This window comes from Nitrospirillum viridazoti CBAmc (genome assembly GCF_000730165.1).
GTDB classification, from domain to species: Bacteria; Pseudomonadota; Alphaproteobacteria; order Azospirillales; family Azospirillaceae; genus Nitrospirillum; species Nitrospirillum viridazoti.
The window spans coordinates 2,074,773-2,129,896 of sequence record NZ_CP022110.1 but is presented as its reverse complement, the minus strand read 5'-3'; the positions used below and the strand labels follow the sequence as shown (position 1 = coordinate 2,129,896).

General features: G+C 67.7%; 57 protein-coding genes and 1 other RNA gene (2 of these 58 cut by a window edge). 33 read left to right on the top strand and 25 right to left on the bottom strand.

Annotated features, from left to right (window positions below):
* Window positions 1-701, bottom strand: the start of a protein-coding gene (locus tag Y958_RS09805; protein WP_088871834.1) for a sigma-54-dependent transcriptional regulator. It extends 745 nt beyond the left edge of the window; only the first 701 of its 1,446 coding nucleotides appear in the window; it begins with the start codon at window positions 699-701; its stop codon lies beyond the left edge, outside the window.
* Window positions 702-941: 240 nt separating this feature from the next.
* Between Y958_RS09805 and Y958_RS09800 the strand changes: the two genes are divergently transcribed.
* Window positions 942-1,943: an SAM-dependent methyltransferase gene (locus tag Y958_RS09800; protein ID WP_050898165.1), complete on the top strand. Its 1,002-nt coding sequence runs from the start codon at window positions 942-944 to the stop codon at window positions 1,941-1,943.
* Between the two features lie 96 nt (window positions 1,944-2,039).
* Window positions 2,040-2,165 (top strand): type B 50S ribosomal protein L36, encoded by a 126-nt coding sequence (gene ykgO, locus Y958_RS09795; protein ID WP_012973122.1) that lies wholly within the window; start codon window positions 2,040-2,042, stop codon window positions 2,163-2,165.
* A 230-nt stretch (window positions 2,166-2,395) separates the two neighbouring features.
* Here the strand turns inward: ykgO and Y958_RS09790 are convergent, their stop codons facing one another.
* From Y958_RS09790 to Y958_RS09775, 4 genes are all read right to left on the bottom strand, one after another.
* Window positions 2,396-4,462, bottom strand: a complete 2,067-nt coding sequence (locus Y958_RS09790; RefSeq protein ID WP_244909253.1) for a M13 family metallopeptidase — start codon at window positions 4,460-4,462, stop codon at window positions 2,396-2,398.
* A gap of 101 nt (window positions 4,463-4,563) precedes the next feature.
* On the bottom strand, window positions 4,564-6,660 hold the full coding sequence (locus tag Y958_RS09785; RefSeq protein ID WP_244909252.1) for a M13 family metallopeptidase: 2,097 nt from the start codon (window positions 6,658-6,660) through the stop codon (window positions 4,564-4,566).
* Window positions 6,661-6,835: 175 nt separating this feature from the next.
* On the bottom strand, window positions 6,836-7,306 hold the full coding sequence (locus Y958_RS09780) for a TIGR02444 family protein (RefSeq protein ID WP_211098478.1): 471 nt from the start codon (window positions 7,304-7,306) through the stop codon (window positions 6,836-6,838).
* Entirely contained in the window at window positions 7,299-8,393 is a 1,095-nt protein-coding gene (locus Y958_RS09775; RefSeq protein WP_088871832.1) for an ATP-dependent 6-phosphofructokinase, read from the bottom strand. Before Y958_RS09775 ends, Y958_RS09780 begins: the two co-directional genes overlap by 8 nt.
* Before the next feature lie 164 nt (window positions 8,394-8,557).
* On the opposite strand from Y958_RS09775, the gene Y958_RS09770 reads away from it, so the two are divergent.
* From Y958_RS09770 to Y958_RS09760, 3 genes are all read left to right on the top strand, one after another.
* The gene (locus Y958_RS09770; RefSeq protein ID WP_040848320.1) at window positions 8,558-8,758 is read left to right on the top strand and encodes a YdcH family protein; all 201 of its coding nucleotides are present in this window, start codon (window positions 8,558-8,560) and stop codon (window positions 8,756-8,758) included.
* Window positions 8,759-8,923: 165 nt separating this feature from the next.
* Window positions 8,924-9,388, top strand: coding sequence for a 5-(carboxyamino)imidazole ribonucleotide mutase (purE, locus tag Y958_RS09765; RefSeq protein WP_040848330.1), 465 nt, complete (start codon window positions 8,924-8,926; stop codon window positions 9,386-9,388).
* Window positions 9,385-10,464 carry a 5-(carboxyamino)imidazole ribonucleotide synthase gene (locus Y958_RS09760; RefSeq protein WP_088871831.1) on the top strand — a complete coding sequence of 360 codons (1,080 nt, stop codon included), beginning with the start codon at window positions 9,385-9,387 and terminating at the stop codon, window positions 10,462-10,464. Before purE ends, Y958_RS09760 begins: the two co-directional genes overlap by 4 nt.
* Window positions 10,465-10,611: 147 nt before the next feature.
* Here Y958_RS09760 and Y958_RS09755 read toward each other — a convergent pair whose 3' ends face one another.
* Entirely contained in the window at window positions 10,612-10,803 is a 192-nt protein-coding gene (locus Y958_RS09755) for a DUF4169 family protein (protein ID WP_088871830.1), read from the bottom strand.
* 317 nt (window positions 10,804-11,120) lie between these two features.
* Between Y958_RS09755 and Y958_RS09750 the strand changes: the two genes are divergently transcribed.
* A complete protein-coding gene (locus tag Y958_RS09750; RefSeq protein ID WP_100085489.1) occupies window positions 11,121-12,239 on the top strand; it encodes a patatin-like phospholipase family protein in 1,119 nt (372 codons plus the stop codon).
* Window positions 12,240-12,591: 352 nt separating this feature from the next.
* Window positions 12,592-14,502, top strand: a complete 1,911-nt coding sequence (locus Y958_RS09745) for a propionyl-CoA synthetase (protein WP_088871829.1) — start codon at window positions 12,592-12,594, stop codon at window positions 14,500-14,502.
* Between the two features lie 328 nt (window positions 14,503-14,830).
* Here the strand turns inward: Y958_RS09745 and Y958_RS09740 are convergent, their stop codons facing one another.
* Entirely contained in the window at window positions 14,831-15,307 is a 477-nt protein-coding gene (locus tag Y958_RS09740; RefSeq protein WP_088871828.1) for an Hsp20 family protein, read from the bottom strand.
* Window positions 15,308-15,756: 449 nt separating this feature from the next.
* On the opposite strand from Y958_RS09740, the gene Y958_RS09735 reads away from it, so the two are divergent.
* Window positions 15,757-16,113, top strand: coding sequence for a DUF1465 family protein (locus Y958_RS09735; RefSeq protein ID WP_050898515.1), 357 nt, complete (start codon window positions 15,757-15,759; stop codon window positions 16,111-16,113).
* Window positions 16,114-16,379: 266 nt separating this feature from the next.
* Here Y958_RS09735 and rpmE read toward each other — a convergent pair whose 3' ends face one another.
* Window positions 16,380-16,601 (bottom strand): 50S ribosomal protein L31, encoded by a 222-nt coding sequence (gene rpmE / locus Y958_RS09730; protein ID WP_040848326.1) that lies wholly within the window; start codon window positions 16,599-16,601, stop codon window positions 16,380-16,382.
* A gap of 285 nt (window positions 16,602-16,886) precedes the next feature.
* Here rpmE and Y958_RS09725 point away from each other — a divergent pair, with 285 nt between their 5' ends.
* The 4 genes from Y958_RS09725 to Y958_RS32335 are packed head-to-tail and all read left to right on the top strand — an operon-like array spanning window position 16,887 to window position 19,775.
* Window positions 16,887-18,710 carry an ABC transporter transmembrane domain-containing protein gene (locus Y958_RS09725; protein WP_088871826.1) on the top strand — a complete coding sequence of 608 codons (1,824 nt, stop codon included), beginning with the start codon at window positions 16,887-16,889 and terminating at the stop codon, window positions 18,708-18,710.
* A 6-nt stretch (window positions 18,711-18,716) separates the two neighbouring features.
* A complete protein-coding gene (locus Y958_RS09720; protein ID WP_088871825.1) occupies window positions 18,717-19,151 on the top strand; it encodes a hypothetical protein in 435 nt (144 codons plus the stop codon).
* Between the two features lie 32 nt (window positions 19,152-19,183).
* Entirely contained in the window at window positions 19,184-19,456 is a 273-nt protein-coding gene (locus Y958_RS09715) for a BrnT family toxin (RefSeq protein ID WP_088871824.1), read from the top strand.
* A complete protein-coding gene (locus tag Y958_RS32335) occupies window positions 19,422-19,775 on the top strand; it encodes a helix-turn-helix domain-containing protein (RefSeq protein ID WP_088871823.1) in 354 nt (117 codons plus the stop codon). The genes Y958_RS09715 and Y958_RS32335 overlap by 35 nt, the downstream gene beginning before the upstream one ends.
* 2 nt (window positions 19,776-19,777) lie before the next feature.
* On the opposite strand, the gene Y958_RS09705 is transcribed toward Y958_RS32335, so the two are convergent.
* The 6 genes from Y958_RS09705 to Y958_RS09680 form a co-directional block, all read right to left on the bottom strand.
* A complete protein-coding gene (locus Y958_RS09705; protein WP_088871822.1) occupies window positions 19,778-20,503 on the bottom strand; it encodes an ABC transporter ATP-binding protein in 726 nt (241 codons plus the stop codon).
* Window positions 20,503-21,333, bottom strand: a complete 831-nt coding sequence (livG, locus tag Y958_RS09700; protein WP_088871821.1) for a high-affinity branched-chain amino acid ABC transporter ATP-binding protein LivG — start codon at window positions 21,331-21,333, stop codon at window positions 20,503-20,505. The genes Y958_RS09705 and livG overlap by 1 nt, the downstream gene beginning before the upstream one ends.
* A 1-nt stretch (window position 21,334) precedes the next feature.
* Complete coding sequence (gene livM, locus Y958_RS09695) at window positions 21,335-22,648, bottom strand: high-affinity branched-chain amino acid ABC transporter permease LivM (protein ID WP_088871820.1); 1,314 nt, start codon at window positions 22,646-22,648, stop codon at window positions 21,335-21,337.
* Between the two features lie 4 nt (window positions 22,649-22,652).
* Complete coding sequence (locus Y958_RS09690) at window positions 22,653-23,585, bottom strand: ABC transporter permease subunit (protein WP_088871819.1); 933 nt, start codon at window positions 23,583-23,585, stop codon at window positions 22,653-22,655.
* A 215-nt stretch (window positions 23,586-23,800) separates the two neighbouring features.
* Window positions 23,801-24,349, bottom strand: coding sequence for a GNAT family N-acetyltransferase (locus Y958_RS09685; protein WP_088871818.1), 549 nt, complete (start codon window positions 24,347-24,349; stop codon window positions 23,801-23,803).
* Between the two features lie 16 nt (window positions 24,350-24,365).
* Window positions 24,366-24,935 carry a helix-turn-helix domain-containing protein gene (locus tag Y958_RS09680; protein ID WP_186291143.1) on the bottom strand — a complete coding sequence of 190 codons (570 nt, stop codon included), beginning with the start codon at window positions 24,933-24,935 and terminating at the stop codon, window positions 24,366-24,368.
* A gap of 151 nt (window positions 24,936-25,086) precedes the next feature.
* Between Y958_RS09680 and ggt the strand changes: the two genes are divergently transcribed.
* From ggt to Y958_RS09655, 5 genes are all read left to right on the top strand, one after another.
* Window positions 25,087-26,829, top strand: coding sequence for a gamma-glutamyltransferase (gene ggt, locus Y958_RS09675; RefSeq protein ID WP_244909251.1), 1,743 nt, complete (start codon window positions 25,087-25,089; stop codon window positions 26,827-26,829).
* A 187-nt stretch (window positions 26,830-27,016) separates the two neighbouring features.
* The gene (locus Y958_RS09670; protein ID WP_088871816.1) at window positions 27,017-27,334 is read left to right on the top strand and encodes a hypothetical protein; all 318 of its coding nucleotides are present in this window, start codon (window positions 27,017-27,019) and stop codon (window positions 27,332-27,334) included.
* A gap of 94 nt (window positions 27,335-27,428) precedes the next feature.
* The gene (locus Y958_RS09665) at window positions 27,429-27,641 is read left to right on the top strand and encodes a hypothetical protein (protein WP_088871815.1); all 213 of its coding nucleotides are present in this window, start codon (window positions 27,429-27,431) and stop codon (window positions 27,639-27,641) included.
* Between the two features lie 272 nt (window positions 27,642-27,913).
* Window positions 27,914-28,483: an elongation factor P gene (efp, locus tag Y958_RS09660; protein WP_004271878.1), complete on the top strand. Its 570-nt coding sequence runs from the start codon at window positions 27,914-27,916 to the stop codon at window positions 28,481-28,483.
* A gap of 139 nt (window positions 28,484-28,622) precedes the next feature.
* A complete protein-coding gene (locus Y958_RS09655; protein ID WP_004271877.1) occupies window positions 28,623-29,435 on the top strand; it encodes an inositol monophosphatase family protein in 813 nt (270 codons plus the stop codon).
* Window positions 29,436-29,504: 69 nt separating this feature from the next.
* Here the strand turns inward: Y958_RS09655 and Y958_RS09650 are convergent, their stop codons facing one another.
* Complete coding sequence (locus Y958_RS09650) at window positions 29,505-30,893, bottom strand: ATP-binding protein (RefSeq protein WP_088871814.1); 1,389 nt, start codon at window positions 30,891-30,893, stop codon at window positions 29,505-29,507.
* The gene (locus Y958_RS09645; protein WP_088871813.1) at window positions 30,890-31,636 is read right to left on the bottom strand and encodes a response regulator; all 747 of its coding nucleotides are present in this window, start codon (window positions 31,634-31,636) and stop codon (window positions 30,890-30,892) included. The genes Y958_RS09650 and Y958_RS09645 overlap by 4 nt, the downstream gene beginning before the upstream one ends.
* Before the next feature lie 211 nt (window positions 31,637-31,847).
* Between Y958_RS09645 and Y958_RS09640 the strand changes: the two genes are divergently transcribed.
* Window positions 31,848-32,666, top strand: a complete 819-nt coding sequence (locus Y958_RS09640) for a MipA/OmpV family protein (protein WP_186291142.1) — start codon at window positions 31,848-31,850, stop codon at window positions 32,664-32,666.
* A 60-nt stretch (window positions 32,667-32,726) separates the two neighbouring features.
* Here the strand turns inward: Y958_RS09640 and Y958_RS09635 are convergent, their stop codons facing one another.
* The gene (locus tag Y958_RS09635; RefSeq protein ID WP_088871812.1) at window positions 32,727-33,236 is read right to left on the bottom strand and encodes a glutathione peroxidase; all 510 of its coding nucleotides are present in this window, start codon (window positions 33,234-33,236) and stop codon (window positions 32,727-32,729) included.
* 191 nt (window positions 33,237-33,427) lie between these two features.
* Here Y958_RS09635 and Y958_RS09630 point away from each other — a divergent pair, with 191 nt between their 5' ends.
* The 3 genes from Y958_RS09630 to Y958_RS09620 all read left to right on the top strand — a co-directional run bounded on the left by Y958_RS09630 (window position 33,428) and on the right by Y958_RS09620 (window position 36,639).
* A complete protein-coding gene (locus Y958_RS09630; protein WP_145727889.1) occupies window positions 33,428-34,345 on the top strand; it encodes an OmpA family protein in 918 nt (305 codons plus the stop codon).
* Between the two features lie 68 nt (window positions 34,346-34,413).
* Window positions 34,414-35,586, top strand: coding sequence for a flagellar motor protein MotA (locus tag Y958_RS09625; RefSeq protein ID WP_088871810.1), 1,173 nt, complete (start codon window positions 34,414-34,416; stop codon window positions 35,584-35,586).
* 3 nt (window positions 35,587-35,589) lie between these two features.
* On the top strand, window positions 35,590-36,639 hold the full coding sequence (locus Y958_RS09620) for a peptidoglycan -binding protein (RefSeq protein WP_088871809.1): 1,050 nt from the start codon (window positions 35,590-35,592) through the stop codon (window positions 36,637-36,639).
* Here the strand turns inward: Y958_RS09620 and Y958_RS09615 are convergent.
* Window positions 36,630-37,532 carry a LysR family transcriptional regulator gene (locus Y958_RS09615; protein ID WP_088871808.1) on the bottom strand — a complete coding sequence of 301 codons (903 nt, stop codon included), beginning with the start codon at window positions 37,530-37,532 and terminating at the stop codon, window positions 36,630-36,632. The genes Y958_RS09620 and Y958_RS09615 overlap by 10 nt on opposite strands.
* An 82-nt stretch (window positions 37,533-37,614) precedes the next feature.
* Here Y958_RS09615 and Y958_RS09610 point away from each other — a divergent pair, with 82 nt between their 5' ends.
* Entirely contained in the window at window positions 37,615-38,391 is a 777-nt protein-coding gene (locus tag Y958_RS09610; protein ID WP_088871807.1) for an MBL fold metallo-hydrolase, read from the top strand.
* Window positions 38,392-38,408: 17 nt separating this feature from the next.
* Window positions 38,409-39,434 carry an alcohol dehydrogenase gene (locus Y958_RS09605; RefSeq protein WP_088871806.1) on the top strand — a complete coding sequence of 342 codons (1,026 nt, stop codon included), beginning with the start codon at window positions 38,409-38,411 and terminating at the stop codon, window positions 39,432-39,434.
* Between the two features lie 10 nt (window positions 39,435-39,444).
* On the opposite strand, the gene Y958_RS09600 is transcribed toward Y958_RS09605, so the two are convergent.
* Entirely contained in the window at window positions 39,445-40,431 is a 987-nt protein-coding gene (locus Y958_RS09600) for a lipid II:glycine glycyltransferase FemX (RefSeq protein ID WP_244909250.1), read from the bottom strand.
* Between the two features lie 116 nt (window positions 40,432-40,547).
* Here Y958_RS09600 and epmA point away from each other — a divergent pair, with 116 nt between their 5' ends.
* The 3 genes from epmA to Y958_RS09590 all read left to right on the top strand — a co-directional run bounded on the left by epmA (window position 40,548) and on the right by Y958_RS09590 (window position 42,372).
* Window positions 40,548-41,603, top strand: a complete 1,056-nt coding sequence (gene epmA, locus Y958_RS09595) for an EF-P lysine aminoacylase EpmA (RefSeq protein ID WP_088871804.1) — start codon at window positions 40,548-40,550, stop codon at window positions 41,601-41,603.
* Window positions 41,604-41,678: 75 nt separating this feature from the next.
* Complete coding sequence (locus tag Y958_RS31310) at window positions 41,679-41,987, top strand: hypothetical protein (RefSeq protein WP_145727890.1); 309 nt, start codon at window positions 41,679-41,681, stop codon at window positions 41,985-41,987.
* Window positions 41,965-42,372 (top strand): type II toxin-antitoxin system VapC family toxin, encoded by a 408-nt coding sequence (locus Y958_RS09590; protein ID WP_244909249.1) that lies wholly within the window; start codon window positions 41,965-41,967, stop codon window positions 42,370-42,372. The genes Y958_RS31310 and Y958_RS09590 overlap by 23 nt, the downstream gene beginning before the upstream one ends.
* Before the next feature lie 14 nt (window positions 42,373-42,386).
* On the opposite strand, the gene thiE is transcribed toward Y958_RS09590, so the two are convergent.
* The 6 genes from thiE to tkt form a co-directional block, all read right to left on the bottom strand.
* The gene (gene thiE / locus Y958_RS09585; protein WP_088871803.1) at window positions 42,387-43,016 is read right to left on the bottom strand and encodes a thiamine phosphate synthase; all 630 of its coding nucleotides are present in this window, start codon (window positions 43,014-43,016) and stop codon (window positions 42,387-42,389) included.
* Between the two features lie 4 nt (window positions 43,017-43,020).
* Window positions 43,021-43,950 carry a class I fructose-bisphosphate aldolase gene (locus Y958_RS09580; RefSeq protein ID WP_004271867.1) on the bottom strand — a complete coding sequence of 310 codons (930 nt, stop codon included), beginning with the start codon at window positions 43,948-43,950 and terminating at the stop codon, window positions 43,021-43,023.
* A gap of 175 nt (window positions 43,951-44,125) precedes the next feature.
* Window positions 44,126-47,206 carry a ligand-binding sensor domain-containing diguanylate cyclase gene (locus Y958_RS09575; RefSeq protein WP_145727891.1) on the bottom strand — a complete coding sequence of 1,027 codons (3,081 nt, stop codon included), beginning with the start codon at window positions 47,204-47,206 and terminating at the stop codon, window positions 44,126-44,128.
* A 228-nt stretch (window positions 47,207-47,434) separates the two neighbouring features.
* On the bottom strand, window positions 47,435-47,836 hold the full coding sequence (locus tag Y958_RS09570; protein ID WP_186291141.1) for a hypothetical protein: 402 nt from the start codon (window positions 47,834-47,836) through the stop codon (window positions 47,435-47,437).
* 78 nt (window positions 47,837-47,914) lie between these two features.
* Entirely contained in the window at window positions 47,915-48,922 is a 1,008-nt protein-coding gene (gene gap / locus Y958_RS09565; RefSeq protein ID WP_088871801.1) for a type I glyceraldehyde-3-phosphate dehydrogenase, read from the bottom strand.
* 214 nt (window positions 48,923-49,136) lie between these two features.
* Complete coding sequence (gene tkt / locus Y958_RS09560) at window positions 49,137-51,152, bottom strand: transketolase (protein WP_088871800.1); 2,016 nt, start codon at window positions 51,150-51,152, stop codon at window positions 49,137-49,139.
* A 499-nt stretch (window positions 51,153-51,651) separates the two neighbouring features.
* Between tkt and Y958_RS09555 the strand changes: the two genes are divergently transcribed.
* From Y958_RS09555 to ruvC, 7 genes are all read left to right on the top strand, one after another.
* Entirely contained in the window at window positions 51,652-51,909 is a 258-nt protein-coding gene (locus Y958_RS09555) for a DUF4164 family protein (protein WP_004273342.1), read from the top strand.
* A gap of 7 nt (window positions 51,910-51,916) precedes the next feature.
* A complete protein-coding gene (locus tag Y958_RS09550) occupies window positions 51,917-52,267 on the top strand; it encodes a cell division protein ZapA (protein WP_004273341.1) in 351 nt (116 codons plus the stop codon).
* A 14-nt stretch (window positions 52,268-52,281) separates the two neighbouring features.
* Window positions 52,282-52,441: non-coding RNA, 6S RNA (ssrS, locus tag Y958_RS09545), on the top strand.
* Window positions 52,442-52,509: 68 nt separating this feature from the next.
* On the top strand, window positions 52,510-53,217 hold the full coding sequence (locus tag Y958_RS09540) for a 5-formyltetrahydrofolate cyclo-ligase (RefSeq protein WP_244909248.1): 708 nt from the start codon (window positions 52,510-52,512) through the stop codon (window positions 53,215-53,217).
* Window positions 53,218-53,240: 23 nt separating this feature from the next.
* Window positions 53,241-54,071: a TIGR00282 family metallophosphoesterase gene (locus Y958_RS09535; RefSeq protein WP_040846143.1), complete on the top strand. Its 831-nt coding sequence runs from the start codon at window positions 53,241-53,243 to the stop codon at window positions 54,069-54,071.
* A gap of 243 nt (window positions 54,072-54,314) precedes the next feature.
* Complete coding sequence (locus Y958_RS09530; RefSeq protein ID WP_040846141.1) at window positions 54,315-55,064, top strand: YebC/PmpR family DNA-binding transcriptional regulator; 750 nt, start codon at window positions 54,315-54,317, stop codon at window positions 55,062-55,064.
* A 26-nt stretch (window positions 55,065-55,090) separates the two neighbouring features.
* On the top strand, window positions 55,091-55,124 hold the beginning of the coding sequence (gene ruvC, locus Y958_RS09525; RefSeq protein WP_088871799.1) for a crossover junction endodeoxyribonuclease RuvC. 491 nt of this gene lie beyond the right edge of the window; only the first 34 of its 525 coding nucleotides appear in the window; it begins with the start codon at window positions 55,091-55,093; its stop codon lies off the right edge, out of view.

Sequence of the window (55,124 nt, the reverse complement as noted above, 5' to 3'; positions counted from 1 at the left end):
GCGGCGCCCGCGCGGTCGCCGACCGCCCCGGTGAAGGCGCCCTTAACATGGCCGAAGATCTCACTTTCCAGCAGGTCCTTGGGGATGGCGGCGCAGTTGATGGCGATGAAGGGATGATCGCGGCGGGGGCTGCAGCGGTGGATGGCATCGGCCGCCAGCTCCTTACCCGTGCCGCTCTCGCCCGTGAGGAAGACGCTGGCCCGGCTGGGCGCCACGCTTTCGATCAGGCGATAGACCGTCTGCATGGGGGTGGAGGCGCCGATGAAGGAATGAAAGCTGCCCCGGTCCAACTCCCGCCGGTAATGGGCGACGATGCGGGTCAGGCGCCGCCGCTCCAGGGCGTTGCGCACGGTGACGATCAGGCGGGCGGCGGTGAAGGGCTTCACCAGGAAATCGAAGGCGCCGTCGCGCATGGCCTCCACCGCCACGCTGATGGAGCCGTGGGCCGTCACCACGATCACCGGCAGGTCGGGGTGGCTCTCCCGGGCGGCGCGCAGCACCTCCAGCCCATCGATGTCCGGCAGCTTCAAGTCCAGCACCAGGGCGCCCGGCTGTCGCAGGCGCAGGCTTTCCAGCGCCTGGGTGCCCGTCTCCTGGTGCTCCACCTCGTACCCCTCGCTATGCAGGTATTCGGTGTAGACCCGGGCCAAGGGGGCGGTGTCCTCGACGAGCAGCACCCGGTTGAGATCCGACTCGGTCATGGGCCTATCTGGTGTAGCGGGTGGGATGCCCGGGGCGAAGGACAGGTGCGCAACGCAAGCGCCTGGAATCGTAGCGTATTCGCGGCGCTGGCGGCGTGAGCCAGGCAGAAGGCGGGCCAATTCCCGCCCTATCCAGGTGCCCCCAAGCCGCGCGCGCGTTTCAGCATTGCCATTTCAACCGCCACGCAATGACTGTACAATATGTTTCCGCATTAATGTTCCACGGGGCTGGTTCCACGCATGTCTGCCCAGCAGGGCTCCAAGGGTGCGGCGCTGCCACCGGCGACCTTGCCGCAAGCGACCCTGAAGGATCGCTTCGTCGCCTGGTGGGAAGGCTACGACCTGGCTGCGGTGCTCAGCCGCCGTCCGCGTGCCGATGAGGAACAGGGGGCAGGGGGCGCCCAGGGCGGTTCCGCCAAACAGTCGCCCCAGTCCGCCACGGAGCGGCGCACCCTGAACCGCTCCGGCAAGCCCCTGTGGACGGCCACCCGCGTGCAGGTGGCGGAAAAGATTTGGGGCGACGGCTACGCCACCCCCGGCGGCAACGAACACATCCCCACCCTGGTGAAGCCCCTGGGCCTGAACCCTGCCATGAGCGTGCTGGACTTGGCCGCTGGCCTGGGTGGGTCCACCCGCAGCATGGCCTCGCAATTCGGCGCCTGGGTGACGGGTTTGGAATCCAATCCCGTGCTGGCGGAGGCCGGCATGTTCCGGTCGCACAAGGCCGGCATGGCCCGCCAGGCGCCCATCCAGCCCTTCGACCCTGAAACCTTCTCCTGGCCCAAGCGCGTGGACGCCGTGTTCGCCAAAGAGGGCTTCTACACCGTCCGCAACAAGGACGGCCTACTGGACGCGGTGGAGGCGGCGCTGAAGCCGCGCGGCCATTTCCTGTTCACCGACTATGTTCTGGACAAGGCCAAGGCCAGCGGCCCCATTTTCAAGGGCTGGCTGGACCATGAACCGGTTGAGCCTCATCCCTGGACGGTGGACCAGTACGCCCAGGGCCTACAGCAGCGCAACCTGGACATCCGCATCACCGAGGACCTGTCCGACCTGCACCGCAGCCTGATCCTGACCGCCATCCAGGGGCTGGTGACCCACCTGGAACAGCACAGCATGGATCACGAGACCAAGATCGCGGTGGTGGAGGAGGTGGAACTGTGGGCCCGCCGCGTGGCGGTGCTGGATGCCGGCATCCGCCTCTACCGTTTCTATGTATTGAAGCCGGCGGATATCAGCTGATCGATTTTACGATATGACTCAGGTTGACAGCGGGGCCGGCCCTTACTATTTTCCCGGCCTCGAACCGTGATCCATCCAAGTGCCCGAGTCCAAATCATGAAGATCGTGAACTCCCTGAAGTCGATGAAGACCCGCCACAAGGCTTGCCGCGTTATCCGCCGCAAGGGTCGCGTGTACGTCATCAACAAGCAGAACCCGCGCTTCAAGGCCCGCCAGGGCTAATAAAGCGTTTCTGCCCCGTGGCCGGCTCGCCGGCCATTGGAACCAAAGGCCGCGCCTGAATGAAGGCGCGGTTTTTGTTTTGGGATTTTGGGATTTCTTGCGGCTCGAGCGCGATTCGGCCGTGATTGCCGCCCAGCCATGAAAAAGCCCCGCCAGCACAGGCCGGCGGGGCTCTTCCTTTGAGACTCGGCCCGTGGCTTCCGGGGAAGCCACGGTGTGGTTCCGGCCGCTTACCAGACCTTGCAGGCCTTGGCGCCGCGGTTCATCGGGGCGTCGGCCTTGCAGTTGAAGGCCTTGGCGAACTCCGGATTGTTGGAGACGACGCCGTTCACCCGGTACTCCGACAGGGAATGAACGTCGGTGATCGCCTGGTCGCGCTTGGCGTCGTCGCGTTGGTTGCTGCACCACACCTGGGCATAGCCCAGGAAGAACTTCTGCTCGGTGGTGAAGCGGCCATCCTTCTTGGCGGTCTTGCCCTTCAGGGTGGCCATCAGGGCCTTCAGGGCGATGGCGTGGCCGCCATTGTCGGCCAGGTTTTCGCCCAGCGTGGCCTTGCCGTTCAGGTGCACGTCGTCGATGGCGACGAAGCCGTCGTACTCATCCACCACGCACTGGGCGCGGGCCTCGAACTTCTTGGCGTCGTCGGCCGTCCACCAGTCCTTCAGGTTGCCGTCCTTGTCGTACTGGCGGCCCTGGTCGTCGAAGCCGTGGGTCATCTCATGGCCGATGACCGCGCCGATGGCGCCGTAGTTGATGGCGTCGTCGGCACCCGCGAAATAGAAGGGCGGCTGCAGGATGCCGGCCGGGAAGTTGATGTCGTTCTCGGTCGGGTCGTAATAGGCGTTCACGGTCGGCGGGCTCATCAGCCATTCCGCCCGGTCGTGCGGCTTGCCGATCTTGGCCAGCTGGCGCTTGGTCTCGAACTCGGTGGCGCGTTCCACGTTGCCCACCAGGTCGTCCTTCCTGGTCACGACCGAGGAATAGTCGCGCCACTTGTCGGGGTAGCCGATCTTGTCGACGATGGCGTCCAGCTTCTCGTGCGCGCGCTTCTTGGTTTCGGCGCTCATCCAGTCCAGCTGGTCGATATCGACCGAGTACGCCGCCTTCAGGTTCTTCACCATCGTCAGCATCTTGGCCTTCTGGCCGGCGCCGAACGCGGTCTTCACATAATACTTGCCCAGATCCTCGCCCAGCGCGTTGTCCGTCTCCATGACGCAGCGCTTCCAACGCGGCAGGTTCTGTTCCACGCCGCGCAGCTTCTTGGAGTAGAAGCTGAAGCGCTCATCCACGAAGGCCTTGGACAAGTTGCTGGAGAAGGCGTGGGCGACATGCCAGGACAGATAGGTCTTCACGTCGTCGGCCGAGGCGCCGGCCAGCACGGTTTGCAGCGCCTTGAAGAAGTCGGGCTCCGTCACGTTCAGGGTCTGGAACGCGGGCGCGCCCGTGGCTTTGAAATAGTCGGCCCAGGCGAAGCCGGGCGCCAGGGTGGACAGGGTGGCCACCGGCTCCTTGTGGTTCACCTTCTGCGGGTCGTTGCGGTCGGCCAGGCTCAGCGAGGCCTTGGCCAGGTCCGTTTCCAGGCGCATCACCACCTGGGCCTTGGCATCGGCCGCCGCCTTGGCGTCGCCCAGCAGCTGGAAAGTGCGCGATACATGCTCGACATAGGCCTGGCGGATGCCGTCGAACTTGGCGCCTTCGCGGACATAATAATCGCGGTTGGGCAGGCCCAGGCCGCCCTGGTCGATCACGGCGATGTCCTGGCGGGCATCCTGGAAGTCCGCCTGCGAGCCGAAGCTGAAGAGCACATCCACGCCCACGTCGTGCAGCGCGGCCACCAGGGCCGGCAGCTGCTCCTTGCCCGGTAGGGCCTTGATCTGGTCCAGCAGCGGCTGGATGGGGGCGGCGCCCTTGGCATCGGCCCCGGCCTCGTCCATGCAGGCGGCGTAGAAATCGCCCACGCGCTGGTTATCGGCGGAGGGATGCGCCACGATGTCTTCCAACGCCGTCTTCAGGATCTGCTGGTTGCGCTCATGCAGGGCGTTGAAGCTGCCCCAGCGCGACTGGTCGCTGGGAATGGGGTTGGCCTTGATCCACGGCCCGCAGGCGTACTGGTAGAAGTTCTGGCAGGGATCGACCGAGTCGTCGACCTGGGGCAGGGCCGCGTCCGTGGCGGACGCCTTGGCGGCGGGCTTCGCCGATTCGGCCGCCTGGGCCGCGACCAGCGGTAGCGCCACCAGGGCGGTGGCCAAGGCGATGGGCGCCGCCCGGTTCAGTATCCCCGCGATAGGCTTGCTCATGTGGATGCTCCACCTTCGTTATGTTTTTGGCTCTTCAAAATGAAAGGAGGGCGCCGGTGGTCCGCACCGGCGCCCCCATCGGCACCCCTGTCGGACGCCGGTCACCAGACGCGGCAGGCCTTGTCGCCGGCCACCATCTTGTCGGTGGGCTTGCAGTTAAACGCCTCCGCGAACTCCTTCATGTTCGAGAGGGTGCCGTTCACGCGATACTCACCCAGGGAATGCGGGTCGGTCTGGGCCTGCAGGCGCCGGTATTCCGGCCGCGCCTCGCCGCACCAGACCTGGGCGAAGCCGTAGAAGAAGCGCTGGGCCGCCGTCAGGCCGCCGATCTTCTCATCCTTCTTCGCGCCCAGCCGCTTCATCAGCGCGCGGTAGGCGACACGGATGCCGCCGTTGTCGGCGGTGTTCTCACCCAGCTTCAGCTTGCCGTTTTCCTTCACGTCGCCGTCGGCGACATAGCCGCCGTACTGGTCGACCAGGCACTGGGCGCGGGTCTTGAACTGGGCCGCGTCGTCGGCCGTCCACCAATCCTTCAGGTTGCCGTCGCCGTCGAACTTGCGGCCCTGGTCGTCGAAGCCATGGCTGATCTCATGGCCGATCACCACGCCGATGGCGCCGTAGTTCACGGCGTCGTCGGCCGCACTGTCGAAGAAGGGCGGCTGCAGGATGCCGGCGGGGAAGTTGATGTCGTTGTGGGTGGAGGAATAGTAGGCATTGACGGTGGGCGGGGTCATGCCCCATTCGCCCTTGTCCACCGGCTTGCCGATCTTGGCCATGTCGTAGTGGAACTCGAAGGACTCGGCCCGCAGGGCGTTGCCCAGGGCGTCGCCGCGGCTGACCGCCAGGGCGCTGTAGTCCCGCCACTTGTCGGGGTAGCCGATCTTGGCGGTGAAGGCGTCCAGCTTGGCATGGGCCTTGGCCTGCGTCTCCTTGCTCATCCAGGTCAGGGTGGGGAAGGTCTCGTCCAGCGACTTGCGGATGTCGGCCACCATCTGCAGCATGCGGGCCTTTTTCTCCGGCCCGAAGGCGCGGGCCACGAAGTACTTGCCCAGATCCTCGCCCAGGGCAGTGTCGGTGGCGCTGACGCAACGCTTCCACCGGGGCTTCATCTCCTTGGCGCCGCGCATGGTGCGCTCATAGAAGTTGAAGTTCTCCTGCACGAAGGCGTCGGGCAGCCAGTTGGCATAGGCGCTCAGGGTGCGCCAGGTCAGATAGGTCTTGATGTCGGCCAGGCTCAGGCTGTGGATCAGCTCGTTTTCCCGCTTCATGTAATCGGGATTGCTGACGTTCAGCGTGGCCGGCTGCTTGATCCCCGCACCACGGACGTAAGCCGCCCAGTCGATGGCCGGGTCCAGCTTCCGCAGCTCGGCGAAGGTCTTGAGATGATAGCGGTTCTCCGGCTCACGCATGGCGACGCGGTCCAGCGAAGCGTCAGCCAGGCGCGTCTCGATGGTCATGACCGTCTGGGCCTTGGCGGCCGCGTCGGGCAGGCCCGCCAGTTCCATCATCTTCTGGATGTGAGTGACGTAGGCGGTCCGCTGCTGCTTGGACTTCTCGTCGTCGCGGAAATAATAGGGCTTGTCCGGCAGGCCCAGGCCGCCCTGGTAGACGCCGGCGATGACCTGGGTCGCGTCCTTGTAGTCCTGCTGCTGGCCCACGCGGTGGAAGGCGTTGACGCCGGCGATGTGCAGGTCGACCAGCAGGCTGGTCAGGGCCTTCTTGCTCTTCAGGCCGTTGATGCGGCCCAGCAGGGGCTGCAGCGGCACCAGGCCCCGCGCCTCGATGCCCTTCTCGTCCATGCAGGCGGCGTAGAAGTCGGCGACCCGTTGCCCTTCAAACGAAGAATTGTCCGGCGTCGGATGGGCGGCCAGCTTCTCCAACTCGTCGTGCAGCAGGGCCAGGTTGTCGTCGGCCAGCTTGTTGAAGGTGCCCCAGCGCGGCTGGTCCGCCGGGATGGGGTTGCGCTTGTTCCACACGCTGCAGGCATGCAGGAAGAAGTTCTCGCAGGGGTTGACGCCGTTATCGACCACCGGCAGGCCGGGGGCGGCCGGGACGCTGGCGCCCTGGGCCGGTGGTGCCGGCTGGGCGGCGGGGGGTGCCGGCGCGCTGCTGTCGGTGGATTGGCAGCCGGCCAGGCCGGCGGCGGCGATCAGGGCGGCCAGTGCGGCCGATGTGGAAAGGCTGCGTACCCCGGACATGTGATCCATCACCTGTTGTTGTCGTTGGGCCCTGCGGGGTCCCCTCGTCGGCCGGTGCCGCTGCCCACGGCAACCAAGCCAGGGACCCCAAAGGGGTCAAAATCAAGGCTGCCCGAAAATTTGATCCCAGGCGAAATGATTTGATGGGGGCGACAGTACCATAGGCGCCGCACGGTCAGGAAAGCGCCTTATGTAACCGCTCTGTAACCAGGGCCGCTTCCGGCGGCAGCAGACGCGCCAGATTGTCGTGCAAGGCTTGGGGGCAGGACGGGGCGGGCGCCGGCCAGCGGCCGGCGACCTGTTCCAAGGCCGCCATGTACAGCCGCTCGGCCTCCAGTTCAGTCGCCTTGACCGCTTGGCGCAGGGCCTCGTTCTCGGCGGCGCTGGCGGCCAGCGCCTTCAAGGCGCGGCGGGCCTGGCGCAGCGGCGCGATGACGGGCGCGCGCCAGCGGGTGGCGACTGTCGCGGCGGCGGCCAGATCCGCCTCGGTCAGGGTGTGGCTTCGCGCCGCCGCCCAGGCGCCCCACAGCAGCAGCGGCACGTCGGCGCCGTGCGCATCCTGTGCCGTCAGGCACGCCTCGGCCACGCCCGGCCGGGCATAGGCATCCAGGGCGTAGGGCCAGAAGGACTCGGGGGGCTTAGGCAACGGGCTCGCCCACATAGATGCCCAGGCCCCGGGCGGTGCGCACCAGGGTGCCGTCCACCTCCACCGCCGCATAGGCCTTGATGGCGTCGGCGATGGGCACGTCGATGACCTTGCGGTTGGACCAGGCCACCATACGGTCGTACTTGCCATGGGCGATCAGGTCGACGGCGTGCACGCCGAAGGCCGACGCGATCAGCCGGTCGCGGGGGTTGGGCGATCCGCCGCGCTGCACATGGCCCAGCACGGTGACGCGGGTTTCCGCCCCCGTCGCCTCGGCGATCAGATGGCCGATGTAGCTGCCGATGCCGCCATAGCGCTTTTGTCCGTCGGTGAATTCCTGCCGGGCCTTGCCGCCGCCCGGCAGGGTGGCCGCCTCCGACACCACCACCAGGGCGAAGTTGCGGCCCTGGGCGCGAATCTGGCGGATGCGGTTGGCCACGCCGTCCACCGTCCAGGGGATCTCCGGCAGCAGGATGACGTCGGCGCCGCCGGCGATGCCGGCCGCCAGCGCGATGTGGCCGGCGTCCCGTCCCATGACTTCCAGCACCATGACGCGGGCATGGCTGGCGGCCGTGGGCTGCAGGCGATCCAGCGCCTCCGTCGCCACGGCCACGGCGGTATCGTAGCCGACGGAGACCTCGGTCAGGCCCAAATCGTTGTCGATGGTCTTGGGGATGCCCACCAGGTTCAGGCCGCCCTCCTGCGCCAGGCGGCGCAGGATGGCCAGGCTGCCGTCGCCGCCGATGCCGATCAGCGCGTCCAGGCCCAGTTCCTTGCAGCCGCTGATGATTTCCTGCGACCGGTCCTTCTTCGTTCCGTCGGGCATGGGGTAGGCGAAGGGATCGCCCTTGTTGGTCGTGCCCAGCACCGTGCCGCCCTGGCGCAGGATGTTCCCGTCCACATGCGCCGGCAGCAGCACGCGGTGGCGCACCGGCCGGTCCAGCAATCCGTGTGTGCCTTCCTCGATACCCAGCACCTGCCAGCTGTAGGTGGTGACGGCGCGGTGGACCACGGCGCGGATGACGGCGTTCAGGCCGGCGCAATCGCCGCCGCTGGTCAGGATGCCGATACGCTTGCCGCTGCTCATGCCCGTGCCCATCCCTTGACGAAATGATGATCGAGACGTGAGTTTGAGGAAAACCGGACCTGCCCGCAATCGCCGAGAGGCATGCCGAAAGGCAGCACCCCTATCGCCGGATTTCTGGTATAGATCGCCCGGTGATCGAGATCAGCGAACGCTAAAAGGCACGGATGACTGAACAACACACCCTGAAGGAGAAGCTGGCGACGCTTCGGGTGGAGCATCGTGACCTCGACGACATCATCACCCGCCTGACGGGCCAATTCCCGGTGGATCAGTTGCAGATTCAGCGGCTGAAGAAGCGCAAGCTGCTGCTCAAGGACTTGATCGCGCGCCTGGAGAGCGAACTGCTGCCCGACATCATCGCTTGATGTCATTTCCCATCCTGGACAGGCCCCGTCCGGGCGTGGCCGGCATGCGGTGCCGGCACTTGCAAGGCCGCTTCCCGTTCCTATAATCCGGCGCTTCCTTTTAGCCCGGGGGGAGCAACACCGGTGAGCCAGAAGCCTGAAAGCGCGCCGCTGGTCGGCATCATCATGGGTAGCCAGTCCGATTGGGCGACCATGCGCCACGGCGCCGCCGTGCTTGAGGAATTGGGCGTCCCGTTCGAGACGCGCATCGTCTCCGCCCACCGCACCCCGCACCGCCTGGTCGACTACGCCACCACCGCCCGCGACCGCGGTCTTAAGGTCATCGTCGCCGGCGCCGGTGGCGCCGCGCACCTGCCGGGCATGGCGGCCGCCATGACCCCGCTGCCCGTGTTCGGCGTGCCGGTGGAAAGCCACGCGCTGAAGGGCATGGACAGTCTGCTGTCCATCGCGCAGATGCCGGGCGGCATCCCTGTGGGCACCCTGGCCATCGGCAAGGCCGGCGCCATCAACGCCGCCTTGCTGGCCGCCGCCGTGCTGGCGCTGAACGACAAGCGCCTGGCCGATGCCCTGGACGCCTGGCGCGCCGCCCAGACCGATCGCGTGGCCCTGGAACCCCGGGACGAGGAATGACCCTTTCCCCCCTCACCGTCGTCCCGCCGGGTTCGACCATCGGCATGCTGGGCAACGGCCAGCTGGGCCGCATGACGGCGCTGGCCGCCGCCAACCTGGGTTATCGCACCCATGCCTACGGGCCGGACGGGGACAGCCCCTGCGCCCAGGTGGTATCGATTGAAACCCTGGCGGCCTTCGATGACTGGGCGGCGCTGGAGGCCTTCGCCAAGGCCGTCGACGTCGTGACGCTGGAGTGGGAGAACATCCCCACGGCCACCATCGATTTCCTGGCAGCCCGGGTGCCGACCTTCCCCGGCGCCCACGTCCTGGCCGTGGCCCAGGACCGCCTGGAAGAGAAGACCTTCGCCAACAATCTCGGCATCGGCACTGCGCCCTTCCGTGCGGTGACCGGCGTCGATTCCCTGCGCGCCGCCGTGGCCGACCTGGGCACGCCGTCGATCCTCAAGTCCGCCCGCATGGGCTACGACGGCAAGGGCCAGGTGCGCCTGGGGCCCGACAGCGACCTGGTCGCGGCCTGGGAGGCGCTGCGCACCGACAGCGCCGTGCTGGAGGGGTTCGTCACCTTCGCCTGCGAGGTTTCAGTCATTGTCGCGCGCCGCGCCGATGGCGTCATGGCCGCCTTCCCGGTGGTGGAGAACCGCCACGCCAAGGGCATCCTGGATGAGACGCTGGTGCCGGCGGCCGTGACCCCGGCGGTGGCGGCCGAGGCCGCGCGCATCGCCCGGACGCTGACGGAGGCGCTGGGCGTCGTCGGCCTGCTGGCGGTGGAGATGTTCGTGACGCCGGACGGCCAGGTGCTGGTGAACGAGGTGGCGCCCCGACCACATAACTCCGGTCACTGGACCATGGATTTCTGCGCCACCAGCCAGTTCGAGCAGCTGGTGCGCGCCGTCTGCGGCCTGCCCCTGGGCGCCACCGACATCATGGCGCCCTGCATGATGAAGAACCTGATCGGCGACGACGCCGACCAGTGGCACGATCTGCTGGCCGAACCCGGCGCCCGCCTGCACCTCTACGGCAAGGCGGAGGCGCGGCCAGGCCGCAAGATGGGGCACGTGAACCGCCCGCGGTGACGCGGGCGGCTTCCTCAGGCGCCGGCAGCCGCATCCGCGGCTTTGGCTATCCCCGCATTTTAGTCCGCTACGCTCCCCAAAACGCTTCGGTGCCCGCAGTCGCGGGCTAGGGTATTTGTGGGGGAGGGGTGTCTGGCGTGTGGCGGCCTAGTCGTCCTGGTCGGCGGGGTCCAGTTTCTTGCCGTCCAGGTCCACCATCTGGCTGTCCTGGCGCTTCTGCTCGGCCGTGCGCTCGGCCTTGGTGCGGCCATGGACGACGCGGTTCTCGGCCGCCTTGGCCTCCCGCTCTTCCTTGGCTTTCTGCTTACGGAACCGGTTCAGGTTGACTACGTCGCCCACGGCCGTCTTTCCCTCATCATGATGCTCGGGAACGCCTGATCGCGGAGGATGGCGGTGGCGTCGTCCCCAAAGGGCGGGCCCGGATGCCCCCGGATGTCATTGCGTCCCAAGTCACTAACCTAACCTTAACCCAGGTCCAGCATTGTTCAAGACGGGTTTGTTCCGCCACCCGTATCGCGGTATGAATTAGCCCACGAATTGGGCGGCATTTTGTCGATAAGCCCAGGCAGTTGTTAACCATGTTGGTCCCGGCGGACCGGCGAATTCTGTGCTTCGCCTTCAATGCTGGGCCGCTTTTCTTCGAGGGTCAGGGCGGTATGGACGGTTCTGTGGGCGATGTGGCCAAGCGGCGGCGGCGGGCGACACCGGTGTCTCCGACTCCGGCCGCCCCTCCGGTAACCGGGGCGCCGGCGCGGCGCACCGTCAATCTGGCGCTGCAGGGCGGCGGCTCCCACGGGGCTTTCACCTGGGGTGTGCTGGACCGCCTGCTGGAGGATGGCCGGCTGGATGTCGAGGGCATCAGCGGCACCAGCGCCGGCGCCGTCAACGGCGCGCTGCTGGCCTATGGCCTGTTGACCGGCGGGGCGGAGGGTGCGCGCGCCCTGTTGCACCGGCTATGGCGGCGCATGGCCAAAAGCTCCGCCACCGGCCCGCTGCAGCCCACCTGGCTGGATTGGATGACGGGCGGGGCCGGGCGGCGCAACCTGGACCATTCCCCCGTCTATGCCGGCCTGGACATGATGGTGCGCATGATGTCGCCCTATCAGTTCAACCCACTGGGCCTGAACCCCATGCGCGATGTGCTGGACGGGCTGATCGACTTCGACGTGCTGCGCCGGTCCGACAGTGTGCGCCTGTTCGTCAGCGCCACCAACGTCAACCGTGGCCAGCTGCGGGTGTTCAAGGGCGCGGACTTGTCCATCGAGGCGCTGTTGGCCTCGGCCTGCGTGCCCATCCTGTTCCAGGCTGTGGAAATCGAGGGCGAGCCGTACTGGGATGGCGGCTATATGGGTAACCCCACGCTCTATCCCTTGCTGCATGACTGCACGGCGACCGACATCCTGGTGGTGCAGGTGACGCCGCTGCAGCGGCCGGCCGTGCCCACGGCACCGAGCGCCATCGTCGACCGCATGAGCGAGATCGGCTTCAACGCCACCCTGTTGCGCGAGCTCAAGTCGCTGGAGCTGGTGAACCGCCTGTGCGCGGACCACGGCATCGACCCGTCGGAGGCCGGGGTGCGCCCGGTCTACCTGCACCTGGTGGAACCGGGGCCGGGTATGGCGGACCTGGGCGTCTCCAGCAAGCTGAACGCCGACTGGGGCTTCCTGACCGAACTGCGTGACATGGGACGCGCCGCGGCCGGTGATTGGCTCACCCGCTGCTATGGCCAGGTGGGCCGCGAAAGCAGCTTCGCGGCGGGGCGGGCGATCATCTGACATGCCGTCTGTCGGGGCACCGCCTTGGACGTCAAGGTGGTGCCGATCCCCTTCCTTAAAAGGAGGGTGGCGGGCGCCTGGCTAGGCCGTCCGGCCGAATCGCCTTACCTTTCAAATCCTTTGGTGCCGTAGCCCTTATCCCACATGCATGCCGGCCCTATGCCGCCCGCTGCCGCACCGCCCTGTCCTTTCGGGTGAGCGGGGCGGTTTCGTGTTGGCCGACGGCCCCGAGCCGGTAGGATAAAGGCAGGCCGTTGATCTGTCTCATGGTCGTCCCCTGGGCGGCCTGCGATGGTGGCGGGGCCAAGCAAGAATAGGGTCCTCCGGGGCTCCAAAAAGGGGGGGTAAGCGGATGAGCGGACGCTATGCGGAAGTATACAACCGGTCCCTGGACGATCCTGAGGGCTTCTGGGGGGAAGCGGCGCGGGCCATCGACTGGATCCGCCCCTGGGACCATGTGCTGGATGATAGCCGCGCGCCCCTATTCCGCTGGTTCGCCGGCGGGCAGCTGAACACGTGCTGGAACGCGCTGGACCGCCACGTGGCAGCGGGACGGGGCGAGCAAGTGGCGCTGATCCACGACCGGCCCATCACCAACACCGTGGTCACATACACCTACCGCGAACTGCTGGACCTGACGGCGCGCTTCGCCGGCCTGCTGGCGGCCCAGGGGGTGGGGAAGGGGGACCGGGTCATCCTCTACATGCCCATGGTGGCCGAGGCGGTCGTCGCCATGCTGGCCTGCGCCCGGCTGGGCGCCATCCATTCCGTCGTCTTTGGTGGATTCGCCGCGCGCGAGCTGGCCACCCGCCTGGACGACGCCAAGCCCAAGGTGGTGGTTTCCGCCTCCTGCGGAATCGAGGGCGCCCGCGTCATTCCCTACAAGCCCCTGCTGGACAGCGCCATCGACCAGGCGGCGCACAAGCCGACCTGCTGCATCATCCTGCAGCGGCCGCAGGAACAGGCGCCCCTGAAGCCGGGCCGCGACATCGACTGGACAGAGGCTGAAACGGCGACGCCGCACGATTGCGTGCCGGTGGCCGCCACGGATCCGCTGTACATCCTGTACACCTCCGGCACCACGGGCCAGCCCAAGGGCGTGGTCCGCGACAACGGGGGCCATGCCGTGGCCCTGAAATGGACCATGGAACATTTCTATGGGCTGAAACCGGGGGAGGTGTTCTGGGCCGCCAGCGACGTGGGCTGGGTGGTCGGGCACAGCTATATCGTCTATGGCCCGCTGCTGCACGGCGCCACCACCGTGTTGTATGAGGGCAAGCCTGTGGGGACGCCGGACGCCAGCGTCTACTGGCGGGTGATCAGCCAGCACAAAGTGGCCATGCTGTTCACCGCCCCCACCGCCCTTCGCGCCATCAAGCGCGAGGATCCGGAGGGCCTGCTGCTCAAGGGCTATGACCTCAGCCATTTCCGCCAGCTGTACCTGGCGGGGGAACGGTCGGACAGCGACACCCTGCGCTGGGCGGAAGCCCATCTGAAGGTGCCGGTCATCGACAATTGGTGGCAGACGGAAACCGGCTGGCCGGTCGCCGGCAACCCGGTGGGGCTGGGCCTCATGCCGGTCAAGCATGGCTCCGTCACCCGGCCGCTGCCGGGTTGGGATGTGCGGGTGCTGGACGGGCAGGGGCACGAGGTGCCGGCGGGCACGCTGGGGGCGGTTACCATACGCCTGCCGCTGCCGCCGGGTGCCCTGCCCACGCTGTGGAACGCGGAGGAGCGCTTTATCCGCAGCTACCTCTCCGAATATCCGGGTTTCTACCAGACATCGGACGCCGGCTATGTCGATGAGGACGGCTACCTGTTCATCATGGCCCGCACCGACGACATCATCAACGTGGCCGGCCACCGCCTGTCCACCGGTGCCATGGAAGAAGTGCTGGCCGGCCATCCCGACGTGGCGGAGTGCGCCGTCATTGGCGTGCACGATGCGCTGAAGGGCCAGTTGCCCCTGGGCTTCCTGGTGCTGAAGGCGGGGGTGACCCGCGGGCACGAGACCATCGTGGCCGAGGTGGTGCAGCGGGTGCGGGAGGTCATCGGCCCTGTCGCCGCCTTCCGCCAAGCCCTGGTGGTAGAGCGGCTGCCCAAAACCCGCTCAGGGAAAATCCTGCGGGCGACCATGCAAAAGATAGCGGACCAGGAGGCCTGGGCCATGCCGGCCACCATCGATGATCCGGCTGTTCTAGAGGAAATCGGGGCGGCCCTGACCACTGCTGGGTTTGGGCGAAAAACGATTTGGAATCAATAGAATGTGAGCCTGCACCTGCCGCTTTGGGGTACCTCCCATGTGGCAAAATTGTGACGGTGCGTTGACTGATCTGCGGTCTTTGTTGCCGAAGTGGGTTGACTGGCCCGCGTGCCCTGCATACCGTCCGTTTCGAAGTTTGGTACGGGTTGAACGGGCGGGCAAAATCAGGCAGCCGGAAAACCGGCGCCGCTGGGAATGCGAAAGGGCCGCAGCGCAATAGCTGCGGCCCTTTCCATTTTTACGTCCCGAAAACGCAGCGGCAGGAAGGGTCCGGGCGGTCATCCGCCCGGACCCTGCTGGCCTTGCCAGGACTTAGTTGGACCGGGCCTTAATTGGCCGCCTGCCCGGTGGGCAGGGCGGTCGAGCTCTGGCCCAGATTGGCGATCGGGATATGGCGCGGCTTGGCCGTCTCCGGCACCTCCCGCACCAGGTCGATGTGCAGCAGGCCATTTTCCAGCGCCGCACCCGTCACCCGGATATGCTCGGCCAGCTGGAAGCGCCGCTCGAAGGCGCGGGCGGCGATGCCCCGGTGCAGGTACTGTGTCTGCGGGGCGGCCTGGTCATCCTTGCGGGACTTGCCGATGACCGTCAGCGCGTTCTCCTGCGTCACGATGTCGATCTCTTCCTGGCTGAAGCCGGCGACCGCCATGGTGATGCGATAATCGTCGTCCCCGCGCTTCTCGATGTTGTAGGGCGGGTAGGCGTTGCCCTGGTCCTCGGTCTTCAGCGCCGACTCCATCAGGCGGGTCAGGCGGTCGAAACCGACGGTGGAACGGAACAGCGGGGACAGGTCGTAACTGCGCATGATAATCCTCCGGTAGAGCGATCACCCCGGCCCCTTGGGCGCCATCCTGGCCGTCCCGTTGGGTGGGGTCTCATGCCGGCTCTAGGAACCCCTCCTGGGCATTCCCGCCGACGCAGTTTCATCTGTGAACGCTCTTCGCGGATTTCAATAGGGGCCGGAATCCGAAAAGTGGAGGACGCCTGGGCTTGGAAAGCCGCCGTCCCATTTCCGAAGATTTAAGCCTTTGGTGGCACCCTGAAGCGTCATCGGCTGTGATCAGAAGGTGATCCCAGCCCGCCGCGTATTGCGGGTTTGGGCATTTCGACCCTACAGTTGTCGTCCGTGCCCGGGTTACCCCCGCCTGAGTTACGCCCATGGGACCACCCCCTGCGGTATTCAGGTCCAGCCCGGAGAAAGGTTCCTCGTTGCTCGAGTCCAATGCCTTTTTCGACCGGACGTACGAGGAGACGATGGCCCTCCTGGTTGAGGCGCGCAACTACGTGGCCTTCCAGGAAGCCAAGGACCAGCGGGGGCTGCCACCCCAGGTCCGATTGCAGATCAGCTACGAATCGCTGCGTGTCACCAGCCGGCTGACCCAGGTGATGGCCTGGCTGCTGGCCCTGAAGGCCGTGCATGCCCATGAGCTGACGGCCGACCAAGTGCTGGGCGAACAGTTCGCCCTGTCCGGCGGCACCATCTGCAGCGACCCTTCGGGTCCCGACAATGGCGAGCTGCCGTCCGGCCTGCGCTCCCTGCTGCAACGCAGCCACAGCCTGTACATGCGCGCCGAACGCCTGGAAGAGCAGTACCGCCGCAGCGTGGCTTAATTAGGCCTATTCCCTCAATCGCCGGGCGCCGCCGTCCGGCGGCTTGGCTTCCTCGATTTCCGGTCCGCTTCGCTCCCCAGAAATCTCCGGGGCCTGCGGTCGCAGGCCAGGGGCGCGCATCGCTTTTGGGCGGTGCTGCTGCAGGTCGCTGTGCGGCCAGACGGGGCGTAGTGCTTGGCCTGGCTGTAAGCAGCAAAAAAGAGCGCCCCGGATGGGACGCCCTTTCTTGAAAGCGTGAGCGGCGTGCGGCGTGGGCCGCCCGCGGCTTACTTCAGGCCCAGGCCCGAGAAGCGGCGGTTGAACTTGGCGATCTGGCCGCCGGTGTCGACCAGCTTCTGCACGCCCGTCCACGCCGGGTGCGACTTCGGGTCGATGTCCAGGCGCAGCGTGTCGCCGGCCTTGCCCATGGTGCTCCGGGTCTTGAACGAGGTGCCGTCGGTCATGACGACGGTGATCTCATGGTAGTCCGGGTGAATGTCAGCTTTCATGATCGCCCAAGTCCCAAAACAAAAATCTCGAAATGCGAAGCCGGGCTTATAGCCAAAACCGTCCCCGGGATCAACACCCGATCGTGCGCGCCCCATGCGCACGACACCACAACCACGCATGGCTGACGCCACGTGGCGATGAAGGAAAGGGATGGCGATGGTTGCCCCACGGCCTTGGACGCATTACCTAAGCCATCACGCGCGTGGGGCCAAGCTGATTGTTTGGGGTAGCTTGAATAATGGGACGGTTCCGCGCCCCGTTCAGACAGATTGGGAACATCGCCGGTGACCGACGCCACCACGACCGCCGCCCCGGGCCGTAAGTCCCTGCGGCCCTTGGCCTTTCTGCTGCCCTTCGTGCGGCCCTACATCTGGCACTCGGTGGGGGCGGGCATCGCCCTGCTGCTGGCGGCGGCCACCACCATCGGCATGGGCCGCGGCCTCCAGGCGGTGGTCGACCAAGGCTTCGTCACCAGCAATCCGCAGCTGCTGGACCACGCGCTGCTGGTCATGCTGGGTGTCATTCTGGTACTTGCCGGGTCCACCTATGTGCGATTCTCCCTGGTTTCCTGGGTGGGCGAGCGGGTGGTGGCCGATATCCGCCGCGCGGTTTTCGACCATCTGGTGACCTTGTCGCCCGGATTCTTCGAATCGACCCGCACGGGTGAGGTGCTGTCGCGTCTGACCACCGATACCACCCTGCTGCAGACGGTGGTGGGCTCCACCGTTTCCATCGCCCTGCGCAACACGCTGATGCTGATGGGCGGCCTGATCATGCTGGCCATCACCAGCGCCAAGCTGACGGGCCTGGTGCTGATCGTCGTGCCCCTGGTGGTGCTGCCCATCGTCATCCTAGGTCGCTCGCTCCGCAAGCTCAGCAAGGCCAGCCAGGACCGCGTGGCCGACGTGGGCGCCCAGGTGGATGAGACGCTGGGCGGCATCCGCATCGTCCAGGCCTTCGGGCATGAGGCCATAGAGACGGCGCGCTTTGGCGAGCGGGTGGAGGACGCCTTCACCACCGCCGTGCGCCGCATCCGTGTGCGGGCCTTGATGGCCATGATCATCATCTCCCTGGTCATGGGGGCCATCGGCGTCATCCTGTGGATCGGCGGGCACGACGTGCTGGCCGGCCGCATCTCCGCCGGCCAGCTCTCCGCCTTCATCTTCTATTCCGTGCTGGTGGCCGGCGCTGTGGGCGCCATTTCGGAAGTCACCGGGGAACTGCAGCGCGCGGCCGGCGCCATGGAGCGCCTGGTGGACCTGCTGGAGACCAAGGCGGATATCGTCGCTCCGCCCAACCCGGTGGCGCTGCCCACTCCGGCCATCGGCACCGTGGCGTTTGAGGGCGTGCGCTTCCACTACCCCGCCCGGCCCGACCATGCGGCGCTGGAGGGCTTGGACCTGACGGTGGCGCCGGGCGAGACGGTGGCCATCGTCGGCCCCAGCGGTGCTGGCAAGACCACGCTGTTCCAGCTGCTGCTGCGCTTCTACGACCCGCAGGACGGCCGCGTGCTGGTGGACGGCGTGGACGTGCGCACGGCCACCCCGGCGGACGTGCGCGCCCGCCTGGGCATCGTGCCGCAGGAGGCGGTGATCTTCTCCACCAACGCGTGGGAGAACATCCGCTACGGCCGCCCCGAGGCGACGGACGAGGAGGTGCGCGCCGCCGCCCGCGCCGCCCATGCGCTGGACTTCCTGGAGGCCCTGCCCGAGGGCCTGGGCACCTATCTGGGGGAGAAGGGCGTGCGCCTCTCCGGCGGCCAGCGCCAACGCATCGCCATCGCCCGCGCCATTCTGCGCAATCCGAAGATCCTGCTGCTGGACGAGGCGACCTCCGCCCTGGACGCGGAGAGCGAGCGGGGGGTGCAACTGGCCCTGGAAACCCTGATGAAGGACCGCACCACCCTCATCATCGCCCATCGACTGGCCACCGTGCTGAACGCCGACCGCATCATCGTCCTGGACAAGGGCAAGATCGTCGCCAGCGGCCGGCATGAGGAACTGATCCGCCAAGGCGGCCTCTACGCCCGCCTGGCGGCGCTGCAGTTCGACGCAGCCGGCGGGACAGCCAATGGGGCGCCCAAGGAGGAGGGCGAGGCGGCGGAGTAGGGAGAAATGACGCTGGATGGGGTGCAGGTTCGGGAAGACGGCCTGGTCGTGGGTTTCCGCTATCACGATGGGCAGCTTGCGGGCTTCGCGGCGAGCGAAGATGGGCTGCGCTTCGACATTCGTTCCGTTGACGGTGCGGAGCGCACGATCCTGAAGGCGGGCGGTGTGATCGACTTCGCCGTCCAGGACTATTGGCCCGGCACCATCCTCTCCACCATTCATCTCTGGCGCTTGGGGGAACCGGCACTGCCACCGTTGGCCGCGCAAGCACTGGACGATCTTTATCAGGGCCGCGCCACGGTGGGCGACCTGTCGACGCTGGTGGCCCGCCAGCGCAGGTACCATCCAGAAGCGTTGATCCTTCACCTTGATTCCAGCTATGGCGGTACCTTCACCTGCCTCTGTGAGTGGGTTCGGCACGTTGACGGAAATACGGCTTAGCCGTACTCTTGCGTCATAGAGTCGGAGACGCCATGTTCCAATGGGACAAACGCAAGGCTGCTGAAAACTTGGCCAAGCACGGCGTCCGATTTGAAGATGCCTGCGCCGTCTTCCGGGATCCGTTCGCCATCGAGTGGCCGGATGAGCGTGAGGATTATGGTGAGGAACGTTTCATCATCATCGGCATGGCGGAGGGGCGGTTGCTTTACCTCGCCTACGCCCTCCGGGGTGATGATATCCGTCTGATCTCCGCGAGAGGAGCTGAGCCCTATGAGCGCCGACGATACCACGATGAAAACGCTTGACCCCGATGCCACCCCTTTCGCGCGCTTTGATGCGATGTCGGAGGAAGAGCGTCACCAGGCTGCGGTGAGCGATCCGGATGCGCGACCGTTGATGCCTGAAGACATGTCCCGTATGCGCCGGGTGCCGCAGGTGCGGACGATGCGTCGAGCGCTGGGGTTGACGCAGGAAGAGTTCGCCGCGCGGTTCCATGTGCCCATCGGGACACTGCGCGACTGGGAACAGGGCCGGAAGGAACCGGACGCCACGGCGAAAGCCTATCTGAAGGTGATCGCCAAGAACCCAGACGTTGTCCAGGAAGCGCTCAAGCGGACCGCCTGAGGTTAATGCGCCCCACCCTCCAGGTAGGCCGCGCGCACCTGTTCGTTGGCCAGCAGCTCGCGCCCTGAGCCCGTCAGCACCACCTCGCCCGAGGCCAGGACATAGGCGCGGTGGGCCAGCTTCAGGGCGTGGTAGGCGTTCTGCTCCACCAGCAGGATGGTCATGCCGCGCTCCCGGTTCAGCTGCTCGATGACCTGGAAGATCTGGCGGATGATGAGGGGGGCGAGGCCCAGCGAGGGCTCGTCCAGCAGCAGCATGCGCGGGCGGCTCATCAGCGCGCGGGAGATGGCCAGCATCTGCTGCTCCCCGCCCGACAGGGTGCCGGCGCGCTGGGCCTGGCGCTTCTCCAGGATGGGGAACAGGCCGTAGCAGGTGGCCAAATCCTCGGCGAAATGCGCGGGGTCGGCCAGGGTGGCGCCCAGCTGCAGGTTCTCCAGCACCGTCATGCGCGGGAAGATGCGCCGCCCCTCCGGCACCTGGGCGATGCCCTGCGTGGCGATCAGGTGCGGGGGGATGCCCACCAGGCTCTTGTCCTGGAACAGGATCTGGCCCTGCGTCGGCTTCGGGTTGCCGCAAATGGTCATCAGCAGGGTGGACTTGCCAGCACCATTGGCGCCGATGAGGGTGACGATCTCCCCCTCGTTCACCGTGACGTTGACGCCGCGCAGGGCGTGCACGGGACCATAGCTGGCGTGGACGTGGGACAGTTGCAGCAGCGGGCCGGCCATCAGTGCGCGTCCCCGCCGGCGTGGGCTGCGTCGTCGGCGTCGGGCTCGCCCAGATAGGCCTTGATCACCCGCTCGTCATTGCGGATTTCGGCCGGCGTGCCGGCGGCGATGCGGGCGCCATGGTCGACGACGAAGATGTGGTCGGAGATATCCATGACCAGGCCCATGTCATGTTCGATCAGCAGGATGCCGATGCCGTGTTCGGCGCGGATGCCGGCCAGCAGCTCGGCCAGCGCCCGGGTTTCGCGCGGGTTCAGGCCGGCGGCCGGCTCATCCAGGCACAGCAACAGCGGGTTGGTGCTCATGGCGCGGGCGATCTCCACCCGGCGCTGCATGCCGTAGGACAGGTTGCCCGCCTCCTCATCCGCCACGGCCAGCAGGTCCAGCCGGCGCAGCCAGTCGCGGGCGGTGTCCACCGCCGCCTCTTCCGCGGCGCGCCAGCCCTTCAGGTTCAGCAGGCCGGCCAGCGAGAAGACGGACCTGGGCATCAGCGCCTGGTGCTGGGCCACCAGCAGATTCTCCAGCACCGTCATGCTGGGGAACAGGCGGATGTTCTGAAAGGTGCGCACGACGCCCGTGCGGGCGACGCCATAGCCCTTCAGCGTCTGCAACTCGATGGGCCCCCGCGTCGGGTGGCGCAACAGCAGCCGGCCGGCCGTGGGTTTGTAGAAGCCCGTCAGGCAGTTGAAGATGGTGGTCTTGCCGGCGCCATTGGGGCCGATCAAGGCGGTGATGCGGTTGCGCTCCGCCGTCAAATCCACGCCGTCCACGGCCAACAGGCCGCCGAAGCGCATGGTCAGGCCCTGAACGTCCAGAAGGGGTTCCGTCATTTCAGGCGGCCTCCGCCACGGGCTTGGGCTTGGCGTTGGACAGCCGGATGGTCGGCAGGCGGCCGGACAGCAGGCCGCCCGGCTTCCAGATCATGATCAGGATCATGGCCAGGCCGAAGGCCAGCATGCGGTAGTCGGCGAAGCCGCGCGCCAGTTCCGGCAGCACGACGATGAACAAGGCCGCGATGATCACGCCCGCCTGGCTGCCCATGCCGCCCAGCACGACAATGGCCAGGATGGTGGCCGACTCCATGAAGCCGAAGCTTTCCGGGCTGACGAAGCCCTGGCGGGCGGCGAAGAAGCAGCCGGCCAGGCCACCCATCAGCGCGCCGGTGGCATAAGCCGAGACCTTCACCATGGTGGGGTTGATGCCCAGCGAGCGGCAGGCGATCTCATCCTCGCGCAACGCCTCCCAGGCGCGGCCGATGGGCAGGCGGCGCAGGCGGGCCACGGTGTAGGCCGCCAGCGCGGTCAGCGCCAGGATGATCAGGTAGAGGAAGATCAGCCGGTGTTCGGGGGCATAGGCGATGCCCGTCACCTCGCTGAAGGTGTGGCCGCCGGCCGGCGCGCGCCGGTCGAAGGTCAGGCTGAACAGGGTGGGCCGGGCGATGCCCGACACGCCGTTGGGCCCGCCGGTCAGGCCCTGCCAGTTCAGGATGACGATGCGGGTGATCTCACCAAACCCCAGGGTGACGATGGCGAGATAATCGCCGCGTAGCCGCAGGATGGGCAGGGACAGCAGCACCGCGAACAGGCTGGACGCCAGCCCTCCCGCCGCCAGCGCCGGCCAGAACCCCCAGTGCAGCTGCGTGGTGGTCAGGGCGCAGGTATAGGCGCCGATGGCGTAGAAGGCGGCGAAGCCCAGATCCAGCAGCCCGGCCAGGCCCACGGTGATGTTCAGGCCCGTCGCCAGCAGGATGTAGATCAGCGCTGTGGTGCCCAGGTCGATGACATAGCGGTTGGCGAAGGGCAGGAAGGGCAGGGCGGCGGCGGCCAGCACCAGCAGCGGCCCGCCCCAAGGGCGCAGGCGCTGGGCGCCCGCCGGCGGGCGCCACGTTGCCAGGGGGGCCGCGGCCTTGGCCAGCGGTGCCGCCAGCAGGCCGAGGATCAACCGGCCCAGGAAGACGACGGCACCGGCCAGGGGCACATAGGCCAGGTTGGCCTGCACCACTAGGCCCTGGTCCAGGTTGACGGTGCGCAGGCCCAGGAAGGGCACGGCCAGCGCCATGGCGACCAGGCCGGCGATGACGGCCTCACGCAGACGGTGCACGAAGGGCATGGCGGGGCCAGTGGGGGAGGGAATGGGTGCGGCCATGACCTCACACCTTCTCGATGTCAGGACGGCCCAGCAGGCCCGAGGGGCGGACCACCAGCACCAGGATCAGGATGGAAAACGCCGCCACGTCCTTGTAGGCGCTGGAGACGTAGCCGGAGAAGAAGGCCTCGATCAGGCCGATCAGCAGGCCGCCCAGCATGGCGCCCGGCAGGCTGCCGATGCCGCCCAGCACGGCGGCGGTGAAGGCCTTCATGCCGGCCAGGAAGCCGATGTAGAAGTCGATGACGCCGTAATAGAGGGTGACCATGACGCCGGCCACCGCCGCCAGCCCGGCCCCCAGCACGAAGGTCAGGGAAATGGTGCGGTCGACGTTGATGCCCAGCAAGGCGGCCATGGTCCGGTCCTGCTCACAGGCCCGCTGGGCGCGGCCCAGGGCGGTGCGGTTGATGACCAGGGTGAACCCGGCCATCAGCGCCACGGTCAGCAGGATGATGAACATCTGGATGTTGGTCAGGCCCAGGCTGAAGTCGCCGTCGTGCCACAGGGTGATGCCGCCCGTCATGACCGGGGGCAGCGACTTCGACCGCGCGCCCTGGGTCAGCATGACGAAGTTCTGCAGCAGGATGGACATGCCGATGGCGGAGATGAAGGGCGCCAGCTTGGGCGCCGTGCGCAGCGGGCGGTAGGCCACGCGCTCGATGGTCCAGCCATAGGCGGCGGTGAAGGTGCAGGAGATAGCCAGCACGATGACCAAGGCCAGCGGCACCGAGGTCACGCCCGCCCCCAGCAGCAGGGTGAAGGTGGTGACGGCGATGAAGGCGCCGATCATGTAAATCTCGCCATGGGCGAAATTGATCATGCGGATGATGCCGTACACCATGGTGTAGCCGATGGCGATCAGTCCGTAGATGGCGCCCAGGGTCAGGCCGTTGATCAAATGCTGTAGGAATGTGCCGACTGCCAGCGTGAAACCCATTGCCGCCTTAACCGCCCCTATCCATGGCTGTCCGGCGTGCTTCGGGCCGATTCCCGCGCCGGCCTTGGCGCGGGTCCGCCATGCCGGGACCGGCTGCGACCTTAACCCTAGTGCGCAGGGGCGGCAAGGCGGGGGCGGGGGGTGCGGGGGTGAAAACGCGCACGCCGCAACATTTTTTACTGGCGGATACCGGTAATTGGCCGGCTAGGCACGCGTCAGCGCGCGTAATTCTCCGGCATTGGTCCTGTTAAATGCTTGTACAGGATGGTCGTCGCCAGGGGTGAGCCATCGACATGGATGGCATAGCCCGGAATGTGGCCCACGGTCTGGAACCCGGCGGAGCGATACAGCGCCCGGCCTTCATCACTGCCGGTGTCCAGCAGCAGCAGGGTGCGGCCCTCCGCCCGGGCCAGCGCCTCGACGGCGGCCATCAGCGCCCGACCGATGCCGCGTTGGCGGGCGTCGGGATGGACCAGCATCTTGGCCACCTCCGCGCGGTGGCGGCCGTTGGGCGGGCCGGCCAGCAGCAGCTGCACCGTGCCCATCAGGCGGTCCCCCAGCCAGGCGCCCAGCAGGCGCCGGCCGCCGGTCTCCAGGCCAGGTCTCAACCCTTGCCAGAAGGCGGTGGCCTCGTCCTCGGCGAAGGGCAGGATGAAGCCGACGCTGGCCCCGCCCAGGACGCAGGCATGCAGGATGCGGCTCAGGGCGGGGGTCTGGGCGTCCAACTCGGTGGCGGGAATTTCGCGGATGGCCAGGGCGGTCATGGTGGCTCAGGGCTTCTCAGGGGCGGGTGATGGCGATGACGTAGTGCGCAGCGTCCGGGCCGGGACAATGGAAGCGGCTGCCGCCCGTCAGGCGATAGCGCAGCGTGTCCCCCGCCGACAGCGCGTGGGGCATGCCGTCCAAGGCCAGTTCCAGCCGCCCGGCCAGCATCCACAAATGATGCTCCAGCCCCGCCACCGGCGGCGCCTGATAGGCGATGACGGCGCCGGGGGGCAGGGTGCCTTCCACCATCTCCGTCATGTAGCCGCTGGCGGGTGGGGAGACGCCCCGGCGGTGGAAGCCGGTTTCAGGATCGGTCCAGACGGGTTGGGACTCGCGGGGGATAAACTGCTGCGGGTCGGCCTCCACCTCCGCCAGCAGGCGGGACATGGGCCGTTCGTAGGCGGTGCATAGCCGCCCCAGCAAAGCGGCGGTGGGGCTGGTCTCCCCCCGCTCCAGCCGGGACAGGGTCGCCCGGCTAATGCCGCTGCGGTCCGCCAACGTCTCCAAGGTCCAGCCGCGCTCCAGGCGCAGGCTGGCTAGGCGGGCGGCCAAGCGTTGGTCGAAGGGATCGGGAGTCTGTTCCATAACGGGAATATTTCCCATATATGAGAAAATCGTCAAGCATCGCTTATCATGCCGCAGCGCAAAATCATCTTATCTTTCGCCCGCGACCTGGGCATGCTGGTCCCTCCGGCCGGTAGCCGGGACAACGATTCCAGAACAAGAGGGGTGACCGATGGGGTCCTGGCAGGGTGGCAAGGGGTGGGCTGGCAGGGACGTCACGCGCCGCTGGATCAACGCCGTCGGCGTACTGGCGCTGGGCGTGGCGCTGGTCGGGCCCGTTGGCGGGCTGCAAGCCAAGGAGACGGCGGCCGCGCCGGCCGCCCTGCTGTCGGGTGGCGCCGTGGCCTCGGCCGACACCTTCGGCACGGGCGCCGGGGCGGAGATCCTGAAGGCCGGCGGCAACGCCGTGGATGCCGCCGTGGCCACAGCCTTCGCCCTGGCCGTCACCTATCCCGAAGCCGGCAACATCGGCGGCGGCGGCTTCATGACCCTGTTCATGGACGGCAAACCCTACTTCATCGACTACCGCGAGGTGGCGCCCAAGGCCGCGACGCGCACCATGTACCTGGACGCCCAGGGCAACGTGATTCCAAAGCTCAGCCTGGTGGGCGCCAAGGCGGCCGGCGTGCCCGGCACCGTCATGGGCCTGTGGGAGGCGCACCACCGCTTCGGCACGCTGCCTTGGGAGCGGGTTATCCAGCCGGCCATTACCCTGGCGGAAAAGGGCTTCCTGCCGTCCGACAAGATCATCGCCTACCGCACCGACATGATGGCGCAGTTCGCGGGCACCAACTTCGCCCAGTACTTCGGCAAGATGGAGCCGGGCAAGACCTTCACCCAGCCGGAACTGGCCGAGACGCTGAAGCGCATCGCCAAGGACGGGCCCAAGGAATTCTACACCGGCAAGACGGCGCAGCTGCTGGTCGCGCAAATGAAGAAGGACGGCGGCCTGATCACGGCGCAGGATCTGGCGGACTATAAGGCCAAGTGGCGGGAGCCCATCCGGTTCACCTGGCAGGGCAACGTCGTCTACACCGCCCCGCCGCCCAGCTCGGGCGGGGAGGCGCTGGCCCAGCTGCTGAAGATGAAGGAGCTGCGCGCCGCGGACTTCAAGGACGTGCCGCTCAACTCCGCCAAGTACATCCACCTGCTGGCGGAGATCGAGAAGCGGGTGTTCGCCGACCGCGCGGAATACCTGGGCGACCCGGACTTCTACAAGGTGCCGGTGGAAAAACTGATCAGCGACGACTACCTGGCCAAGCGGGCCGGAGAGGTCAACCCCACCGCCATTTCCCCCACGCCCGACGTGAAGCCGGGGCTGGAGCCCAACGAGACAACGCACTTCTCCGTCGTCGACAAGTGGGGCAACGCCGTCTCCAACACCTACACCCTGAATTTCGAGTTCGGGAATGGTGAGGTGGTCAGCGGTGCCGGCTTCCTGATGAATGACGAGATGGACGACTTCAGCGCCAAGCCGGGCGTGCCCAACGGCTTCGGTGTGGTGGGCAAGGACGCCAACGCCATCCAGCCGGGCAAGCGCATGCTGTCCTCCATGACCCCCACCATCGTCACCCGCGATGGCAAGGTCAGCCTGGTGCTGGGCACGCCCGGCGGCTCCCGCATCTTCACCGGCGTCTTCCAGGTGATGAGCGACGTCTATGACTTCCACATGCCCTTGCAGGCGGCGGTGGCGGCCCAGCGGGTGCACCATCAACTGCTGCCCAAGGACACCATCTATTACGACCCCTACGCCCCGCTGACGGGGCCGGAGGCCGACAAGCTGAAGGCCATGGGCTACACGCTGGTGAACCAGGGTTGGAACATGGGCGATGTGGAGGCCGTGCAGGTGATCGGAACCGAGCTGCAAACCGCGTCCGACCCGCGCGGACGCGGCGCGGGACAGGTGGTTCGCTGAGCATAACCTATTGTTCTTATTGGAGAATGGGCCGGGCGCGTAAAGTTCCCGGCCCATTCATAATTACGGTCGCATTAAGGCAAACATCGCCCTTAAATCGTCAACATCCGCCTCCAGGATACGAGCCATGGGAAGCCGATGACGGCACGAGCCGACAAGCGAGCATCCCCTTTTTGGAGGTAAGATCATGACGAGCGATTTCCTGCGTCTGGCGAAGGTAAAGCGCTTTGCCGCGGTTGCCGCACTGGTCGTGGTCGGGGTCGCCGCATCATCCGGCCTGACCGCGACCAAGGCGAACGCCGACGAGTATTGGGGCCATCACCACCACGACTACTACCGCCACCACGACTACTATCGTGGCCCGCGGGTCTACGTGGCCCCGCCGTACTACTACGGCCCGCCCCGCCCGGTGTACGTGCCGCCCCCGGTGTACTACGCGCCCCCGCCGCCGCCCCCGGTCTACTATCCGTCGGCTGGCCTGAACGTGGTCATTCCCATCCGCTAATCCCTTAACCCCAATGATTTAGCCGGCATCAAGCCCGGCCCCGGGGCGGAGTCCTGCCTGGTTCCGCCCCGGCCTTGGAAGCAGTGAGGCCATCATGTTGAAGAAAGCTGTCGTCGTCGTTGTCGCCGGGTCCCTGCTGGCCGGCTGCTCCGGCCTGAATGCCCGCCAGCAGCGCGCCCTGTCCGGTGGCGCCATCGGCGCCGCGGGTGGCGCCGCCCTGACGGCCATCGTCGGCGGCCCGGTCCTGGCGGGTGCCGCCATCGGCGCGGCCGGTGGTGCGGCCGTGGGCGCCCTGATCAAACCCTGAGGAATCAAGCCCTGAGGCTGGTTCCAGTTCGTTTCCCTGTAGTTCTTCTCATTCCCTGTTTCCCGTCCCATACCTTTCCAAGCCCGGCCGGTTTCGACCCGCCGGGCTTTTTCTGCGCCGGTTTCATGGCGGTTGGGGCATTCCACAGCATCGTTTGCGGGATAACGCCGAAGGGGCATGCGCCTTGGGAATTCCGGCTGATCTTGTCCGGCTGGCAACAAGCTGCTAGGGTCCCCGCCGCTCGCAAACACCCAGGTTAAAGTTGAAGCACCATGAAGGTTAACGCCAACACCATGCGCCCCGGCCACGTTATGGAGAATAACGGCAAGCTGTGGGTGGTCGTGAAGACGCAGATCGTGCAGCCCGGCAAGGGCGGCGCTTTCATCCAGATCGAGATGAAGGACGTGCGCACGGGCACCAAGACGATCGAGCGCTTCCGCACCCAGGAAAGCGTGGAGCGTGCGCGCCTGGACGAACATGAGATGACCTTCCTGTTCGCCGAAGAGGGTGACAGCTACACCTTCATGGACAAGGAAACCTTCGAGCAGGTTTCCATCCCCGGCGATGTCGTCGGCGACGGCAAGGTCTTCCTGACCGACGGCATGGAAGTGACGGTGCAGACCTTCGAAGGCGCGCCGCTGTCCGTCGAGCTGCCGCAGACCGTGACCCTGCGGATCACCGAGGCCGATCCGGTGGTGAAGGGCCAGACGGCCTCTTCCTCGTACAAGCCGGCCGTGCTGGAAAACGGTGTGCGCATCCTGGTTCCGCCGCACATCGAGGCCGGCACCCGCGTGGTGGTCAGCACCGCCGAGGGCGAATACATGGAACGCGCGAAGGACTAAGCCTCCTTCCGCCGTCGCCCTCGGAGCGACAGGTTCGTTGCCAGAGCGAATTCCGCCTTCCGGTGGAATTCGCTCTCGGCTTTTATGGTAGGGCGGTCCCCCGGGGACCTGCCTGTGATGAGATCAAAAGGGACACCCCATGGCCGCCCGTTCCGCTATCCTCAACGTCATGACCAAAGCCGCCGAGAAGGCGGGCCGCGCCCTGGTGCGCGACTTTGGTGAGGTGGAGCAGCTGCAGGTTTCCCGCAAGGGTCCGGCGGACTTCGTGTCCGCCGCCGACCGCAAGTCGGAAAACATCATCCGCGAGGAACTGTCCAAGGCCCGCCCCAGCTTCGGCTTCCTGCTGGAGGAAGGGGGCAGCGTGGCCGGCAGCGATCCGTCGCACCGCTGGATCGTCGATCCGCTGGACGGCACCACCAACTTCCTGCACGGCCTGCCGCACTGGGCCATCACCATCGCGCTGGAGAAGGAAGGCGAGATCGTCGCCGGTGTGGTGTATGAGCCGGTGCATGATGAGATGTTCTGGACGGAGAAGGGCGCCGGCGCCTTCCTCAACCACACCCGTCTGCGCGTCTCCGCCCGCCGCAACCTGCCCGACGCGCTGATCGCCACCGGCATCCCCTTCAAGGGCCACGGCGACCACGCCGCCTACCTGCCGCAGCTGCAGGCGGTGATGGGCGAGGTGGCCGGCATCCGCCGCCTGGGCGCAGCCGCCCTGGACCTGGCCTATGTCGCCGCCGGCCGCTTCGACGGCTTCTTCGAGACCAACCTGAAGCCTTGGGACGTGGCCGCGGGTCTGCTGATGGTGACCGAGGCCGGTGGCTTTGCCACCGAGATCGGTGGCGGCAAGGTTCCGCAGAGCGGCGCCAGCGTGCTGGCCGCCAATTCCCACCTGCACCTGCCGCTGGGCACCCTGCTGCGCAACGCCGGCAAGAAGAAGGCCGCCGGCTGACGGGTTTATCCCTCACCGCGCCTGACTGGTGGAAACGGCCCGGACGTTCCTGTCCGGGCCGTTTCATTTTCAGGTGACGGGCAGCGTCACCCGGGCGTCCAGTCCCCCACCCGGCCGGTTGGACAGGATGATGTCACCGCCATGGGCGCGGATGATGGCGAGCGCGGCGGTCAGCCCCAGGCCCACGCCCCCCGTGACCCGGTTGCGGGACCGGTCCAGGCGGAAGAAGGGGCTGAACACCTGGTCCAGCGCGTCGTCCGGGATGCCCGGCCCGTCATCCCGCACGGTGATCGCCAGCATTCCGCGCGCGTCTTGGGCCGCTCCGTTGTGCGCCGGCACTTCTTCAAGGGTCACCGTCGGCGGTGTCGCGTGCCTAATGGCGTTCTCGATCAGATTGGTGAACGCGCGTTTCAGCGCGAACGGCCGGCCGCGATAGACCGCATGGGGCGGCCCGGTATAGGGAATGGTGATGCCCTGGTCGGCGAATTCGTCGGCGATGGTGGTCAGCAGCCCCGCGAGGTCGAAGGCCGTCACGGCCTCTTCATCCGCGTCGTCGCGGAAAAAGGCCAAGGCCCCGTCCACCATGGCCTGCATCTCGTCCACATCGCGGAACAGCCGCGCCTGTTGCACCGGATCCTCCACGAATTCGCCGCGCAGCCGCATGCGGGTCAGGGGGGTGCGCAGGTCGTGAGAAATGGCCGCCAGCATGGCGGTGCGGTATCCCACGAACTTCTGGATCTGCCCCTGCATATCATTGAAGGCCTGAATGACGCCGCGCAGTTCGCGGGGTCCCGACTCGATGATGGGGGGCGCCTTGGGATCGGTGCCGAATTGCCGCGCGGCGGCGGCGATGCGTTCGATGGGGCGGGACAGTTGCCGCGCCGCGATCAGCGAAACGGCCGCGGCCGACAGCAACAGCAGCACCAGGGTGATGGCGACGCGGGAAAGGCGCACCAGATCCCGCGACCAGTCCCGGGCCATGTAGACCAGCCAGCTGCCGTCCCTCAGCGGCACGCCCAGGAAGCGTGGACGCGGGTGCGTTCCCACGTCGGCCCGCAGACCCAGGCGCCCGGCGTCCGCTGCCGTCGCCGTGAACACCAGGGCTCGCCGGCCCAGCGCCTCCAGCCAGGGGCTGGGCAGGGGATGGATGTCCTCCGGTCCCGATTCCCGGTCCAGCGCCACCGCCAGGGGGCTCGCCGCGTCGTACCAGTCGACCTCATACAGCTTGGTCGAAGCCGCGCGGGCCAGGGTCGGCCGCATCTCCGGCGGGGCGACGTCTATAGCGTGGCTGATGCTGGTGACCGCCTGGAACAGGCCGGCCTCGTTGGCGGGCGAAGACAGCCAGCTTCCGGCGAAGCTGACGGCCAGGGCGCTCAAGGTCGCGGCCACCGTCACCGCCGCCATGATGGTCAGGGCGAAACGACGGGCGATGGTGTCCTGCGGCCACGGCGACTTCATTGCCGCCGGACCTGGGGCGTGAAGATATAGCCGCCGTTGCGGACGGTGCGGATCAGGGCGGGATTTTTGGGGTCGTCCTCCAGCTTATGGCGCAGGCGGCTGACCTGCACGTCGATGCTGCGGTCGTAAGCCGCGTGGCTCTGGCCGCGCGCCAAGTCCAGCAGCTGGTCGCGGGTCAGCACACGCTGGGGATGCTCCACGAAGGCCAGCAGCAGGTCGAACTCCCCGCCCGACAGCAGCACCAGGGTGCCATCCTCCGACCGAAGTTCCCGCCGCGCCACGTCCAGCCGCCAGCCGGCGAAACTGAGGCAGGGGCGGGTTTCAACGGGCTGGCCGGCGGCCTCGCCGGTCCGGCGCAGCACGGCCTTGACCCGGGCCAGCAGCTCGCGTGCGTCGAAGGGCTTGGTCAGGTAGTCGTCGGCGCCGATCTCCAGCCCCACGACGCGGTCGGTATGGTCGGCCATGGCGGTCAGCATAATGACCGGCATGCGCGACGCCGCGCGCAAGGTCCGGCACAGGCTGAAGCCGTCCTCGCCGCGCAGCATGATGTCCAGGATGACCAGGTCGACGGGGCCCGCCGCCAGGGCCGCCCGCATGCCCGCGCCGTCCTCGGCCACCCGCACGGCATAGCCGTGCCGTTGGAAGAACAGGGTCAGCAGGGACAGGATGTCCTCGTCGTCATCGACGATCAGCAGGGTTGGCTGCTGGGCAGGGGCAGGCAGTGGGGTGGGCTGGGGCGTCATGGGTCCGCATGCTAGCACGCGCGGGCGCCCCGCTTTGTGTCCGTTGTCCCGGGCAATTGTTTCAAGCCGGACACATTGTGCCCGTCCGGCAGCAAAGCCGACATCAGCCGTCAAGAATCGGGGCTTAGGGTCCAGCCTCGTTCCGGCGGCCGACGGGTTGGGGCCTGGCCGCCGGGCGCCGTTTCCCCAAAGCCGAGAGGCCACGCGCCCCATGCTCTCCCGCACATCCGTTTCCGTTTTTGGCGCCGCGCTGCTGGCCGGCGCCACCCTTTCCGCCGTTCCGGCCCTGGCTGATGATCCTGCCGCTTCCCAGACCCGCCAGCCGCCGGTCTGGGACATCACCGTCGGCGGCGGCGTCGCCGTGCGCCCAAACTACGAGGGCAGCGACCATTACCGGGTGGCACCGTTGCCGCTGGTCACCATCCGCTATGACGACATGCTGGCCCTGGGGCCGGAGGGGCTCAGCGCCTATTGGCACCAGGGCAATGTGCGTGTCGGCGCTGCCCTGACATTCGATCCCGGCCGGAACGACAGCAATACCAACGGCCTTTTCAGCAACGGCGACGACCGCCTCAAGGGCCTGGGCGACATCGACACGTCGCTGGGCGTCAAGCTCTTCGGCGCCTATCAACTGGGCCGCATCAGCCTGGACGCGTCCGTCACCAAGTACACGGGCGACCAGAACGACGGCGTGGTGGTGACAGCCGGTGCAGGCCTGCCGTTCAAGCTGGCCGACCATCTGATCCTGACGCCGCACGTGGGCACCACCTGGGCCAACGACAACTATATGCAGACGTACTTCGGCGTCACGCCGGTGCAGGCGGCCCATTCCCGCTTCGCGGCCTACACCGCCGGCTCCGGCTTCAAGGATGTCAGCGCCGGTATCGGCGCCCTGTACCGTTTCAACGAGCACTGGTTCGTCACGGGCGACGTGTCGGTGAAACGCCTGTTGGGCGACGCCGCCGACAGCCCAGTCACCTACGATGCCACCAGCGCCCGCGCCTTCACGGCGGTGGGCTATCGCTTCTGAAAGGGAAACGCCCCCGGCGCCAGCGGCTCCGGGGGCGTTTTGATCCATCCGCGCCGGTGCTTAAGCCAGTTGCGCCTCCACGGCCTGGATGATGGCCTCATTGGACGGGCGGAAGACCGAGGACCAATAGCGCACCAGGCGGCCGTCCTTGCCCAGCAGGTACTTGTGGAAGTTCCAGCGGGGGGCGGCGTCCTCGCCCGCCACGTTGACCAGCCAGTTGAAGAAGGGATGGGCCTCGGCGCCGATCACCACTTCCTTATCGGCCATGGTGAACTCAACCCCGTAGTTGCGCTGGCAGAAGGCGCCGATTTCCGAAGCCGAGCCTGGCTCCTGCTTGCCGAAATCATTGGACGGCACGCCCAGCACCACCAGGCCCCGGGGGCCGTACTTGGCGTGCAGGGCCTGCAGATCCTCATACTGGTTGGTGAAGCGGCAGTTGCTGGCGGTGTTGACCACCAGCACCGGCTGCCCGGCGTAGGCGGCCAGCGGAACGGCGCCCTTGCCGCCCAAGCGCTGGAAGGAGAAGGCGTGGGCGGAAGTGGTGGCGGCGGTCTGCGACTGGGGCAGCATGGGGTGGGCTCCTGGCCGGTGATCTGGCGTGGGCTGGCCTTCGGGATAGGCGTCAGCGTTAATCGATAATTTAGAACTATTCTAAACTAGGCGTATCCGTCAAGCCCCGTTTAGGTGGCAAAGAACGGGTATGGCAGGGCTGCGAAACAGCGCAGGCGGGACCAAGGGGTGATAAAAAGGTTGCGCCGAACATGGATCGGCCACATTTCCAAGGTCTAGTCAGCCTGCTGAAAGTCGTCACCCGCATGCGTCGTTTCAAGATGTGTTCCTTACCCGCCGTGGTTGTCGTGGCCGTTGCAGTGCTGGCGATGCCAGTCCACGCCCAGACGATCGCGCCGCAAGCCACCGGACCGCAAACCGACGCCGCCCCGTCCGCAGGGGCCCAGGCCGAGACCCAGCAGGCCGCGCCGAAGCCGGCCGCCAAGCCCAAGGCCACCAAGCAGAAGGCGGCCAAGCCACCCCCGGCGCCGGCCGTGCCCGGCCAATCCACGGAAAGCCAGTCGGGCAAGGCGACCACGCCGCCCGCCTCCGGCGAGCTGGGTGTGCCCACGGTCGGCCGCGCGCCGGCGGCGCCCAAGCCCAAGGTGGTGCCCGTGCCGGACATGCCCAAGCCCCTGACCAAGCCGGAGGCGACCCCCATCCCAGGTCATGCGGCGGAACCGGAGGGCGCGGCCCCGCCCGTCACCACGGACATCCGCCCGCGCGGCACCACCCATGTGGAGAAGGGCACGCCCGCCACCCAGGCCGATCACCAGACCGTGCCCTTCGCCGCCGGCTCCTCCACCCTGGACAAGAAGCAGGAGGCGGCCCTGGTGGCCATCGCCGGACGCCTGGGGCAGGATGCCAACCGCCGGCTGGAGATCCGGGGGTTCGCGCCCCTGCCGGCCTTGGACAGGGAGGCCGCCGCCCGGCGCCTGTCCCTGTTCCGCGCCATGGCCGTGCGGGACCGCCTGATGGCCTTGGGCGTGGCCAAGGAACGCCTGGTGATCTACGCCATGGGGTCCGTCAACGGCAATGAGGACGACAAGAACGCCGTGCGCGGGGCCGCCAAAGGCTCGGACCTGCCGGCGGAAGCCTTCGACCGGGTGGAACTGACCTTCATCCACTGAGCATTCCCAAGCGGTCCGGGACGGTGGCAGCCGCCCGGGTAAGCCGCGATAGCGATAAAGGAAAAAACGTGTCGCGCCCCACCCCCTATCTCTTCCGCATGTGCGTGTTCCTGGCGGCCATAGCCGCGGTGATGGGGGTGCTCTACCCGCAGGTGGAACGGTTCTTCATGGCCAACCCGGCCTTGAACGGCCTGATCCTGGGCGCGCTGGCCATCGGCATCCTTTACATTTTTCGCCAGGCCCTGATGCTGCGGCCGGAGGTGGAATGGCTTGAGACCTTCCGCAGCGGCGGCGCCACCTCCACCCAGCCGCGGTTGCTGGCCCCCATGGCCCATATGCTGGGGGACCGCGGCCGGGGCGGGACGGCCGGCATGAACGGCAGCCGCCTCAACCTGTCGGCCATCGCCACCCGGTCCCTGCTGGACGGCGTCAGCGCCCGCCTGGACGAAAGCCGGGAGATCAGCCGCTATCTCATCGGCCTCATGATCTTCTTAGGGTTGCTGGGCACCTTCTGGGGCCTGTTGCAGACCGTCTCCACCATCGGCGGCGTCATCTCCGGCCTCAAGATGGGCAACGGCGACGCGGTCGCCATCTTCTCCGAACTGCAGCAGGGCCTGGCGGCTCCTCTGGCCGGCATGGGCACGGCCTTCAGCGCCAGCCTGTTCGGCCTGGCCGGGTCCCTGGTGCTGGGCTTCCTGGAGCTGCAGGCCGGGCAGGCGCAGAACCGCTTCTACATGGATCTGGAGGATTGGCTGGCCGGCTCTACCCGCATCGGCGGCGGCGGCTTGGTGGAGGTGGGCGACCAGCCCGTGCCGGCCTATATCCAGGCCCTGCTGGAAACCACCGCCGAGAACATCGAGAAGCTGCAGTACACGATGGCGCAGGGGGAGGACAACCGCCGCAACGCCAACAACCACTTGGTGGCGCTGACGGAACGGCTGGCCACCCTTTCGGACCAGATGAAGGCGGAACAGCAGCTGATGGTGCGCCTGGCGGAAGGCCAGATGGAAATGCGGCCCGTGCTGCAGCGCCTGGCCGACCAGCTGGGACAGGCGGGGGGCCTGGGCGGTGGCGGCATGGACGATGCCAGCCGCGCCCACCTGCGCAACCTGGACCTCTACCTCGCCCGCCTGGTGGAGGAGGTGGCCACCGGCCGCGTCCAGTCCACCCAGGAAATCCGCACCGAAATCAAGATCCTGACCCGCACCATCGCGGCGCTGGGCGAAGGGGCGGAGCGCTAAGCCATGGCGGGCATCGGCCGGCGGGCCTCGCGCCGCCATCTCGACATCTGGCCCGGTTGGGTGGACGCGCTGTCCTCCCTGGTCATGGTCATCGTCTTCCTGCTGATGGTGTTCGTGCTGTCGCAGTTCGCGCTCACCTCCCTGCTGCACGGCAAGGATGAGGCGCTGGCCCAGCTGAACAGCCGTATCGCGCTGCTGGCCGACCAATTGGCCATGGAGCAGGCGGACAAGGCCAAGCTGGCCGCCGACATGGCGACCCTGACGGAGCAGCTGCAGGCGTCGCTCGCCAAGAACACCCAGCTGCAGGCGGACCTCGACGTGGCCGGCAAGGCCAAGGACGACCTGGCGGCGCAAGTGCAGGCCCTGACCGATGCCGCCGGCGCCAAGCAGGCGGAACTGGACAATGAGAAGAACGTCAGCGCCCAGGCCAAGGCGCAGGTCGACCTGCTGAACCAGCAGCTGGCGGCGCTCCGCCAGCAACTGGCGCAGCTGAACGCCGCGCTAGCCGCGTCGGAGCAGAAGGATAAGGAACAGCAGGTCCAGATCGTGGATCTGGGCAAACGCCTGAACGCCGCCCTGGCCGGCAAGGTGGCGGAACTGGCCCGCTACCGCTCCGAATTCTTCGGCAAGCTGCGCGAGGTGTTGGGCGACCGGCCGGACATCCGCATTGTCGGCGACCGCTTCGTCTTCCAGTCCGAGGTGCTGTTCGACAGCGGCAGTGCTGAGCTGGGTGACCGGGGCCGCAAGCAGCTGGCCAGCCTGGCCAAGACGCTGCTGGACATCTCCAAGAAATTTCCCAAGGACCTGAACTGGATCCTGCGCGTGGACGGCCATACCGATGCCGTGCCCATCCACACCCCCGCCTTCGCCAGCAACTGGGAACTGTCCTCGGCCCGCGCCACGGCGGTGGTGAAGTTCCTGATCCAGCAGGGCGTGGCGCCGGAGCGCCTGGCCTCCACCGGCTTCGGCGAGTTCCAGCCGCTGGAACCCGGCGACACCCCCGACGTCCGCGCCCGCAACCGCCGCATCGAGCTGAAGCTGGATCAGCGGTAAGCGGCCCCATCCTCGAACAGGGACCGGTCTTCCTGGAACCGCTGCGCCAGGAAATCGGTCACCGCGCGGACGGCGGGGGCCCTGCCATCTTGCCGTCGCGTTACCATCCACAGCTCCCGAGGCGGTGGCGCTGGTTCCAGTGGGCAGGCAAGCAGTCCTTCCGTCGTCCGGCCGGTAAAATGCGGCAGCAGGGCGACACCGGCCCCAGCCTGGGCGGCGGCTGCCTGGGCGAATTGGTTGCCGGCGCGGAAGGCGATCCGAGCGCGGGGGAAGTGGCGTGCCAGCCACATGGCTTCGGGTAGATGGGCGTTGGCTTCGTCGAAGCCGACGAAGTTCGGGGATGCGCCCATCGTCAACTGTCGGCACCAGTCCCGGGAAGCATAGAACCCGAACCCCATGGACACGACTGGCCGGGCCGTCAGATCGCCATCCTGCGGCTTGGCCAAGCGCAGCCCGATGTCGGCTTCCCGCCGCTCCAGGCTGACGGCACGTATATCCGACGCTACTTCGATATCCAGGCTGGGATGGCACGCTGCCAGGGTGGCCAGGCGGGCCACCAGATAGCCCTGCGTCAGGCCGGGCGTTGCGTTGACCCGCACCAGCCCTCGCGGCCCCGCCTCGGCGCTATCTCGGCCCAAGGTCGCGGCGGCAATTTCCATGTCGGTGGCGGCGTTCAGCGCCCGTTGGCCGGCGAGCGTCAGGACATAGCCGTCCGGCCGCCGTTCCACCAGCCGATTGCCCAGCGTTTGCTCCAGGGAGGCAACCCGCCGTGCCACCGTGGCGTGATTTACCGACAGGGCGCGTGCCGCCGCCGACAGGCTGCCGTGGCGAGCCAGCGCGACAAAGACACGGATGTCCTCCCAATCGGTCCTTGTGCGAATTTGATCAGCCATTGTGGGAAAATAGCAAATTTTCTCTCAGGGGCCCATGGCCTATTCATGCCTGGACCCCGCTTGCTAAAGGACGCCCCCACCCATGGCCGCCCACACCCTGACGCTGACCCTGGTCGGCGGTCCCACCGCCCTGATCGAGGTGGGCGGCTTTCGCCTGCTCACCGACCCGACCTTCGACCCGCCGGGCCTGTACCGGGAGGCGCCGGTACGGTTCGAGAAGACGTCGGGCCCGGCCTTGTCCCCAGGGGAGATTGGTCTGCTGGATGGAGTCCTCCTGACCCATGACCAGCATTTCGACAACCTGGACAACGCTGGCCGGGCCCTGCTGCCTACCACGCCCGTCACCTACACCACCCTGGCCGGCGCCGGGCGGCTGGAGGGCAACGCCGTGGGTTTGGCGCCATTCGAAACGCGGGAATTACAGGCCGCCGATGGGCGCCGGCTGTTCATCACCGCCACGCCGGCGCGCCACGGACCCGTGGGTATCGAGCCCATTTCCGGTGACGTCGTGGGCTTTCTGCTGGGCTTGGACCAGCCGGGCGACACCCTCTACGTCACCGGGGACACTGTCTGGTACGACGGTACCGCCGAAGTCGCCCGCCGGTTCGCACCCAAGGTGGTGATGCTGTTCACGGGCGCTGCGGAGCCGCGCGGCCGTTTCCACATGACCATGGACAGCAACGACGCTTTGGAGGCGGCGCATGCCTTTCCTGATGCTGCGCTGGTCGCTGTCCATAACGAGGGATGGGTGCACTTCAAGGAGAGCGCCACGGAATTGGCGACCGCCTTCGCGACCCTGGGCGCCGCCACCCGCCTCACACCCCTGGACCGGGGCGTGCCCCGGCCATTCACGCTTTGAACGGGAGTCATCCCTCAATGACCGATATGAGTGCCAAGACTTACAGGGCTATCCAGGTGTCCCGGCCCGGGCACCTGGAAATGGTCGATCTGCCGCTGGTCCCGCCTGGACCAGGACAGGTCCGCATCCGGGTGGAAGCGTGCGGGATTTGCCACACCGACGCCATGACCGTGGAGGGTGGCGTGACCGACATCGTTTATCCCCGGGTGCCGGGTCACGAGGTGGTGGGCTGCATCGACGCGTTGGGCGAGGGGGTGACCGGCTGGGCCCTCGGCCGGCGGGTCGGGGTTGGATTCCTGGCGGGAAATTGCGGCAGCTGCGCTGAATGCCGGCGAGGTCATTTCACCGCCTGCCGCGACCAGCGCTGGACGGGGGTCCATCATGATGGCGGCTATGCCGAGATGATGTTGGCGCAGGCGAACGCCCTGGTCTCCATTCCCGACGCGCTGGCCGCAGTCGAGGCGGCACCCCTGTTGTGTGCGGGCATTACCGTCTTCAAGGCGCTGAAGAAGTCCGGCGCCCGGCCGGGCGACATCGTCGCCATCCATGGGGTCGGCGGGTTGGGCCACCTGGCGGTGCAGTTCGCCCGCAAGATGGGCTTCCGCACGGTGGCCATCGCCCGGGGTAGGGAGAAGGAAGGGCCGGCCAAGGCGTTGGGCGCCCACCATTACATCAACAGTGCCGGCGAGGACGCCGCCGCCGCGCTGCTCGTTCTGGGCGGGGCCCGGGTCATCGTCTCGACGGTTACGGCGCCCAAAGCCATTTCACCCCTCGTGGCTGGCTTGGCGCCGCATGGGCGGCTGATGGTGGTGGGGGTGGGGGCGGAACCCGTCGAGATATCGCCCTTTGCGCTGGTGCAGAACGATGTCTCCGTCAGCGGCTCCTTGACCGGTACGACCATCGAAAGTGAGGATTCGCTGGCGTTTAGCGTGCTCCAGGATATCCGCGCCTTGGTCGAGACCGTGCCCCTTGCGGAGGCCCGCCAAGCCTATGACCGCATGATGCGCAACCAGGCGCAATTCCGCATCGTCTTGACGATGTGATCAGCGTCCCTCAGTTCCACACCCCTGCCAGTTCCACTTCCTCCCCGCCCAGGCCGCGCTTGAAGGTGTTGATGCCCTCCACGTCCGGCGTCAGGCCGCCCAGGTCGAAGGCGACGCGGCCTTGGGCCTTCAGTTCCAGGCAGGCCCGCCACAGCAGCAGGTGGTGGGCACGGGTGCGGCGGCCTTCCGGGCCGCTCCATCCCACCTGGTAGGTCGCGGCCACGCCGTGACCGAAGATCAGCACGCCGGCCACCGGCTCGCCGTCCAGCAGGGCGCGCAGGACCAGCACGTCGCCGTCCTTGTGCATGACGGTGCGCAGGCGGGTCAGCAGCTTGCTGCCGGCGGCGCGGTACTTGCGCTCCTTACGATCCGCCTCATGCTTTTCCAGCAGCCAGGGCAGGGTGGCGCCGTCGCGGTCCACCTCCACCACCAGGCCCGACTTCTCGCCCTGGCGCAGCTTGTTGCGCCACTTGGGGTCCAGCCGCGCGCGCAAGGTCGCTTCATCCGGCGTCAGGTCCAGCCAGACGGTGCGGTAGCCGGGCCCGGGCTGGTGGCGCCAGCCGGCCCATGTCAGGGCCGTGGTGGCCAAGGGCCCGGCCGGTACCTCGGCGATGACGCTGGGCCACTGCAGCAGGCCCGTGGGGTAGGCCTGGCGCAACAGGCGATAGGCCACGCCCACGATGCCCCAGTCCTGAGCCTCCGGCGCCAGTAGGGGCCCCCGGTGGATCTTGGCGACGCGCACAGCCCGGGCCAGCCGCTTTTCCAATACCAGCACCAGGCCGATGGGCTGGCCGTCCCGCTCGAAGATGCCCAGGCGCGGTTTCCATCCCTCCACCGTCATCATGGCGGTGGCATAGCCGAAGCATTGCGTCAGGCTGCTGCGCGGCACCCGCTTCAACAGGGCATTCCATTCGCTGATGCGGGCACCGTCCCAGCGCAGGGTGACATTGGGCGCCGCGCCCGACGCCTTGGGCTCCGGCTGAGGCGCGGGGGTCACCGGGGGCGGGGCCTTGGATTTTTTGACGGGGGTGGATTTGGCCACGGGACTCGACAGCGGCAGGTGGGAACGGTATGCCGCCCAGCATATCGCTTGTCGTGGAAGGACCACCAGCCATGAAGACCCCCACTCAGCCCTGGTGGCACCCCGACCGCATGGCCCGGCGCGCCGCCAACCTGAAGGCGCGCGGCACCATGACCCGCGCCCTGCGCCGCTGGTTCGAGGATGGTGGCTTTGAGGAGGTGGAGACGCCGGCGCTGCAGGTGTCCCCGGGGCTGGAGCCGCATCTGGTGGCCTTCGCCACCGAACTGGTGGGCAGCCATCCCGACGACCGGTTGACCCTGCGCCTGCACACCAGCCCGGAATTCACCATGAAGAAGCTGCTGGTGGGGGGCCTGCCGCGCATTTTCCAACTGGCGCATGTCTACAGGAATGGCGAGCGCTCCCCCACCCACAGCCCGGAATTCACCATGCTGGAGTGGTACCGGGTGGGGGCGGGCTACCGCGACCTGATGGACGACTGCATCGGCCTGACCCGGACGCTGTGCGCCGCCGCCGGCGTCGACACCCTGCGCCGGGGCGACCTCACCTGTGATCCGCATGCGGAGTGGGAGGTGCTGACGGTGCAGGAGGCGTTCCGGCGTCATGTCGGCATTGATCTGCTGGCGACGGCGCCTGACCCGGCCCGGCCCGACGTGGCCCTGCTGGCCCAGGCGGCCGCGGCCGTGGGCATCCACGCCCACGATGGCGACAGCTGGGAGGACCTGTTCTTCCGCATCAGCCTAGACCGCATCGAGCCGCACCTGGGCATGGGCCGGCCGACCTTCCTGACCGACTACCCCGTCTCCATGGCCGCGCTGTCTCGGCCCAAGCCGAAGGACGGCCGCGTGGCGGAACGGTTCGAGCTGTACGCCTGCGGCGTGGAGCTGGCCAACGCTTTTGGCGAGCTGACGGACCCCACCGTTCAAAAGGCTCGTTTCGAGGCCGATATGGATTTGAAGCAGTCGCTGTATGGCGAGCGTTATCCCATCGACGCCGATTTTCTGGCGGCCCTGGAGTTCGGTCTGCCCGACTGCGCTGGCATCGCGCTGGGCTTCGACCGCCTGGTCATGCTGGCCACCAACGCCGCCGGCATCGACGACGTGCTGTGGGCGCCGGTGGCCCTGCCGTGAGGTGATTCGACTCGTTGGCAGGGCTGGCGTATAGTGGAGTTGCTCCATGGGCAACGATAGTGGCGGGAGTCGGGTATGGCACGTAATGCGACACTGGTGGTCGAGCTTCCTTCCGATGTTACGGCGCGCTTGAGCCGACTCGCGACTGTGACCCGGCGGGGGCAGTCGGCTTTAGCTGCGGACGCGATCGCCGACTACGTCACGCGAGAGGAAGCTGATGTCACTGCGCAATTGTCAGAAGCGGAATGGCAGGTGGAAAAGGAACGGCGTAACGCCTTCCTGCGCGAAATATTGAAAGAAGCCCGGCGCCGTTCAAGCGGAGAAGCATTCGATGCCGCCAGGAGTCAGGATTTTCTCTACGATGAGGATGGCCTGCCCGGATGATATCCATCGTGGTGATAGTTCAGCATTAATCGAAATCATCCGGGATGGTCCTCGGGCGGATGAATGCGAAGCTTGCCTGGAGCGTGCCGATCAAATGTTCATCAGCGCGGGAACTCTGGCGGAGGCGTTGATCGTTGCGCGGCGTAAGGGGCTTGGAGATCTGTTGGAACTCCTGGCTGGCCGTCAGGCAATGGCCGTGGTTCCGATCACCGCGAATGAGGCGCGCCGTGTCGCCGATGCCTACGATCGCTTGGGGAAGGGCGTCCACCCGGCGAGGCTGAACATGGGCGATTGTTACGCCTATGCCCTGGCGTGGGAACGCAACCTGCCGCTGCTTTTCGTTGGCGATGACTTTTCCAAGACCGACGTGATCCCGGCGCTGTAGGCGCCGGGTGTTCCTCACGCCTCCGCGATGGCCTTGTTGAAGGCCCGCACCGCAGCACCCGGCCCCTCCGGGTGATGCCAGATGGAGGAGACCACGGCCAGGAAGTCGGCGCCGGCGCGCACCAGGTCGCCGCAATTCTCCGGCGTGATGCCGCCGATGGCGACGCAGGGGATTTCCATCATCTCCTGCCACCAGGTCAGCAGGTCGGGCGTGGCCCGGTGCTCCGTCTCCTTGGTGCCGGTGGGGAAGAAGGCGCCGAAGGCGACGTAGTCCGCCCCGTCCTCGCCCGCCACCATGGCCAGGTGCCGGCTGTCGTGGCAGGTGACGCCGACGATGGACTCGGCGCCCATGATCTTGCGCGCCTCGCGATAGGGCGTGTCGGCCTGGCCGACGTGGACGCCGTCGCAGCCAGTCTCGCGGGCCAGGCGGGGATGGTCGTTCAGGATGAAGGCCACCTCGCGGCTTTGCGCGATGGGGCGCAGCACGTCGATGGCGCGACGCACGGTGTCGTCGTCCACATCCTTCAGGCGCAGCTGGACGCAGGCGACGTCGCCCGCGTCCAGGGCCGCGGCCAGGTCTACGGCGAACGCCGCCGGCTCCAGGGCCGGCGGCGTCACCAGGTACAGACGGCAATCAGCCTTCAAAAACTTATTCCTTACCCTGGTAGATGCGAACGATCCGGTCCAGCAGGGCCAGCGCGTCCTCACGGCTGCGCTGGAAGCTGTTGCGGCCGATGATGGAGCCGTTGCCGCCGCCGTCGCGAATGGCGCGGGCGTCGTCGAACACCGCGTCCTCACCCTTGGCCGCACCGCCGGAGAAGACCACCAGGCGCTTGCCATTGAAGGCGGAGCGCATGACGTCGGCCACGCGCTCGGCCTGGGTCGACCGGGCGATGCCCTTGGCCTCGTAGACCTTCTTGGACTCCTTGTTGCCCAGGTGGTCGGTGGCCAGCTTCACCTTGATGATGTGGGCGCCCAGCAATGCCGCCATGTGGGCGGCATAGGTGCTGATGTCGATCGCCAGTTCGGCGTCCTTGTCCAGGTCGCCGCCGCGCGGATAGGACCACAGCACGGTGGCGAGGCCGCAGGCCTTGGCCTCGGCCGACAGTTCGCGGAACTCCTCGAACTGGTCGAACATGGCGTCGGAGCCCGGGTAGATGGTGAAGCCGATGGCGGAGCAGCCCAGGCGCAGGGCGTCGGCCACGGTGGCGGTCACCGCCTGGTCCGGCGCGTCGCCGCCGCGGGACAGGCTGTTGGAGCTGTTCATCTTCAGGATGGTGGGGATGGCGCCTGCGAAGGTGGCAGCACCTTGCTCCAGCATGCCCAGGGGGGCGGCATAGGCGTTCAGGCCGGCGTCGATGGCCAGCTGGAAATGATAATGCGGGTCGTAAGCCGGCGGGTTGGGCGCGAAGCTGCGCGCGGGGCCATGCTCAAAGCCCTGGTCGACGGGCAGGATGACCATCTTGCCGGTGCCGCCCAGGCGGCCTTCCATCAGGATGCGGGCCAGGTTGGCCTTGGTGCCGGGATTGTCGCTCTCGTACCAGGAAAGGATTTCCTTAACGCGGCGGGTCAGCTTCATGGTTACGGTATCCCCGAGTCTGTTTTGAGTGTTTGTGTTTATTGTACGCGTGATGCCGGGTTGATATCCCAGCATCGGGTGCTTGGCAATCTGCCCCAGGGTCGGGGCGAGATCATGGCAGATTTCCGCCAAAAGCGACGGGCGACTAGTGATTTTGCTGGGGCCGCGCGCCGCGTTATTGCCGGTTGCCATCCGGCCCCTTGTTTTTCGCGTGGCCGGCCGCCACCCGGTCACGGCCGGCCCGCTTGGCGGCGTACAGGCCATGGTCCGCCCGGTCCAGCAGCTCTTTCAGCGGCAGGGTGGGGGGGCCCGCGGCCACGCCGATGCTGACCGTCACGGCGACGACGCCGGCCCCCTCGATGTCATAGGGCGTATCGCCGACGGCCCGGCGCAGACGCTCCGCCACCGCCAGGGCTGTCGTCTCGTCCGCGTCCGGCATGAACAGCGCCAATTCCTCCCCGCCCAGCCGGGCGAAGACGTCGGTCTTGCGCAGCAGGGCGCGGATGCGGGCCACCACGGCCAGCAGCACTTCGTCCCCTGCGCTGTGGCCCAGCGTGTCGTTCACCTGCTTGAAGTGGTCGATGTCCATCATCAGCAGGGCGGCGGGCGTGCCCATCGGCCGGGCCAGGGTCAGCGCCGCCTCCGCCAATTCCATGAAATGGCGGCGGTTGTGGATTTCCGTCAGCGGGTCGCGGTTGGCCAGATCCTTCAACCGCTCGTTCGCGGCCAGCAGATCCCGGGTCTGGCGGGCCACCTGCTCCTCCAACGCGGCGCGGCGGCGGCGCAGGTAGGCGGTGCGGACCTGTACCAGGGCCACGACGCCGGCCAGCGCCAGCACGACGGCGGCCAGCTTGGCCCACAGTGTCTGCCACCAGGCGGGTTGCACCTTGATGGACACCTTGACCGGGGTGGACCAGTCGCCCGCCCGGTCGCCCGCCTTGATCAGCAGGGTGTAGCGGCCCGGCGGCAGGTTGGTATACGCGGCCATGCGCTGGGTGGCGTCGGCTTCCGTCCAGTTCTCGTCGAAACCGCTCAGCGTGTAGGCATAGCGGACGTCCTCCGGCGCGGTGTAGTCCAGAGCGGCGAAGGAGATCTCCACGCTGCGGTCGCCGGGGGCCAGGCGGATGGGCGCCGGCGCCGCCATGGTGCCGGTGGGCACGGCCCGGCCGGCAACGCGCACGGCGGTGACGACCACCGGGGGCCGTTCGGTTTTTGGCTTGAAACGGTCGGGATGCACCACGGTCGCGCCGCCGCCGCCGCCGAAGATCAGGCTGCCGTCCGGCAGGGCGGCGCCGGAATGAATCCAATAGGCGGGGATGGCGACGCCGTCGGCCCGCCCCAATGCCCGGGTGGCCCAGGTGTCGGGATCGATGACGGCCAGGCCATCGGCCGTGCTGGCCCACACCCGGCCGCCGCCGTCCATCAGAAGGGTCCCGATATTGTCGTTGGGCAGGCCATCGGCCATGGTCAGGCGCCGGAAGACGCCACCAGGATGGACCGGGTCCGCTGGCCGCTCCAGCACGCCGATGCCCCCACCCAGGGTTCCCAGCCACAACCGGCCGTGGCGATCGACCAGCAGGGTGGTGATCAGATCCGCTGGCAGGGAGTGGGGATCGGCTGGGTCGTGCAAATAATGGCTGAAGGCGCCGGTGGCCCCATCCATGCGATCCAGGCCGTGCCGCGTGCCCACCCATAGGCCGCCGGCGCCATCCGGCAGCAGGACGTTGACGCTGTCATCAACCAGCGAGGCCGGGTCGTCAGGGTTATGCCGGAGGACCGTGGCCTCGCCCGTCGCGGGGGTGTAACGCACCAGCGGGCCGGCGGCGAACCAGAGGAAGTTGCCCTCGGGCAGGCCATAGATCACCGGGCCGACCACTTGGCCGGGAAAAGCATGCTGCTCCAGTCGGCCGGTGCGGGGATCATGGCGGAACAGGGCGCGTCCGGTACCGGCACCCAGCCATACGCCGCCGTCCGGCGCCGCCGTGATGCTGACCACGCCGCCAGGGGGCAGGGAGGCGACGTTCGGCAGTGGCGTTACCATGCCGGCGGCCGGATCCAGCAGGGCGGCGCCGTGGTCCTTGAAGCCCATCCAGGCCCGGCCGTCGGGGGTGGTGGTGATGCCCAGGACGTTCGCGTCGGGCAGGCCGCCCGCGCTTGAGTCCGGCAGCAGGGTGTCGACGGCGTCGGTGCCCAGATCGGTGCGGCTGACACCCATGTTGGTGGCCGCCCACAGCAACCCCGTGCGGTCACGCATCAACGCGTGGACGCTGTCGTCCCCCAGGCTGGTGGGGGTTAGGGGATTATGGCGCAGGGTGCGCAGCGCGCCGGTGGCGGCGTCGATGATGGTGATGCCGCCGGCCACCCGGCCCACCCAGATTTCGCCCGGCCGCCCTTCGGTCAGGCAGAACACCATCGGACCGCCCAGGGCCTGGGGGCTGGCCTCCGGCACCAGGCGGGCGGCCTCCCAGGTGGTGGCGGAGACGGGCAGCACCCGGCCCAGGCCGGAGCGTACGGTGGCGAACCACACCCGCCCGGCGCTGTCCTGCGTCAGGGCGATGACCTCGTCCGCCACCGCCTGGCCATGGGCGTCCAACAGGGGGACGGCGGTGAAGGCGGTGGCGCCGGGGTCCCGGCGCATCAGGCCGGTGACGGTACTGACCCATAGGCTGCCGTCACTGGTGCGTAGTAGGGCGCGGACGCGATCGCCGGGGGCCGAGGTGGCGTCCCCGGCTCGGTGCGCCTCCCGCGTCACCGTGCCGGCGGCATCCACATGTTCCAACCCCGAGTTGGTGCCGGCCCACACGCCGTCGCCGCCATCACTGACCATGCTCAGCACGCCGCCGCGCGCGGGCAGGCCCGCCGGCTCCGGAAACTCCTGGAACTGCCCCGTGGCGGGATCATAGCGCGCGATGCTGCCGGTGGCGGTGGACACCCACAGCCGGCCGCCGGCGGCGGGAACCAGGGCGGTGATGACGTTGCCTGGCAGGCTGCCGGCAATGCCGTCCTGGTGTTGGAAGGTGCGGAAGCGGTAGCCGTCATAGCGGGTCAGGCCGCCCTGGGTGCCCACCCAGACGAAACCGTCGCTGTCCTGCGCCAGGGCCATGGCGATGGGGTGGGGTAGACCGGCCTCGCGGCCGACATTGCTGAAGAGGGTAGTGTGCAGCCGCTCCCACCCCGCGGGCGCCGCGCCGGCGGCCGCGGCAAGGACCAGGGGCGTCGCCGCGAGAATAGTCAGGATTTGTCGTAATTGCCGCACAACAGTTCCCTAAATCCCGACATCATCCGCCACGCCGCTAGATGTACACGCGGCCAAGCCTTCCGGATAGGTCGGTTGACGATGAATCGCCAGGTTGATGACTAGGTGCGCGCCGATATGGAGACTGGGATCGCTGTCGCCAATTTTAAATGGACGGCACTTAACAGAAAGTGAATTCGCTCAATATTGGCGAATGACAAGGATAGCCATCTGGTTCTGAGCTGAATGTTAGGGCTGCGTCAGCCACGCTCGGCTGGCCGCCACCGGGTCGCGCCGGCCCCGCAGATCCAGGGCTTCGGCTCCGTCCGCCGGGTGCAGGCGGGCGCCTTGGGCTCGGGCGATATCGGCCAGGCGCGCGGCGGCGGCCGCGTCGCCGGAAAAGGCGATGTCGGGGATGCCCAGCGCCAGGGCAGCCAGGGCGTGGCCGGCGGCATCGCCGCAATCCAGCACGGCCGTTATGCGCGCGCCGGGAAACTCCGCCGTGATGGCGTCCAGCAGGGCGCGCCAGCCACCGGCGCCCAGCGCCCCGCCGGCGTCCGGCGCGCTGACCAGACGCACGGGCGCGCCATCGGCTGCCGCCAGGGCGGCGCGGGCGTCATCCAGGCACAGGACGCGGATCGGGCGGCTCACGACGGCTCAAGTCCTGAAAGAAAAAGGGCGCCGCGGCATGGCCGCAGCGCCCTTCATCCTACGCGATCCCGGTCGGGATCAGCCAACCTTGTGCAGGGCGACGGCGGTGTCGCTCATGCGGTTGGAGAAGCCCCACTCGTTATCGTACCAGGTCATGATGCGCACGAAAGTGCCGTCGATGACCTTGGTCTCGTTCAGGGCGAAAATGGACGAGTGCGGGTCGTGGTTGAAGTCGGTGGACACCAGCGGCTCGGCATAGACGCCCAGGATGCCCTTCAGCGGGCCCTCGGCGGCGGCCTTGATGGCGGCCGAGACTTCCTCGACCGAGGTGGCCTTCTTGGCCACGAACTTGAAGTCCACGACCGAGACGTTGGGGGTGGGGACGCGCAGCGAGGTGCCGTCCAGCTTGCCCTTCAGCTCCGGCAGCACCTTGCCCACGGCCTTGGCGGCGCCGGTGGAGGTCGGGATGATGTTCAGCGCGGCGGCGCGGGCGCGATGCAGGTCCTTGTGCATCGTGTCGACCGTGTTCTGGTCGCCGGTGTAGCTGTGGATGGTGGTCATGAAGCCGTGCTCGATGCCGATGGCATTGTTCAGCACGTAGGCCACCGGAGCCAGGCAGTTGGTGGTGCAGCTGGCGTTGGAGACGATCTTGTGCTCCGCCGTCAGCTTGTCGTGGTTCACGCCATAGACGACGGTGATGTCCTCATCCGTGCCGGGGGCGGAGATCAGCACCTTCTTGGCGCCGGCGGTCAGGTGCTTGGAGGCGCCTTCGCGCGAGGTGAAGATGCCCGAGCATTCCATGGCCACGTCGATGTCCAGGTCGCCCCAGGGCAGCTTGGTCGGGTCGCGTTCCTGCACGACCTTGATCGTGTGGCCGTTGACCACCAGGTTGCCGTCGACCACCTCGACCGTGCCGGGGAAGCGGCCGTGCACGCTGTCGTACTTCAGCAGGTGGGCGTTGGTCTTGGCGTCGGCCAGGTCGTTGATGGCGACCACTTCGACGTCCTTGCGGCCGCTCTCGTAAATGGCGCGCAGCACCAGACGGCCAATGCGCCCGAACCCGTTGATGGCAACACGAACAGCCATGTGTCTTCCTCCGACATCGTTGAACCGCCCGAGGGACCGGGCCGGCTATGCTGAAACCTTGAAGATGGTAAACGCCACGCCATCGTTTTAGGCGCTATGGGGCTTGCATGGCAGGCCTACCATAGTGGGACGTCTCATCCGGACGCTCGTGTCAAAGCGGGGACCCGGGACTGGTTCCCGGTTGGGTTCCCTGGGCCCCGCCTTGGGTACTTACTCAGAGACGGGCCTTGGCGGCCGCGACCACGCCGTCGACGGTGATGCCGAAGTGCTGGTACAGCTCCTTGTACGGGCCCGACTCGCCGAAGCCCGGCATGCCGACGAAGCCGCCCTTGGGGCCGATCCAGCGGTCCCAGCCCATGCGCACCATGGCTTCGACGCCGACGCGGACCACGTCATCACCGCCCAGCACCTGGGCCTGGTAGGCCTCACCCTGCTCCACGAACAGCTCCCAGCTGGGCATGGAGACGACGCGGGTGGGCACGCCCTCGGCCTGCAGCACGTCGCGTGCCTGCACCGCGATCTCCACTTCCGAGCCGGTGGCCAGCAGCACCACCTTGGCCACCCCGCCTTCGGCCTCGCGCAGGACGTAGGCGCCCTTGGCGGCCAGGTTCTCGTCCGTGTGCTCGACACGCAGGGTCGCCAGGTTCTGGCGGGTCAGCGCCAGGACCGACGGGCGGGTCTTGGACCGCAGCGCCAGTTGCCAGCACTCCGCCGTCTCCACCTGGTCGGCGGGGCGGAAGACCAGCAGGTTGGGAATGGCGCGCAGTGCCGCCATATGCTCCACCGGCTGATGGGTGGGGCCGTCCTCGCCCAGTCCGATGCTGTCATGGGTCATGACATGCACCACGCGCTGCTTCATCAGGGCGCCCAGGCGGATGGCCGGGCGGCTGTAGTCGGCGAAGCACAGGAAGGTGCCGCTCAGCGGGATCAGGCCGCCGTGCAGGGCCATGCCGTTCATGGCGGCGGCCATGGCGTGCTCACGCACGCCATAGTGGATGTAGCGGCCCTCGTATTTGTCGCGCTGCAGGCTGACGACACCCTTGGTGCGGGTGTTGTTGGACCCGGTCAGGTCGGCGGAGCCGCTGATCAGTTCCGGCACCACGTCGAAGATGGCGTCCAGCACGTTGCCCGAGGCCTGGCGGGTGGCCACGCTGGGGCGGGCCTCGCTGGTGGCGCGCTTGAAGGCGGCGATGACGGTGTCCAGCTCGGCCGGCGCGTCACCCGACTGGGCGGCCTTGAAGGCGGTGCCCAGGCTGTTGTCGGCGGCGGCCAGGCGCTGGTCCCAGGCGCCGGCGGCGGCGGCGCCCCGGGCGCCGTATTGGCGCCAGGTGTCAAGGATGGGGGCCGGGATTTCGAAGGGGCCATGCTCCCAGCCGTAGGCGGCGCGGGCGCCGGCGATCTCGGCCGCCCCCAGGGGCGAGCCGTGGCTGGAGTTCTTGCCGGCCTTGGTCGGGGCACCCAGGCCGATGGTGGTGCGGCAGGCGATCAGCGACGGGGTGCTGGTGGTTTTGGCCTGGGCGATGGCGGCCGCGACCGCCACCGGGTCATGGCCATCCACGGCCTGCACGTCCCAGCCATAGGCGACGAAGCGGGCCTTCACGTCCTCGGACAGGGACAGGTTGGTGGGCCCGTCGATGGAGATGCTGTTGTCGTCCCACAGGACGATCAGGCGGTCCAGGCCCAGGTGGCCGGCCAGCGAGGCGGCCTCATGGCTCACACCTTCCTGCAGGCAGCCGTCACCGACGATGACATAGGTGTGGTGGTCGACCAGCGCGTCGCCGAAGCGGGCGTTCAGGTGACGCTCCGCCAGGGCCATGCCCACGGCGGTGGCGATGCCCTGGCCCAGCGGGCCGGTGGTCATCTCGATGCCGCGGGCCATGCCGTATTCCGGGTGGCCGGCGGTGCGGGCGCCCAGCTGGCGGAACTTCTTGATCTGCTCCAGGTCGATGTCCTCGTACCCCGTGAGGTAGAGCAGCGCGTAGATCAGCATGGAGCCATGGCCGGCCGACAGCACGAAGCGGTCGCGGTCGGCCCAATCCGGGCGCTTGGGATCGAACTTCAGGAACTGGGTGAACAGCACGGTGGCGACATCGGCCATGCCCATGGGCATGCCGGGATGGCCCGACTTGGCCGCTTCCACGGCGTCCATGGCCAGGACGCGGATGGCGGTGGCGAGATCCTTATGGGGAACGCCCCCGACGACATCTCCGGTTGCGGGCTGGGACGACATGGGCAGAGGGCCTTTCATCAAGCGGATGCGCTGTGCTCAGAAGGCCGGAAAGGGGCAGCCGTTGGGGCGTCCGTTCCAGCGGATTCGGCCGGGAAAGCCGCCACGGGAAGGGTATTCCCGGGAGACGATCCAGGGCCCGATGCTCCCGATGAGTTGCGCCGCCGCACCGCCTTCTTTAAGGGCGTCGTGCGCGCACAGTCCAGGCGCGAGGGGCGGGCGGCACCATGACCGCCACCGCCTGCCGCGTCAAGGTCCGGGGCCCTCCGAAAACTGCAAGCGCGGCCAGCGTTAACGCCTGTATCCGGCGGGCCTTTCCCGCCAGGCTTTCCCATTCGTGATCCTGTCGCCCCCGCGCCGGCGCCTAACCGGGGCCTAATCATCTGTCCGCGCGGTTTTTTCGCTGGTCCCGACCGCTTTCTTTCTTTATTCGACGCCAGAGCTTATCCATCTTATTTGCACCCGACCTCCCTTCCATTGGCTATCGGACCCGTCTCGTCCCATGGAACGACTGAAGACCGCGCTGGAACGTCTGGATGCCGCCGTCCTTGTGCTGGACGGGGCGCTGGAACGACGGCTGGCGCAGCCTGCGGCCGTTGCCGGCGACGTGGATGAGGCGGCCAAGGCCCGCATTGCCCAGCTGGAACGGGCGCTGGCGGCGGCGGAAGGGCGGGAGCAGGGTGCCAAGGCCGCGACCGCGGCCTTGTCGGAGCGGCTGGACCGGACCATCGGCCAGTTGCGTGCGGTGCTGGAGGACTGATTAGAAGATGGCCCGCGTGGACATCATCCTGAATGGACGCCCCTATGGCCTGGCCTGCGACGATGGCCAGGAACAGCGCCTGCGCGAGCTTGGCTCCTATGTCGACGCCCGCCTGCGCGAGGTGGCGCATGACGCTTCCGGCGGCAGCGAGACGCAGCTGCTGGTGCTGACGGCCCTCATGCTGGCGGATGAGATTTTCGACCTGCGGGCTGAGCTGGGAGGGCCGCGCCGCCCGGTGCCGGCCCCGGCGCCGGAGGCGACCCCTGCGCCCCGCGCAGAGGACGATAGCGTCATCGCGGCCGTCGACAGCCTGGCCAAACGCATCGAAGACATTGCAGCGCGGCTTGATCGCTCCTAAATTAGTCTTCTGGAAGGGGGCTGCGCGGCTCGACAGGACGCATTATCCCCAGGGCCGATACCCAATCCTCTAGGGGGCTGTCCCTGCCGACGCCGTGGTGTCGGACATATGGCTCCCACCTGCCTTGGCAGGCCGTGGAGGATACGCTTGTCCATCGGCCGTCGCGGCTCCTTCCAGACCCTATCCTCCCCTCCCGCCCCGCATGATGCCGGGGCCTGTCCTTCGAGGGACCTTATCCGCCCGTGACCGCCGCACCCTCCCGTACCCACGACGTTTCCCCGGCCCCTGGTACCGCTACATCGGCCACGGGTCCGGTGGCCCCGCTGACGGAGGAGGCGGCGCGCGTTGCCAAGAAGGCGGTGCGGGTCTCGGCCCGCCGGGTGCGCGCGGAGCTGGAGCTGGATCGCGCCGCGGCGTCCAAGACGCTGGCCGACAATTTCCTGGGCGCGCTGCCCCGGATCACGGACGGCTTGGCCCCGGTGGGCCTCACCATCGCCTTCTATTGGCCCGTGGGGGATGAGATCGATCCCCGTCCGCTCATGCACCGGGTGGTCGCGGCCGGGGTGAAGGCGGCGCTGCCCGTTTGCCAGGCCAAGGGCCAGCCCTTGCTGTTCCGCCGCTGGCTGCCCGGCACCCTGCTGTCGCCCGACGTGATGGGCGTGCCGGCGCCGATGGAAGAGGCGGCACCCGGTGGCGGCGCCGTGGTGCCCGACGTGGTGCTGGTGCCCCTGCTGGCCTTCGACCGCCGGGGGCGGCGCCTGGGCTATGGCGCCGGCTTCTACGACCGTACCCTGGCTCTGCTGCGGCGCGAGCATGTCATCCAGGCGGTGGGCATCGCCTTCGCCGACCAGGAACTGGACAAGGTGCCCTGCGACGCGCATGACCAGGGCTTGGATTGGATCGTCACCGAGCGCTACGCCGTTCGGGCCGGGCAGCGGCGCAAGCGCTGACCGTTTTCGGGGTTGAGGAAGTCATGCGTCTGTTGTTCCTGGGTGACGTGGTCGGCCGCAGCGGCCGTGACGGCGTGTTGCGGCACTTGCCGGACCTGCGCAAGGCGTTGGCGCTGGACTTCGTCATCGTGAACGGCGAGAACGCGGCCGGCGGCTTCGGCATCACCGAGAAGATCGCGCAGGAGTTCTTCGCCGCCGGCGTCGACTGCCTGACCACCGGCAACCACGTTTGGGACCAGAAGGAACTGGTGGGGCAGATCGACCGTCTGCCCAACGTGTTGCGCCCCTTGAACTACCCGGAGGGCACGCCCGGTCGTGGCGCCTCGCTGCTGCCCACGCGTGACGGGCGGCGCAAGGTGCTGGTGGTCAACGTCATGGCCCGCCTGTTCATGGACGCCCTGGACGACCCCTTCGCCGCGGTGGAGAAGGTGCTGCGCACCTATCGCCTGGGGCCCAACGCCGCGGACGCCATCGTCATCGACGTACATGGCGAGGCCTCGTCCGAGAAGATGGCCATGGGCCATTTCTGCGACGGCCGCGTCACCCTGGTGGTGGGCACACACACCCACACGCCCACGGCCGACACCCAGATCCTGAACGGCCGCACCGCCTACCAGACCGATGCCGGCATGTGCGGCGACTATGACAGCGTCATCGGCATGAAGAAGGAGGCGGCGGTGCTGCGCCTGACGCGCAAGCTGCCGACCGACCGCCTGACCCCGGCGGAGAACGACGCCACCGTCAGCGTCTGCGGTGTATTCGTGGAAACGGACGATCGCACCGGCCTGGCCCTGCGGGCCGAGGCGGTGCGCGTGGGCGGCCGCCTGTCGCAGGCTATGCCTAAGCTGGCCTGAGTCGGTCGCCCTTTCGCCCTCTCGCCCGCCGCCTTTCCGGTTAGCATTGCAGAAACCTCCTTGGCGGCGTTGCCGGAATTCCGCCATAAAGCGGCCGTAACTCGGACGGAAAGCACGGTCCTGTGACAAGCCTGTGGCAAGCTTCGCCCCCAGGCCTGTCCCTGGGCGTGCCTGATGCCACAACATGTGGTACAAGCTGCCCGGATATACCCCCGCTCAACCCCATATAGAGTTCAGGGTCCCATGGCTGGACATTCACAGTTCAAGAACATCATGCACCGCAAGGGCGCCCAGGACGTCAAGCGGTCCAAGCTGTTCAACAAGCTTGCGCGTGAAATCACCGTGGCCGCCAAGGCGGGCCTGCCCGACCCGGGGCACAACCCGCGCCTGCGCGCCGCCATCCAGGCCGCCCGCGTGCAGAACATGCCGCGCGACCGCATCGACCGCGCCATCAAGCAAGGCACGCCCGGCGCCGGCGACGACACCAATTACGATGAGGTTCGGTACGAGGGCTACGGTCCCGGCGGCGTCGCCCTGATCGTCGAGGCGCTGACCGACAACCGCAACCGCACCGCCTCGGAAGTGCGCTCGGCCTTCTCCAAGCACGGCGGCACGCTGGGCGAGACCAACTCGGTCAGCTTCATGTTCAACCGCATCGGCCTGATCACCTATCCGGCCGCCGTGGCGGATGCCGACACCGTGCTGGAAGCCGCCATCGAGGCGGGCGCCGACGATGTCAGCAGCGATGAGGAGAGCCACTCCATCATCACCGGCGTCGACAGCCTGGGTGAAGTGCGCGACGCGCTGGAAGCCAAGTTCGGCGCGCCGGAAGGCGCCAAGCTGACCTGGCAGCCGCTGAACACGGTGGCCCCGTCGGAAGACGCGGCGCAGAGCCTGCTGAAGCTGCTGGACGTGCTGGACGACAGCGACGACGTGCAGAACGTCATCGGCAACTTCGAGCTGTCGCCGGAGCTTCTGGAGAAGCTGGGCTAAGCCGGACGGGAAGGGGGACGGCGGCCATGGGGGATCGGTCGATCCGCGTGCTGGGCCTTG

Excerpts from the sequence above, each read along its gene's own strand:
- Y958_RS09800 (WP_050898165.1), top strand. The coding sequence starts at position 942 with ATGTCTGCCCAGCAGGGCTCCAAGGGTGCGGCGCTGCCACCGGCGACC.
- ykgO (WP_012973122.1), top strand. The coding sequence starts at position 2,040 with ATGAAGATCGTGAACTCCCTGAAGTCGATGAAGACCCGCCACAAGGCT.
- Y958_RS09790 (WP_244909253.1), bottom strand. The coding sequence starts at position 4,462 with ATGAGCAAGCCTATCGCGGGGATACTGAACCGGGCGGCGCCCATCGCC.
- Y958_RS09785 (WP_244909252.1), bottom strand. The coding sequence starts at position 6,660 with ATGTCCGGGGTACGCAGCCTTTCCACATCGGCCGCACTGGCCGCCCTG.
- Y958_RS09775 (WP_088871832.1), bottom strand. The coding sequence starts at position 8,393 with ATGAGCAGCGGCAAGCGTATCGGCATCCTGACCAGCGGCGGCGATTGC.
- Y958_RS09770 (WP_040848320.1), top strand. The coding sequence starts at position 8,558 with ATGACTGAACAACACACCCTGAAGGAGAAGCTGGCGACGCTTCGGGTG.
- purE (WP_040848330.1), top strand. The coding sequence starts at position 8,924 with ATGGGTAGCCAGTCCGATTGGGCGACCATGCGCCACGGCGCCGCCGTG.
- Y958_RS09760 (WP_088871831.1), top strand. The coding sequence starts at position 9,385 with ATGACCCTTTCCCCCCTCACCGTCGTCCCGCCGGGTTCGACCATCGGC.
- Y958_RS09750 (WP_100085489.1), top strand. The coding sequence starts at position 11,121 with ATGGACGGTTCTGTGGGCGATGTGGCCAAGCGGCGGCGGCGGGCGACA.
- Y958_RS09745 (WP_088871829.1), top strand. The coding sequence starts at position 12,592 with ATGAGCGGACGCTATGCGGAAGTATACAACCGGTCCCTGGACGATCCT.
- Y958_RS09740 (WP_088871828.1), bottom strand. The coding sequence starts at position 15,307 with ATGCGCAGTTACGACCTGTCCCCGCTGTTCCGTTCCACCGTCGGTTTC.
- Y958_RS09735 (WP_050898515.1), top strand. The coding sequence starts at position 15,757 with ATGGCCCTCCTGGTTGAGGCGCGCAACTACGTGGCCTTCCAGGAAGCC.
- rpmE (WP_040848326.1), bottom strand. The coding sequence starts at position 16,601 with ATGAAAGCTGACATTCACCCGGACTACCATGAGATCACCGTCGTCATG.
- Y958_RS09720 (WP_088871825.1), top strand. The coding sequence starts at position 18,717 with ATGACGCTGGATGGGGTGCAGGTTCGGGAAGACGGCCTGGTCGTGGGT.
- Y958_RS09715 (WP_088871824.1), top strand. The coding sequence starts at position 19,184 with ATGTTCCAATGGGACAAACGCAAGGCTGCTGAAAACTTGGCCAAGCAC.
- Y958_RS32335 (WP_088871823.1), top strand. The coding sequence starts at position 19,422 with ATGAGCGCCGACGATACCACGATGAAAACGCTTGACCCCGATGCCACC.
- Y958_RS09705 (WP_088871822.1), bottom strand. The coding sequence starts at position 20,503 with ATGGCCGGCCCGCTGCTGCAACTGTCCCACGTCCACGCCAGCTATGGT.
- livG (WP_088871821.1), bottom strand. The coding sequence starts at position 21,333 with ATGACGGAACCCCTTCTGGACGTTCAGGGCCTGACCATGCGCTTCGGC.
- livM (WP_088871820.1), bottom strand. The coding sequence starts at position 22,648 with ATGGCCGCACCCATTCCCTCCCCCACTGGCCCCGCCATGCCCTTCGTG.
- Y958_RS09690 (WP_088871819.1), bottom strand. The coding sequence starts at position 23,585 with ATGGGTTTCACGCTGGCAGTCGGCACATTCCTACAGCATTTGATCAAC.
- Y958_RS09685 (WP_088871818.1), bottom strand. The coding sequence starts at position 24,349 with ATGACCGCCCTGGCCATCCGCGAAATTCCCGCCACCGAGTTGGACGCC.
- Y958_RS09680 (WP_186291143.1), bottom strand. The coding sequence starts at position 24,935 with ATGGAACAGACTCCCGATCCCTTCGACCAACGCTTGGCCGCCCGCCTA.
- ggt (WP_244909251.1), top strand. The coding sequence starts at position 25,087 with ATGGGGTCCTGGCAGGGTGGCAAGGGGTGGGCTGGCAGGGACGTCACG.
- Y958_RS09670 (WP_088871816.1), top strand. The coding sequence starts at position 27,017 with ATGACGAGCGATTTCCTGCGTCTGGCGAAGGTAAAGCGCTTTGCCGCG.
- Y958_RS09665 (WP_088871815.1), top strand. The coding sequence starts at position 27,429 with ATGTTGAAGAAAGCTGTCGTCGTCGTTGTCGCCGGGTCCCTGCTGGCC.
- efp (WP_004271878.1), top strand. The coding sequence starts at position 27,914 with ATGAAGGTTAACGCCAACACCATGCGCCCCGGCCACGTTATGGAGAAT.
- Y958_RS09655 (WP_004271877.1), top strand. The coding sequence starts at position 28,623 with ATGGCCGCCCGTTCCGCTATCCTCAACGTCATGACCAAAGCCGCCGAG.
- Y958_RS09650 (WP_088871814.1), bottom strand. The coding sequence starts at position 30,893 with ATGAAGTCGCCGTGGCCGCAGGACACCATCGCCCGTCGTTTCGCCCTG.
- Y958_RS09645 (WP_088871813.1), bottom strand. The coding sequence starts at position 31,636 with ATGACGCCCCAGCCCACCCCACTGCCTGCCCCTGCCCAGCAGCCAACC.
- Y958_RS09640 (WP_186291142.1), top strand. The coding sequence starts at position 31,848 with ATGCTCTCCCGCACATCCGTTTCCGTTTTTGGCGCCGCGCTGCTGGCC.
- Y958_RS09635 (WP_088871812.1), bottom strand. The coding sequence starts at position 33,236 with ATGCTGCCCCAGTCGCAGACCGCCGCCACCACTTCCGCCCACGCCTTC.
- Y958_RS09630 (WP_145727889.1), top strand. The coding sequence starts at position 33,428 with ATGGATCGGCCACATTTCCAAGGTCTAGTCAGCCTGCTGAAAGTCGTC.
- Y958_RS09620 (WP_088871809.1), top strand. The coding sequence starts at position 35,590 with ATGGCGGGCATCGGCCGGCGGGCCTCGCGCCGCCATCTCGACATCTGG.
- Y958_RS09615 (WP_088871808.1), bottom strand. The coding sequence starts at position 37,532 with ATGGCTGATCAAATTCGCACAAGGACCGATTGGGAGGACATCCGTGTC.
- Y958_RS09610 (WP_088871807.1), top strand. The coding sequence starts at position 37,615 with ATGGCCGCCCACACCCTGACGCTGACCCTGGTCGGCGGTCCCACCGCC.
- Y958_RS09605 (WP_088871806.1), top strand. The coding sequence starts at position 38,409 with ATGACCGATATGAGTGCCAAGACTTACAGGGCTATCCAGGTGTCCCGG.
- epmA (WP_088871804.1), top strand. The coding sequence starts at position 40,548 with ATGAAGACCCCCACTCAGCCCTGGTGGCACCCCGACCGCATGGCCCGG.
- Y958_RS31310 (WP_145727890.1), top strand. The coding sequence starts at position 41,679 with ATGGCACGTAATGCGACACTGGTGGTCGAGCTTCCTTCCGATGTTACG.
- Y958_RS09590 (WP_244909249.1), top strand. The coding sequence starts at position 41,965 with ATGAGGATGGCCTGCCCGGATGATATCCATCGTGGTGATAGTTCAGCA.
- Y958_RS09580 (WP_004271867.1), bottom strand. The coding sequence starts at position 43,950 with ATGAAGCTGACCCGCCGCGTTAAGGAAATCCTTTCCTGGTACGAGAGC.
- gap (WP_088871801.1), bottom strand. The coding sequence starts at position 48,922 with ATGGCTGTTCGTGTTGCCATCAACGGGTTCGGGCGCATTGGCCGTCTG.
- tkt (WP_088871800.1), bottom strand. The coding sequence starts at position 51,152 with ATGTCGTCCCAGCCCGCAACCGGAGATGTCGTCGGGGGCGTTCCCCAT.
- Y958_RS09555 (WP_004273342.1), top strand. The coding sequence starts at position 51,652 with ATGGAACGACTGAAGACCGCGCTGGAACGTCTGGATGCCGCCGTCCTT.
- Y958_RS09550 (WP_004273341.1), top strand. The coding sequence starts at position 51,917 with ATGGCCCGCGTGGACATCATCCTGAATGGACGCCCCTATGGCCTGGCC.
- Y958_RS09535 (WP_040846143.1), top strand. The coding sequence starts at position 53,241 with ATGCGTCTGTTGTTCCTGGGTGACGTGGTCGGCCGCAGCGGCCGTGAC.
- Y958_RS09530 (WP_040846141.1), top strand. The coding sequence starts at position 54,315 with ATGGCTGGACATTCACAGTTCAAGAACATCATGCACCGCAAGGGCGCC.